A 57,671-nucleotide genomic window follows, 5' to 3' on the forward strand; every position below is an offset into this window, starting at 1 on the left:
TACCAATATGAACGGCATCATCAGCCTTGCTCCTGGCGGGATGGGACCGGCGATGATGTGCGAGATGATTAAACGTAACGATCTACTGCGCCTGTCCGAAACGGTAATTAAACCGTTTTACTATCAGCGCGTTCAGGAGACGATTGCGATTATTCGCCGCTACTTGTCAGAAGATCGCTGCCTTATCCATAAACCAGAGGGCGCGATTTTTCTTTGGCTGTGGTTCAAAGATTTGCCCATCACGACTGAACTGCTGTATCAGCGCCTGAAAGCGCGTGGCGTGCTGATGGTTCCCGGCGACTACTTCTTCCCGGGGCTGGATAAACCGTGGCCGCATACCCATCAGTGCATGCGCATGAACTACGTTCCGGAACCGGAGAAAATCGAGGCTGGCGTGAAGATTCTGGCTGAAGAGATCGAACGCGCCTGGCTGGAAGGCTGATGATAAACCCGACCCAGGCACGGGTCGGGCTACTTTCACAGCGGCTGGGAACGTAGACGCTGTTTCTGGACGCTGACCGCATCTATACACTGCAACGCGCTGGTCGGGCAGGCTTCTACACACGCTGGCCCCGTCTCACGATGCCAGCACAAATCGCATTTTATCGCCTGCACCCGCGACGAACGGGCAACGACATTCATTGCCCCAAACGGGCAGGCCAGCATACAGCTTTTACAACCAATACAACGTGTCTGTTCAACGAAGATATGCCCATGTTCACGACGAATGGCGTGCGTTGGGCAAACATTCGCACAGGGAGCGTCTTCGCATTGATGGCAGGAGACCGCCGTTGTAAAGGCGTCATCTTTGATTACCCGAATCCGCGGTATAAACGCAGAAGAAGAGACCGACGCACAGTCCTGGTTTTGCTGGTGCGCGACGACGCAGGCAACTTCGCAGGTACGACACCCAATACATTTTGCCGCATCCGCCATAATAAACGCGTTCATTGTCCCCTCCCTCTGCGTGAAAACCACAGAGTGCCAGAGAGGTCGCCCTTGTCGCTTTGATCGGACAGGGGAAACGGTTAAATATTGTCAGGTGCCTGAATAACTATGGATCTCTGCCTAATCGCGAACGGTAAAACCCAGCTCATTTGAAATCGCCTGCGCGGTTTCCCGTAGTGGCTTGAGTAGATTTTTTTCCCCTATCTGCTTAAGTCGCGAGGTAGAGAGTGAAATTGACACCGCGTACGGCACCCGACCATGAATATCAAACACCGGCACGGCAATACAGGAAACGCCCAGTTCGTTCTCTTCCCGATCCATCGCCATACTGCTTTCGCGGATCTGCGCCAATTCGTCGTACATCGCCGGTAAACCGGTAATGGTATTGCGGGTCAGGGGCTGAATAAGATCCTGATGGCTCTCCCAGTAGGCTTCCACATAATCCGCATGCCCAAACGCCATGTAAATTTTACCCATCGCCGAGCAATACAGCGGCATATGTTGGCCGATATAAGCGCGGGTACGCAGCATGCCCGTCGTCGGTTCCAGCTTATAAATCAGAATCGCGTGGTCATCTTCACGGCTTGAGAAGTTGATGGTTTCACCGGTGGCGATATTCAGCGCTTCGAGGTGCGGCGCAGCAACATGGATGATGTTCAGTGACGACAACGCCTTCTGACCCACGGCAATAAATTTGGTGGTCAGGCGATAACTCCCTGCCGCTGGCGCGGGGGTGACATACCCACAGGATTGCAGCCCTTGCAGCAGTCGATGCACAGTACTTTTGTTCAGCCCTGCCAGTTCAGACAAATGCGCCAACGGGCACCCATTCGGATAGTTACTCAGAATCTCAATCAACATCAAACCACGGAACAGGCTCTGACTTCCGGCTGGCCTCTCTTTGTCTTGCGTCATTTCACTCTCTTTTGTGCCCATCGCTTCCGCTCCCCTTTTCGTCGCGCTCTGATGGTAGCGCAAAGTGTGTTTCAGTTCACGATCTGAACCGAAAAAACACAACTATTTGATTTTGATGATTTTAAAAAATAGACCACCCCGTTGATCTGTCAAAATTTGATCGCTATATTTGAAATCAGATTTCGCATAGTGAAATTTAGAGATAAAAAAGCGATCAAATTTAAACAAGGAAACAGGAATGAAAGTCACTTTTGAGCAGTTGAAAGATGCGTTCAATCGGGTACTGCTGGCACGCGGTATCGCCGTTGAAACCGCCGATGCCTGTGCCGAAATGTTTGCGCGCACCACCGAGTCCGGCGTGTATTCACACGGCGTGAATCGTTTTCCTCGTTTTATTCAGCAATTAGATAACGGCGACATCATTCCTGAGGCCAAACCGCAACGCATTACTAGCCTGGGAGCGATTGAACAATGGGATGCCCAGCGTTCGATCGGAAATCTGACGGCGAAAAAGATGATGGACAGAGCCATTGAGCTGGCCTCCGATCACGGTATTGGCCTGGTCGCACTGCGTAACGCCAACCACTGGATGCGCGGCGGCAGCTATGGCTGGCAGGCGGCGGAGAAAGGTTACATCGGTATCTGCTGGACTAACTCGATTGCCGTCATGCCGCCGTGGGGTTCGAAAGAGTGCCGCATTGGTACTAACCCGTTGATCGTCGCGATCCCCTCATCGCCAATCACCATGGTTGATATGTCGATGTCGATGTTCTCCTACGGCATGCTGGAAGTGAATCGCCTGGCCGGTCGCGAACTGCCGGTAGATGGTGGCTTTGATGATGAAGGCAATCTCACTAAAGAGCCGGGCGTTATCGAAAAAAACCGCCGCATTTTACCAATGGGTTACTGGAAAGGTTCAGGTCTGTCGATTGTGCTGGATATGATCGCCACCCTGCTTTCAGACGGTTCTTCCGTGGCCGAGGTCACCCAGGACAACAGCGATGAATATGGTGTTTCACAGATTTTTATCGCCATTGAAGTGGATAAGCTTATCGACGGCGCCACCCGCGACGCCAAACTGCAGCGCATTATGGATTTCATCACCTCCGCCGAACGCGCCGATGAAAACACACCTGTCCGCCTGCCGGGCCACGAGTTTACAAAGCTGCTGGAAGAAAACCGCCGCAACGGTATCACCGTTGATGACAGCGTCTGGGCCAAAATTCAGGCCCTGTAAGGAGCAACACCATGATCTTCGGACATATTGCTCAGCCTAACCCATGTCGTTTACCCGCGGCGATTGAAAGGGCACTCGACTTTCTGCGCAGCACAGATTTCCGCAATCTGGAACCGGGTGTGGTAGAAATCGACGGTAAAAATATCTTCGCGCAGGTTATCGATTTAACCACGCGTGACGTTGCCGAAAATCGCCCGGAGGTGCATCGCCGCTACCTGGATATTCAATTTCTGGCTTGGGGCGAAGAGAAAATCGGGATCGCGATTGATACCGGGAATAACCAAATCAGCGAATCATTATTAGAACAGCGCGATATTATTTTTTATCACGCCAGCGAACATGAATCTTTCATTGAAATGATTCCGGGAAGTTATGCCATATTTTTCCCGCAGGATGTTCATCGCCCTGCATGTCATAAAACTGTCGCCACGCCGATCCGCAAAATAGTCGTGAAGGTTGCTATTTCAGTTTTATAAAAAGGAGCACAACATGAGCGTTAATAATGCCGGTTATATTATCGGTGCGTACCCCTGTGCACCCTCATTTCACCAAAAGAGTGAAGAGGAAGAGAAGGAATTCTGGCGACAGCTCGCCGATACTCCGGATATTCGCGGTCTGGAGCAGCCCTGCCTTGAACATCTTCACCCGTTAGGCGACGAATGGTTATTACGTCATACGCCGGGCGACTGGCAAATCGTGGTCACCGCCATTATGGAAACCATGCGCCGTCGCGGCGCAAACAGCGCTTTTGGGCTGGCCTCCAGCGACGAAGAACAGCGTAAAGCCTGCATAGCGTATTACCGTCATCTGCAGCAGAAAATCAACCATATCAATACGGTACACGCCGGAAAAGTGATTGCGCTGGAACTGCATGCCGCCCCCAATGCCAGCAACCCAAATGTTGCACAGGCCACCGACGCGTTTGCCCGTTCGCTGAAAGAGATTACCTCCTGGGACTGGTCCTGCGATCTGGTGCTGGAACATTGCGACGCCATGACCGGCATTGCGCCGCGCAAAGGCTTTCTGCCGTTAGACAATGTGCTGGAGGTCATTGCCGGGTATGACATCTGCGTGTGCATTAACTGGGCGCGATCGACCATTGAAGGGCAGAATCCCGCCCTGGCGCTGGCCCACACGCAGCAGGCCAAACGGGCTGGAAAACTGGGCGCGCTGATGTTCTCCGGTACCACGCTTGCGGGGGAATACGGCGAATGGCAGGACTTACACGCGCCGTTTGCCCCATTCTGCCCACAAAGCCTGATGACCACCGACCATGCCCGCGAACTATTCGCCTGCGCAGAAGCCGAACCATTGCAATTTGCCGGTATTAAATTGCTGGAAATAAATGCCAATGCAGATGTGAACCATCGCGTAGCAATATTGCGCGACGGTATCGCCGCATTAAATAAAGCAAAACTATAAAAATAAAATACTACTCTACGAGAATATTAATATGAACATGACCTCTCGCCCTACACTCAAAGATATACCCCGTCAGCGCTGGCTGCGGATTATTCCACCTATTCTCATCGCCTGTATTATTTCTTATATGGACCGCGTCAATATCGCTTTCGCGATGCCGGGCGGAATGGATGAGGAATTAGGTATTTCCGCCACCATGGCAGGACTGGCTGGCGGTATTTTCTTTATCGGTTATCTGTTTTTACAGGTTCCCGGCGGAAAAATTGCCGTTCACGGCAGCGGCAAGAAATTTATCGGCTGGTCGCTGGTTGCCTGGGCGGTTATTTCCGTCCTCACGGGGTTAATCACTAATCAGTACCAACTGCTGGTTCTGCGCTTTTTACTCGGCGTTGCCGAAGGCGGCATGCTGCCGGTGGTGCTGACGATGATCAGTAACTGGTTCCCCGACGCCGAGCGTGGTCGCGCCAATGCGATTGTGATTATGTTTGTGCCGATTGCCGGGATCATTACCGCCCCGCTCTCGGGCTGGATTATCACCGTTCTCGACTGGCGCTGGCTGTTCATCATTGAAGGTTTGCTTTCCGTCGTTGTACTGGTGTTGTGGGCCTATACCGTTTACGACCGTCCGCAGGAGGCGCGCTGGATCTCTGAGGCCGAGAAAAATTACCTGGTCGAAACGCTGGCCGCCGAGCAAAAAGCCATTGCCGGAACGGAAGTCAAAAATGCCTCTCTGGGCGCGGTGCTTTCCGATAAAACCATGTGGCAGCTCATCGCGCTGAACTTCTTCTATCAGACCGGGATTTACGGTTACACCCTGTGGCTGCCGACCATCCTCAAAGAGTTGACGCACAGCAGCATGGGACAGGTCGGTATGCTCGCCATTCTGCCGTACGTCGGGGCCATTGCCGGGATGTTCCTGTTCTCTTCTCTCTCTGACCGCACCGGTAAACGCAAGCTGTTCGTCTGCCTGCCGTTGATTGGCTTTGCCCTGTGCATGTTCCTTTCCGTGGCGCTGAAAAATAACGTCTGGCTGGCTTATGCCGCGCTGGTCGGCTGCGGCTTCTTCCTGCAATCGGCAGCGGGCGTGTTCTGGACCATTCCGGCGCGTTTGTTCAGTGCGGAAATGGCCGGTGGCGCGCGTGGAGTCATCAACGCGCTGGGCAACCTCGGCGGCTTCTGCGGTCCTTATGCGGTCGGCGTACTCATCACCCTGTATAGCAAAGATGCGGGGGTTTACTGCCTGGCTATCTCACTGGCTCTGGCCGCGCTGATGGCGCTGCTGCTGCCAGCCAAATGCGACGCCGGTGCCGCTCCGCTAAAGACACTGAATCCACATAAACGTACAGCGTAAAACAATGCCCGGTGGCGCTGCGCTTACCGGGCCTACAGGTAGCAACCGTCCCAGGCCGGATAAGCGCAGCGCCATCCGGCAAAAATGAGATAACAAGATGAGTGAGAAAGAGACCTTCTGGCTGGGTATTGATTGTGGCGGTACGTATCTGAAAGCTGGGTTGTATGACGCCAAAGGTCATGAACATGGCATTAACCGGCAATCGTTGCAGACCGCATCGCCATTGCCCGGTTACGCCGAACGCGATATGCACCAGTTGTGGCAACAGTGTGTAGCCACGATCGCCGGGCTGTTAGCGCGCACCGGCGTCTGCGGCGATCAAATCAAAGGCGTCGGTATTTCCGCTCAGGGCAAAGGCCTGTTCCTTCTCGATAAGCAGGATAAACCGCTGGGCAATGCCATCCTCTCTTCCGACCGCCGGGCGATGGATATCGTTCAGCGCTGGCAGCAGGATGGGATCCCTGAGCAGCTCTACCCGGTCACCCGCCAGACATTGTGGACCGGGCATCCGGCATCATTGCTGCGCTGGGTGAAAGAGAATCAGCCTCACCGTTACGCGCAAATTGGCTGCGTCATGATGGGCCATGACTATCTGCGCTGGTGCTTAACCGGCGTCAAAGGCTGTGAAGAGAGCAATATCTCCGAGTCGAACCTCTACAACATGACTTCGGGTCAGTACGACTCGCGCCTGACCCAGTGGCTGGGCATCAGTGAGATCGACAATGCGCTACCACCGATTGTCGGTTCAGCAGAAATATGCGGGGAAATCACCGCTCAGACAGCCGCCATAACCGGTCTGGCGGCGGGCACGCCCGTCGTCGGCGGACTGTTTGATGTGGTTTCCACCGCACTCTGCGCCGGTATCGAAGATGAATACACCCTCAACGCGGTGATGGGTACTTGGGCCGTCACCAGCGGGATCGCTCACGGTCTGCGCGACCACGAGGCCCATCCCTATGTTTATGGGCGCTATGTCAACGACGGGCAGTACATCGTTCACGAAGCCAGCCCGACCTCTTCCGGCAATCTGGAATGGTTTACCGCCCAGTGGGGCGAACTCTCTTTTGCTGAGATCAATCAGGCCGTCGCCAGCTTACCGAAAGCCAGTAGCGAGCTTTTCTTCCTGCCCTTTTTGTACGGCAGCAACGCCGGGCTGGAGATGACCAGCGGCTTTTATGGCATGCAGGCAATACACACTCGCGCCCACTTATTACAGGCCATCTACGAAGGCGTGGTTTTTAGCCACATGACCCACCTCAACCGCATGCGCGAACGTTTTACGAAGGCGCATACCCTGCGCGTCACCGGCGGTCCGGCGCACTCCGACATCTGGATGCAAATGCTGGCAGACGTCAGCGGTTTACGTATCGAATTGCCACAGATTGAAGAGACCGGTTGCTTTGGCGCTGCGCTTGCCGCCCGCGTCGGCACCGGCGTTTATTCCAACTTCAGCGACGCCCAGCGCAGCCTACAGCACCCGGTACGCACGCTATTGCCGGACGCCGCCGCGCAGGCGAGCTACCAGCGTAAATACAGCCAATACCTGGATTTAATTACCGCACTACAGGGCTACCACGCCCGCATTAAGGAGCACGAATGATGAGTCGACCATTACTGCAACTGGCGCTCGACCACACCAGCCTTGAAGCCGCACAACGCGACGTCGCGCTGCTACAAGAGAGCGTCGATATCGTTGAAGCGGGGACGATTCTCTGCTTAACCGAAGGGCTGAGCGCCGTGAAAGCCCTGCGTGCCCAGTGCCCAAATAAAATCATCGTCGCCGACTGGAAAGTGGCCGATGCGGGCGAAACCCTCGCGCAGCAAGCCTTTGGAGCAGGTGCCAACTGGATGACCATTATCTGTGCTGCGCCGCTGGCGACGGTAGAGAAAGGTCATGGCATCGCGCAGTCCTGCGGCGGCGAAATTCAGATGGAGCTGTTCGGCAACTGGACTCTGGATGATGCCCGCGACTGGTATCGCGTTGGCGTTCGCCAGGCGATTTACCATCGTGGCCGCGATGCTCAGGCCAGCGGACAACAGTGGGGAGAAGCAGACCTGGCGCGTATGAAGGCGCTTTCTGATATTGGTCTGGAACTGTCGATTACCGGTGGGATCACGCCCGCCGATCTGTCGTTGTTTCGCGATATTAACGTCAAAGCTTTTATTGCCGGGCGCGCGCTGGCGGGAGCGCAAAACCCAGCGCAGGTTGCTGGCGAATTCCATGCGCAAATCGACGCCATCTGGGGAACACAGCATGCGTAATCATCCATTAGGTATCTATGAAAAAGCGCTGGCGAAAGACCTCTCCTGGCCGGAACGGCTGGTGCTGGCAAAAAGCTGCGGTTTTGATTTCGTCGAGATGTCGGTGGATGAAACCGATGAACGTCTGTCGCGTCTCGACTGGAGTCCGGCTCAGCGCACATCGCTGGTGAGCGCGATGCTGGAAACCGGCGTGGCGATCCCATCAATGTGCTTGTCCGCCCACCGTCGTTTTCCCTTTGGCAGCCGCGATGAAGCCGTGCGTGAGCGGGCGCGAGAAATAATGAGCAAAGCCATCCGTCTGGCGCGCGATCTGGGTATCCGCACTATTCAACTGGCTGGTTACGACGTCTATTACGAAGAACATGACGCAGGAACGCAGCAGCGCTTTGCCGAAGGGCTGGCATGGGCAGTCGAGCAAGCCGCTGCCGCGCAGGTGATGCTGGCGGTAGAAATCATGGATACCGCGTTTATGAACTCGATCAGCAAGTGGAAAAAGTGGGATGAAATGCTGTCATCGCCGTGGTTCACCGTTTATCCGGACGTGGGCAACCTCAGCGCCTGGGGGAATGACGTCACTGCCGAATTGACGCTGGGCATTGACCGCATCGCTGCTATCCATCTGAAAGACACGCTGCCGGTAACCGAAACTCATCCGGGCCAGTTTCGCGATGTGCCGTTTGGCGAAGGGTGCGTGGACTTTGTTGGCATCTTCAAAACGCTGCATCAGCTGAACTATCGCGGGTCGTTTCTGATTGAAATGTGGACTGAAAAAGCGAAGGAGCCGGTACTGGAAATTATCCAGGCACGGCGCTGGATAGAAGCACGCATGCAGGAAGGAGGATTTCCATGTTAGAACAACTGAAAGCCGAGGTGCTGGCGGCAAACCTGGCGCTCCCGGCTCATGGCTTAGTCACCTTTACCTGGGGCAACGTCAGCGCAGTGGATGAAACACGTAAACTGATGGTGATTAAGCCATCCGGCGTGGAATATGAGGTGATGACCGCCGACGACATGGTGGTAGTGGATATTGCCAGCGGCAACGTGGTGGAAGGCAACAAAAAACCGTCGTCCGACACGCCAACCCATCTGGCGCTGTATCGTCGTTATCCACAGATCGGCGGGATCGTCCATACCCATTCTCGCCACGCGACAATCTGGTCGCAGGCGGGTCTGGATCTCCCTGCATGGGGCACCACGCATGCCGATTATTTCTATGGTTCTATTCCGTGTACGCGTCTAATGACCGCTGAAGAGATCAACGGCGAATATGAATATCAAACCGGAGAGGTGATCATTCAGACCTTCGAGCAGCGCGATCTCAATCCGCTGCAGGTTCCGGCGGTCTTGGTGCACTCCCACGGACCGTTCGCCTGGGGTAAAGACGCCGCAGACGCGGTGCATAACGCTGTGGTGCTCGAAGAGTGCGCCTACATGGGGCTGTTCTCTCGCCAGTTAGCCCCGCAATTGCCGGATATGCAGTCTGAGTTGCTGGATAAACATTATCTGCGCAAACACGGGGCAAATGCGTATTACGGACAATAACGGGTCAGGCGCTATTGATATGTTCTTTGCAATAGCGCCGTTTCCACGCCGCGGGCGTCAGGCTGGTGTGCTTGTGGAATATTTTGCGAAAATAACCCACATCATTAAATCCACATTTCATCGCCACCTCGGTTAGCGACAGCGAATCGCTGATTAACAGTTTTTCTGCCGCCCTTACCCGCTGACGGTGCAACGCTTCGGTTAGCGTCAGCCGGAAAGCGCCACGGAAAACGCGCCCCAGATAATCCGCATTGCAATGCAGCTCTTTCGCCAACGTTGAGGCGGAAATCGGCAGGTGGAACCGGGTGTGAATGATTTGCTGCGCTTTCCAGGCCAACGCATTCCCGGGGCTGTCGACAGGTTGCTCGCTGGCGGCTGCGGATATTTGCTGCAAAATCAGCAGCAGGATCAGTTCCAGCGCCATGCTGCGATGAATATTTTCCTGCTCGCGTAAGAACTGGCGAAACAGCGAAATAATATATTGGGGCTCGCCCACCCGGGTATGTTGAGGGATAGCAAGTAACGGTTCCGTTATTGATGCGTCGTTTTCTGCCGTCACCTCAAAATGCAGCCAGTAAAATTTCAAATCAGCCGGAAATTGCCCAACGCCAATATGCAAGCGCTGCGGCCACAGCAGCAAACTTTCTCCGGCATTCACGCAAAAAACTGTCTGGCCTTCGCGAATCGTTAATGTCCCTTTTTCAACAAAGATAATTTCCCAGGATTGCAATCGTCGCGCAGGATGACTGCCCACGCCCCGGGAAATAAATAGCCCACCATTTTGCACTTTAATCGGAAGAGACATGGATAATTCGAGCATATATATTCAAATTCCCGCTTTCTACATTATTTAAACCGATCTTTATCATTGATTATTCACGATAAACCTGCTTTCCGCCGGATCGAAATCACATTTTTATAATGAAGTCGGAATTGTCATCTTTTTATACTTTTCTCTTCCCTTGTTGACCCAAATATTTCGTGCAGAATAAATAACGTATTTTGCAAATTACAAACAAATAACCCGCAACGTAGCGGGATACTTTCTGAACATCCTCTCCGGGAGTTATTTATGACTTCGGCTCCGATTACAACATCTGATTTGGCACAGCGTGCCCAGGACGACAAATTATCCCTGCGTGAAAAAATTGGTTATGGACTAGGCGATGCTGGCGGGACAGTAATTACCTGCCTGATCATGAACTTCCTGACATTTTTCTACACCGATGTCTTCGGGTTAACGCCTGCGCTGGTCGGCACATTATTTATTGCCCTGCGTGTATTTGACGCCATTTCCGACCCCATCATGGGTGTGCTAGCCGACCGTACGCAAAGCCGCTGGGGGCGCTTTCGCCCGTGGCAACTGTGGGTTGCGATTCCGATCGGTATTATTGGCGTGCTCACTTTTACCGTCCCGGACGCCAGCATGGGGGTCAAGATCGCCTGGGCATTCGGCACCTATCTCCTGCTCTCTGTCGGCTATACCGCCATCAACGTACCGTATTGTGCGCTGATCAACACCATGACGACCCGCCATAACGAGGTGATCGCCTGTCAGTCCTGGCGCTTTGTGCTGTGCGGCGTGGCGGGATTCCTGGTTTCCGTTGGTCTGCCATGGATGGTGGATATTCTGGGTCAGGGCAATGCCGCACAGGGTTATCAGTTTGGCGTGGGCATCCTGTGTGCCATCGCGGTGGTGATGTTCCTGTGCTGTTTCTTCTGGGTTCGCGAGCGTGTACCGCTGGCGATGATGGGGAAATTTACCCTGCGTGAACACATTGGAGGGCTGCGCAAAAACGATCAGCTATTGTTGATGCTGGTAATGTCTTTCCTGCTGATCAACGTCTTTAATATTCGCGGCGGCGGGTACATGTATTTTATTACCTACGTGCTGGAAGGCAGCACCGCCTATACGTCGCTGTTTTTCACCATGGTCACTTTCGCGTCCATCATCGGTTCAGTGATTGTCAGCCCCCTGACCCGCCGCATCGATACCGTCAAACTCTATTACTACACCAATCTGGTGCTGACGGCCCTGGCGATACTGATGTGGTTCCTGCCAACCGGCCCGGCTTATCAGACGCTGTGGCTGGCAGTCATCCTCGGTAACGGCATTATTTTAGGCTTCACGCTGCCGTTGCACTTCTCACTGATGGCCTTCGCCGACGATTACGGCGAGTGGAAAACCGGCGTACGTTCCTCCGGCATGAATTTCGCCTTCAATCTGTTCTTCATCAAGCTGGCCTGGGCCTCAAGTGCGGGGATCATCAGCCTGCTGTTTATTTTTGTCGCCTATCAGCCAGGCGCTGGTAACCAAACCACCAGCTCGCTGCAAGGAATTACCGCGATGGAGACGCTGCTGCCCGCGCTGTTCCACCTGCTGTTGGCGCTGTCTATCCGCATCTGCAAACTCAATAATCCGATGATGTCGCGCATTGCCACCGATCTGCGTCAGCGTCATGTACAGCCTTAAGGAGCACGAAATGAACGTACTGGAAGTCGACCTGCATAAGCTCACCGTCAGCGATCCGTTCCTCGGACAATATCAGCAGTTGGTGCGTGACGTGGTGATCCCCTATCAATGGGATGCGCTCAATGACCGCATTGCAGAGGCGGAACCAAGTCATGCGATAGAGAATTTCCGTATCGCCGCGGGCCTGCAGGATGGCGAATTTTACGGCATGGTTTTTCAGGATAGCGACGTAGCAAAGTGGCTGGAGGCCGTTGCCTGGTCCCTGTGCCAGAAACCCGATGCGGAACTTGAAAAAACGGCCGATGAAGTCATTGAACTGGTGGCGGCCGCCCAGTGTGAAGATGGCTATCTCAATACGTACTTCACAGTGAAAGCACCGGATGAACGCTGGACCAACCTCGCCGAGTGTCATGAGTTGTACTGTGCAGGTCATTTGATCGAAGCAGGCGTCGCGTTCTTTCAGGCGACGGGTAAACGCCGTCTGTTAGAGGTGGTGTGTCGCCTGGCAGATCACATCGACAGCGTGTTTGGACTCGGGGAGAATCAACTGCGCGGCTACCCAGGACACCCGGAAATCGAGCTGGCGTTAATGCGCTTATACGAAGTGACCCAGCAACCACGCTATATGGCGCTGGTAAATTACTTTGTGGAACAGCGCGGCGCACAGCCCCATTTCTATGACGAAGAGTACGAAAAGCGCGGCCAAACCTCTTACTGGCATACTTACGGTCCGGCATGGATGGTGAAGGATAAACCCTATAGCCAGGCTCATCAGCCCATTTCAGAACAGCAAACGGCGATCGGGCATGCAGTGCGCTTTGTCTACCTGATGACCGGCGTCGCTCATCTGGCACGCTTAAGCCAGGACGAAGGCAAGCGTCAGGATTGCCTGCGTCTGTGGAAAAACATGGCCCAGCGCCAGTTGTACATTACCGGCGGGATCGGTTCACAAAGCAGCGGCGAGGCGTTTAGCAGCGATTACGATCTGCCCAACGACTCCGTGTATGCGGAAAGCTGCGCCTCAATCGGCCTGATGATGTTCGCCCGCAGAATGCTGGAAATGGAAGCCGACAGCCAGTATGCCGACGTGATGGAGCGCGCCCTGTATAATACCGTATTGGGCGGGATGGCGCTCGATGGCAAGCACTTCTTCTATGTGAACCCGCTGGAAGTACATCCTAAATCATTAAAATTCAATCATATTTATGACCACGTGAAACCCGTTCGCCAGCGCTGGTTTGGCTGCGCCTGTTGCCCGCCGAATATCGCCCGCGTGTTAACCTCAATTGGCCACTACATCTATACACCGCGTCAGGACGCGCTGTATATCAATATGTACGTGGGCAATAGCATGGAGGTCCCTGTTGTAAACGGCTCGCTTAAACTGCGTATTAGCGGAGATTACCCATGGCATGAGCAGGTAAAAATCACCATCGAATCACCGCGGTCGGTTTATCACACTCTGGCTCTGCGCCTGCCAGACTGGTGCTCCGCGCCGCAGGTTTTGTTGAATGGTCAGCCGGTTGAGCAGGATATTCGCAAAGGCTATTTGCACATCAGTCGAACCTGGCAGGAAGGCGATACGCTCAGTTTGACCCTGCCAATGCCGGTGCGTCGGGTATACGGAAATCCATTAGTGCGTCATGTTGCCGGTAAGGTCGCCATTCAGCGTGGGCCACTGGTATATTGCCTGGAGCAGGCCGACAACGGCGAGGAATTGCATAATCTGTGGTTGCCAAAAGAGAGTGAGTTCAGAGTATTCGAAGGTAAGGGATTGTTCAGCCATAAAATGTTAATTCAGGCTGAAGGTGTGAAGCAAAGTGCAGCCGATGCAGCACAACAATCGTTGTGGCACTACGATGTTTCCCCAACTTCGCGTCAGGCGCATACATTGACGTTTATTCCGTGGTTTAGCTGGGCAAACCGTGGTGAAGGCGAAATGCGTATCTGGATAAACGAGCAGTAATTAAACCGTGCCGGATGGCGACGCTTCACGTCTTATCCGGCCTACAACACCTATCCACGTAGGCCTGATAAGCGAAGCGCCATCAGGCACGTATTTAAATCAGAAACGCCAGGTCAGACCGGACATAAAGGTAAAGCTGTCATCGCGATCAACCATCGGGCTATTTTTAATGTCATCCGGCAGTGCGCTATAATTGGCGCTTGCCAGCAGCGTCAGGTTAGTGGTCAATGCGTATTTAGCGGACAGGCCAACATACGGTGTCCAGCTATCGCCTGGGGAATAGCTTGATAAGCCACTACGACGGGACTCATTACCCGATATGCCGTAGTAGTATTCATTGAAGTTTTCGTCATAGTAGAGCACGCCAATCGATGGCGTCAGCGTCAGCTTGCCCATCGGCATTGGACGGAACAGTGAAACTTCCCCTACCCAGCCATTACTGTTGTCCAGCACATCCGCAGCGGCGGAGACTTTCACGCTACCCCATCTTTCATGGTGATACCACGCGGCACCCGCCATTGCAGTTGCGTCACGCTTATCCAGCTTTTTCATCGCATGATCGTCATTATCGCCGGGATCAAACTCAAGCGGCATATAAGAGGCAGTAATACTAAATTCATTACTTTCACTCTTAGACAAAATATAACCTAGCGTTGTTTGCCTAAAATAAAATGATTCACTTTCGTAACTGACTAGCGGTACTGCGTGAACATTATCATTATACCCGCGATAAGGTGATTCATTATATACAGCACCAGCGCCAATTGAAAACTCTGCGGCAGTTGCACTCGCCATAAAAGAAAAGGCGAGCAGCGCCACAATATTGTGTTTAATTAACATGCCAACATTCCATTTTAAAATAAGCTACAAAACTGGTGCATAATAATGCTTACAATTTCATCGATGCAAGGTTCATATTTATATAGTAATATATAAAAAATTATATATATTGGGCTTGGCGATGAATAAATTACAACTTAAACACCGGGAGTTGAAGATTATTTCGGTAATCGCTGCCAGTGAAAATATCAGTCATGCCGCGACTGTTCTCGGCATCGCACAGGCCAACGTCAGTAAATATCTTGCTGATTTTGAGTCAAAAGTTGGATTAAAGGTGTTTGACCGCACCACCCGGCAACTGACCCTCACGCCGTTTGGTATAGCGTTACTTCCTTACATCAATGACATGTTAGACAGAAACGAGCAGTTAAATAATTTCATTGCTGATTATAAGCACGAGAAACGTGGAAAAGTAACGGTATATGCACCAACCGGAATTATCGCTTACTTATCGCAACATGTTATTGCAAAAATTATGGATATTGGCGATATCAGTCTGGTGCTAAAAACCTATAACCTGGAACGTAAAGCCTTTTATGAAGGAGTCGAATTTCCTGATGACTGTGATGTTTTAATTACTTATGCACATCCAAAAGATGAATCTTTGGTCGCCAGTTTTATTACCAAATATGTGGTTACCGCTTTCGCCAGTAATCAATACCTGGCCCAACATCCCATCAGCACTCCTGAAGAACTTGAGCATCACTCCTGTATTCTGATTGATTCCATGATGATTGATGATGCTAACATTTGGCGATTCTCCTCCCCCGGTGGTAAAGAGATGCATGACTATCGCGTAACGGGTAACTATGTTTGCGACAATACGCAATCTGCGCTGTCGTTGGCGCGAAACCATCTGGGCATTGTTTTTGCACCGAAGGCGAGCGTACAAAAAGAAAGTCAGCCTAACGGGCTGGTTCCGTGTTTCTCCGGACAGCATGAATGGTGGCTGGATCTGGTGGCGATTTTCCGCAAACGTGAATATCAGCCATGGCGGGTACAGTTTATTCTTGATGAGATGTTGGCGGAGATTCGCCGGCAACTTGCTCAGTCGCTGGATCAGCAGACTGAGCAAGCAAAATAGCCTGAGTTTAATGATCGAGATACAGGTAATGCACCCAACTGGTCATGCGCAACAAGACTTTGCGCATGACGGACACATGTTCGAAGTGGTCAGAATAAACCGCGACCTGCGCGTAGATCCCATCAGGTAACGCGCTAACCTCCGCATTATCATTCAGCTCAATCGTGGCGATCACCCCTTCCGAACCGGGCGTAGAATTTAAGGATTGCAGCGCTCCATTCGACTGGTATGTCCCGCCCGGCACTGCCGGACTAATTGCAGCCAGTTTACCGCTGAATACCTTACCCGGCAGCGCGTTAAATACCACTTCCGCTTCATCGCCAGGTTCCAGACGCAGCAGCGAGTTCTGACGGAACTGGGCGATAATTTGCCTTTTTTGATCCGGGATGAATACCATCACCGGACGCATCGGCAGCGCGGCGGCATAGGTTCCCGGGCGCATCAGCACCTGCGTCACATAGCCATCGCTGGGCGCGCGAACCACCGTCTGGTCCAGGTTGAACTCCGCTTCGGCTAACTGCGCTTTCAGGCTGGCAATTTGCGAATTCTCGCCCAGTATCAGGCTGTCTAACTGACTCTGGATTTGCTGCTGCTCCGCGACGGAAGATTTCACCGACGCTTCCTGCGCCAGATAGTTTTGCCGCGCCGCATCAATATCGCGTTCAGAAAAAGGATTCACCTTCGCCTGACTACCCTGCGCATAGCGCTGGTAATCTTTTGCCAGTTTGTCACGCGTGGCCTTTGCCCGCTGCGTGTTGGCTTTCATTTCGTCTAACTGCGCAACCAGAGCCTGCTCTTTATGCTGTGCGGTGACAATATCAGCTTTCAGGCGATCGACCCGTGCCTGATAACGCCCTGGATTAAGCTTAAACAGAACCTCGCCTTTTTTGATTAGCGTATTCTTCTTATCCGTCACTTCTGTCACTACACCCGTTACCTGCGGCACCACGGGAATAGAAATTACCGCCTTTTGTGCCTTAAATGTATACGGATGGTTATAATTCATCAGTAATATAAGCCCGCAAACAATGAATATACCGCCTAATGCTGCGGTAGGAACTGTCCATTTATTTACAGGAATTTTAAAAATTTTAAATATTGACCATGCACACGCCACATAGGTCAGAACAATTAGTAAATCCATCGATATTACTCCGCCGGAGAGGTCTTGGCCTCACCCAGTTTCTTTTCCAGATCCGCAACCCTTGCCTGAAGCTGGATCAGGGAAGAATCCGCGCTCTGCATACCCCATCCGCGCTCCGGACGATAAAGCGTTGCCCAGATCCATAAAAAGGGCCAAATAACATGTAAGGTAAACAAACTAACCCAACCCGCAACATGTATTGCGTCGGCATGAGGATGGTTACGTTTCTTTGCAATGAGATAGGGAATATCATGCAGAATAATAATCCCGTAAAAAATGACCAGGAATACAAAAATAAGCACTCCTAATGCAAAATAATTAAGGAACATATTTGCCTCAGGGATTTAAATTAAGAAATTCAGATGCAATTTGATTTAAACAATAGAGTTGATAATAGTATTGGAATGACCAGACTGGATGCAATTTTCTTATTTATATAACGATATATGGGTTTCTATATATAACATCTAAAGCCTGATAGTATGATGATGTTTTCCTGGAATAGAGCACGTTAATACCTGACCAGCTACCCTTGGCACAAAACTACTCTACGGATATACCTTACTAAATGTTGGTTTCTATACCTGAAACCAACTCATTTGTAACAAAAATGTCGGCATTACTCACATCTTATTAACCAAAGCAATAATGTGCACACTAACTATATTTACTTGCAATGACTGCTATTTTTTACTCTTTTGATGTGTTACATAACCCCTTCATTTATATTTCAAATGATAAAAGTTACTCCACCTTTTCCCCATTAAAATGTATTTATCCATCTAAATGGCTTAACCATAAAAATAACATTTAATAATATAATATTACTATTTATGTAAGTGATGATTTCTTTTTCATTAAGAATCAAAAATGTTTAATTCCATATTTTGCTGCATTTACACCAATAATGTGACAAACTTCAAACTTTCAACATTTATGTTCTTGCATGATAACAAATATAAGACTACTTACCTTTCTACAATGTTTTATCTACTTTTTACGGCAAATAGGTACAAGGAGTTTGTTATGTCCGTTGAGTTTATGGAAAAGTTAAATCAACTAGCTTCAAAAATAAAACAGCAATCTGGAGCTACTGAAACTGAGGAAGCAACAAAGAATGCTTTTGTTATGCCATTTATTAATAATGTACTTGGCTACGATGTTTTTGACCCTACGGAAGTCATTCCAGAATTCGTATGTGACGTAGGTACTAAAAAAGGCGAAAAAATAGACTATGCCATCCTAAAAAATGGTGAAGTTCAAATTCTAATTGAGTGCAAGAAAATTGGAGAACCTCTCAACATAAATCATGCCTCACAACTTTTTCGCTACTTTCATGTAACTAACGCCAGAATTTCAATACTAACGAATGGGCAGGAGTATAAGTTTTTCACTGACTTAGATGCTCCGAATAAAATGGATGAAAAACCATTTCTCGAGATCAATCTTCTTGATTTAGATGAAATGGTCATCCCTGAAATAAAGAAACTAACCAAATCAGCATTTGACCTCGAGTCGATACTGAATGCCGCTGGTGAATTAAAGTATGTGAGTTTAATAAAAAAACACCTTCATACGCAACTGAATAATCCTGAAGAGGATTTCGTAAAATTCTTTGCATCAAGAATATATGAAGGAATGTTGACACAGAAGGTTAGAGAAACATTTACGATACTAACCAAAAAAGCGGCGACTCAATATATCAATGCTCAGGTAAATGAAAGATTAAAATCAGCCATTGGTGGAAATGTAATTCAGGTTCAGGAATCAACAAATCCGACGAACGAGACTGACACTCCTACTAACATTATAAAAGATGAGAGTGATATTATTACAACAATGGACGAACTTGAAGGGTTTCACATTGTTAAAGCAATAACTCGGACAGTAATTGATGCACCTAGGATAATGCACAGAGATACAAAAAGCTATTTTGGTATCTTAATAGATGACAATAATAGAAAACCACTTTGTCGACTTCATTTTAATCGAAATCAAAAATACATTGGAATATTCGATCTAGAGAAAAATGAAACTCGCCATCCAATTGAATCATTGGATGACATTTATAAATTCAGCACTGAGCTACAAGCTACAGCTGCATTATATAACTAATAGATAATAGGCAGTATTAATACTGCCTATTTATACTATATTAAAACAGCCCCAGTGGTTTATCAGAGTAGCTCACCAGCAGGCACTTGGTTTGCTGATAATGTTCAAGCATCATCTTATGCGTCTCGCGCCCGATGCCCGACTGCTTATAGCCACCAAACGCCGCATGTGCCGGATACGCATGGTAACAGTTGGTCCAAACTCGCCCCGCCTGAATCCCACGTCCCATTTTGTACGCCAGATTTCCATTACGACTCCAGACGCCAGCGCCAAGCCCATATTGGGTGTCATTAGCGATTTCCAGCGCCTCTTCCATGGTTTTAAACGTTGTGACAGCCAGCACCGGCCCGAAGATCTCCTCCTGGAAAACCCGCATGTTATTCTTACCAAACAGAATGGTTGGTTCGAGGTAGTACCCCTCTTTTAACTCGCCATCCAGCTGCTTGCGCCGCCCGCCGGTGAGAACATCTGCTCCTTCTTTCTTACCAATGTCGATGTAATTCAGAATAGTTTCCAGTTGACCATGCGACACCTGCGCGCCCATTTGCGTCACGCTGTCTAACGGGTTACCGCTACGGATACTTTCCACCCGACGAATGGCTCTTTCCATAAAACGTTCATAAATGGATTCCTGAACCAGCGCACGACTCGGACAGGTACACACTTCGCCCTGGTTGAAGGCAAACAATGCAAAACCTTCCAGCGCTTTGTCAAAGAACGCATCTTCTTCATCCATCACGTCCGCGAAGAAGATATTGGGTGATTTCCCGCCCAGTTCCAGCGTGACAGGAATAATGTTCTGCGTGGCGTACTGCATGATCTGCTGCCCAACTTCCGTTGAGCCGGTAAACGCCACTTTCGCAATACGTTTTGACGTCGCCAGATACTCACCGATCTCCCCACCCGCGCCGTTTACCACGTTCACCACGCCAGGCGGGAGCAGATCGCCGATGACTTCCATCAGCAACAGCACGGACAGCGGCGTCAGACGCGCGGGTTTCAGCACCACGCAGTTACCCGCCGCCAGCGCGGGTGCCATCTTCCAGCTGGCCATCAGCAGCGGGAAGTTCCACGGGATAATTTGCCCTACCACGCCAAGAGGTTCATGGAAGTGATAAGCCACGGTTTCGCTATCAACCTCGCTGATTCCCCCTTCCTGCGCACGAATACAGGAGGCAAAATAGCGGAAATGGTCAATTGCCAGCGGCACATCGGCCGCGCTGGTTTCGCGGATGGGTTTACCGTTATCCCAGGTTTCAGCCGTTGCCAGCAGCTCCAGATTTTGCTCCATACGATCGGCAATTTTGAACAAAATCGCCGCCCTGTCCTGCACGGAAGTCTGCGCCCATTTATCTTTTACTTTATGCGCGGCATCCAGTGCCAAATCGATGTCCTTTTTGCCGGAAGAGGCCACTTCGCACAGTAATTGCCCGGTTACCGGCGTCAGGTTTTGGTAATACTCGCCGTCCACCGGGGCGACCCAGTCACCACCGATAAAGTTATCGTATCGGGCTTTTAACTTCAGGGGGTAACCATACTCGCCGGGGTAAATACGCGTTGAAGGGGGGTTATTGGTCATGACCGTCTCCTTGCTGTAGGGGTACTACAAGGGTAGACGGGACTGGCGAATTATTCGCCAGCCTTTTACTGCTTTACGACAGGTATCACGAATTACATGGCAGCACGATAAATCGCCATGATTTCTTCATGTGTCGCCTGAATAGGGTTAGTGAAACCACAGGCATCTTTCAGGGCATTAGTCGCCAGAACGGCAAAATCTTCTTCCTTCACGTTTAGCTCACGCAGACCGGCCGGAATATTCACTTTCTGCGCCAGTTCGCGGATCGCTGCGATGCAGGCTTCTGCCCCTTGCTCTTCGTTGAGATCAGCAACGTTCACACCCATTGCCGAGGCGCAATCGCGCAGGCGGGCGGCAGCAACTTTACTATTAAATACCTGTACATGCGGCAGCAGTACGGCATTACATACTCCGTGTGGCAGATCGTAGAAGCCACCCAGCTGGTGCGCCATTGCATGCACGTAGCCAAGAGAGGCATTGTTAAAGGCCATACCTGCGAGGAACTGCGCATAGGCCATGGCTTCGCGCGCCTGAGCATTACTGCCCTCTTCAACGGCGACCGGCAGGTTTTGCGCAATCATGGTGACCGCTTTCAGCGCACATGCATCGGTAATCGGCGTGGCAGCAATCGACACGTAAGCTTCGATAGCGTGGGTTAACGCATCCATACCGGTAGCCGCCGTCAGAGACTTCGGCATGCCGACCATCAGCGAGGAGTCGTTAACCGACAGCAGCGGCGTAACGTGCTTATCCACAATCGCCATTTTAATGTGGCGTACTTCATCGGTGATGATGCAGAAGCGGGTCATTTCAGATGCCGTACCCGCCGTGGTGTTGATGGCGATCATCGGCAGCTGCGGTTTTGCAGAACGGTCTACACCTTCGTAATCGCGAATATCGCCACCGTTAGCCGCCACCAGCGCAATACCTTTTGCACAATCGTGTGGAGAACCGCCACCGAGAGAAATAACGCTATCACAGTCGTTTTCAGTCAACATTTGCAGGCCAGCAGCAACGTTGCTGGTCGTGGGATTAGGATGCGTACCGTCGTAAATTACGCTGAAAATATCACGTTCCTGTAATGCTTTTTGAATCTCGCCAGCCATACCTAATTTCGTCAGCATGGCATCCGTGACAATCAGCGTACGGCGAAAACCATATTCCGCCATTGTATTCATTGCGTCTTTTAATGAATCAGCGCCGATTACATTCACGGAAGGAATAAAAAATGTTGAAGCAGCCATTGTACGATCCTTAATTACTCTAAAAGAGTCAGGAAGCATACGAGTGAAATATCCAACAGAATATGATCATGGTTGTTATTTTAATAACAACCAAAATTAAAAAGCACATTAGGTTCATAATCTAATGTGCTTATTTCAATCAATATCTATTTTGTATTAATTCATTTAATTCCTGAATTAATTGTTTCATTACTTTTCGGGGAACAGCAATGCATCGCGTAATAAATGATCATTTCCCCGACGGCGAGTAAAACCAATGCGGTCAAAATATTCCAGAATCTGAATAGCCAATTTGCGCCCGATGTTAAGCCTGTCGCGAAAATCAGCGGCACATGTCGATCCCCTTTCCTGATCCAGTTCGCGGATCATATTGGCGAAGGCCACAATCCGATCGTTACGGTAATAACGATCTTTCACGATCGCGGTGATGATGCCTTGCTGCGCCGCTTGTCGTAACACCACACGCATCATTTGCTCATCCGTGCCCGTCTGTTTTGCCAGGTCGCGCACCCACCACGGCTCATCGCCAAAAAGCGGTTCTGCTTTTTGCCAGATAGCCTGCTGCTCATCGCTGAAACCGGCCTTGTGATCGGGCAAATGCAGCCAGCCATGATGACTATGGATGACGCCGCTCTCGCGCATCTTTTCAATCAGCAGCAGGACCAGCGCTTCATCTTCCATCGGCAAAGCCATCCGGCGCAGGCGTTCGCGTCCAGGTCCAGGCTCATCGCGGTGCTGGTCGTGGTAAGTCGCCAGCGTATCGAGGATTTTGCGCTGCCAGCGCGCTGCAACAGTGGCATCCAACAGACTGTATCCCGCCTGAATAAAACCATGCTGCTCGATCAACGGACGCATGCCGTTACCGTTGAGCTGACGCGCCCAGGCGAAGTCGGGAATATTTACCGCTCCACGCGTCAGGTGCAGCGCCAGAGCGTCACCATCACTCTGTGCGTTTTCCAACGCCGACAGCCACTGCAAATATTCCGGCTTACGCTTCCCGCGACGCGGCGGATTGAGCGTGACCACGCGCGCACCGGCCAGCGTCGTGCGAGCCGAAATATCACGCAGCACCAGACGGTCGTTATCGGCGAGCCAGAGTGGTGTATCAAACACCAGTTCCGCCAGCGTCCCTTCGAGCAGGGAAATACGCCCGGTGACGTGGCTGGCCGCGTGGTGAATATGCAACGGTTGCCACTGCATCAGCGGCGCGGCATGTTCTAAAGAGACAATCACGCGGGTAAACGCCTCTGGCGGCGCATCAGCAAGCAGCCAGTCGCCGCGGTTAAGTTCTTCTTTTTGCGCATCACCGGCAATATTTAGCGCAATACGTTGTCCCGCCTGCGCGCGATCGGTGGCCTGATTTTGTGCATGCAGGCTACGTACGCGCATCGGTTTGTTGACGCCCGTGAGCCACAGTGTGTCACCGACATTCACTTCACCGCTGAGCGCCGTCCCGGTCACCACCAGTCCCGCGCCTTTGACCGTAAAGGCACGGTCAATCGCCAGGCGGAAGCTGTGATCGCGGGCATGCTCGCGCGACGTTAATTGCAGCAAATGTTCGCGCAGTTCCTCGATGCCACGGCCTTCACTGGCGGCAGTGACGAAAAGCACCGACTCCGCGAAACCATAATTCCCCAGCGTGGCCTTAATCTCCGCACGCACCTCTTCAATTCTTGCTTCGTCCACGCGGTCGGCTTTCGTAAGCGCCACGGTGATCTGCGGATTACCCGTCAGTTGCAGAATTTGCAAATGCTCACGCGTTTGCGCCATCACGCCGTCATCACACGCCACCACCAGCAGCGCGTGATCAATCCCGCCAACACCCGCCAGCATGTTAGACAGAAACTTTTCGTGTCCGGGTACATCGATAAATCCCAGTATCCGCCCGTCCGGCTGCGGCCAGTAGGCATAGCCGAGATCGATGGTCATGCCGCGCTTTTTTTCTTCCGGCAGACGGTCGGCATTCACGCCGGTAATCGCCTGTAATAACGTTGTTTTTCCGTGGTCAACGTGTCCGGCGGTTGCAATAATCATTTCAGCATCATCTCCATAAACCGGGTCTCGTCTTCAAGGCAGCGCAGATCCAGCCACATGCGGCCATCATAAATCCGGCCAATGATCGGCACGGGCAGTGCACGCCAACGGGCGGCCAGTGCTTCGAGGCGGCTACCGCGCCCGTCATGGGGGGTAAAGGTTAATGCCGCGCTGGGCAGCCTATCAACCGGTAGCGAGCCGCTGCCAATTTGCGACAGGCAAGGCATGACGTTCAGGGCGAATTCGTCACCGTAATGCTCGGCAAGCCGTGCCTGTAAGTGTTGGGCCTGCGCGTGGACAGCCTCCTGCGAGCGAGTGAGCTGGCGTAACGTCGGCAACTTCTGCGCCAGCGCTTCCGGGTGCAGGTAGAGCCGCAGCGTCGCTTCCAGCGCAGCCAGTGTCATTTTATCAGCCCGTAATGCGCGTTTCAGCGGATGGCTCTGTAAGCGAGCGATCATCTCTTTTTTACCGACGATAATCCCGGCCTGCGGCCCACCCAGTAATTTATCGCCAGAGAAGCTCACCAGACTGACGCCAGCGGCAATCAGCTGTTGCGGCATCGGCTCCTGCGGTAATCCATACTGGCTGAGATCGACCAGTGAGCCGCTGCCGAGATCCGCCACCACCGGCACATCCAGTTCCTTGCCAATAGCGGCCAGCTCAGCCTCATCCACCGACTTCGTAAAGCCTTCAATACTGTAATTACTGGTATGGACTTTCATCAGCAGAGCGGTATTTTCATTCACCGCCTGACGGTAATCTTTCGCATGGGTCCGGTTGGTGGTACCGACTTCGCGCAGAACACATCCGGCCTGGCACATCACGTCCGGAATACGAAACGCGCCGCCAATTTCCACCAGCTCACCGCGCGAAACGACCACCTCTTTGCCGTTGGCCGTGGCGGCCAGCATCAGTAAAACCGCTGCCGCATTGTTATTGACGATACAGGCGTCCTCCGCTCCCGTCAGACGGCAGAGTAAATCCGCCAGCGCCCGATCCCGATGTCCACGTCCGGCATCATCCAGGCTATATTCCAGCGTCACTGGCGTGCGCATTGCTTGCACCACCGCCTCGATCGCTTCTTCGGCCTGCGACGCTCGCCCAAGGTTGGTATGCAGCACCGTTCCGGTCAGGTTAATCACCGGACGCAGCGCGCTTTGCGATTCTCGTTCCAGCCGGGCGCTGGCTTCTTGCGCCCAGTCCTCACACCATGCCGGGAGCGCGTGCGTGTCGCGAATCGCATCTCTGGCTTCGTCAAGCATATGACGCAGCAGGTCAACCACCCGGGTATGACCGTGAGATTCACGTAAGGCTGGGAAGGCGCTATCGCGCAATAAACGATCGATAGCGGGAAGCTGGCTGTAGAGTGAACGCATGTCGGTTGTCATGAAAGGGCCTGGCTGTTGGTGGCCCTCTCCACCGCGGAGAGGGCTATCGATATAGGAAGGATTGTACCGTGACTTTGCTCAGGCAGGTATTATCTGCATCAAGCCTTTGGCGGTTCTGTGCGGGCAAAACTTTCGCGTTGAAAAAGCGTTTCCACCAGTTTGACCAGACGTGGGCGGTCCACACACCAGCCGGGCGCGACCCGACGGAAATTGAGATAACCGACGGCACAGGCAATCGCGATGGTAGCCAGGTTAACCGTATCAGTTTTCAGCGTACCGTCCGCCAGATAGCCTTCCAGCATATCCAGACTGCGGGTGATCTTCTCCCGCTGGCGTAACAGTTCAGTTTCTGACTGCTGCGCGGCGGGGCGAGCCTGCTCGCGCACCGAGACTAATCCCGCATCCATAATACCGTCGGCCAACGCTTCCAGTTGACGAACTTTGAGTGCCGCTAACGGTTCACCCGGTAGCATGGCTGGCGCAATATCCAGCAGCTCGATGTATTCTGCGATGATCGGAGAGTCAAACCAGTACTCACCCTCATCGGTGACCAACGCGGGTACTTTTCCTAGCGGGTTATAACGCGCCACGCCGCTATCCGCGCTATAGGGAAGTTCATTCACAAATTCGAAGGTGATGCCCTTTTCCAGTAACAGAATAGAAATTTTACGCACAAAAGGGCTGGTATAGCTGCCAATGAGTTTCATGCCGGGTCCTTTTTGCCAACAAAAATATCAGTATGGCTCAGGTCGCCGTAAATGGCAGGTGATGACGATCTCAATGATCCAAATAAAGATAATGCATCCAGCTGGTCATGCGCAGCAGCACTTTACGCATCACTGAAACGTGAGCGAAATGGTCGGAATAGACCGCCACCTGAGCATAGATACCGTCCGGCAGCGCATCCACATCGGCATTAGGATCCAACTCAATCGTAGCCAGCACGCCATCGGTACCCGGCACCACAGTTAAGGACTGTAATGCCCCCTGCGCCTGATAAGAACCGCCCGGCACAACCGGAAGAATGGAGGTCAACTTACCGGAGAAAACCTGACCAGGCAGCGCGTTGAAGACCACTTCCGCTTCATCACCCGGTTTAAGACGCAGCAACGAGTTCTGGCGGAATTGCGCCACAATTTGCCGTTTCTGTTCCGGAATAAATACCATCACCGGGCGCAGAGGTAGTGCGGCGGCGTAGGTCCCGGGCCGAATAAGCACCTGCGTAACATAGCCGTTGCTGGGGGCACGGACGATAGTCTGCTCAAGATTGTATTTGGCTTCAGCGAGCTGAGCACGCAAAGACGCAACCTGAGATTGCTCCCCGTTGACCATACTGTCTAACTGACTCTGAATCTGCGTCTGTTCGGCAACGGAACCTTTTACCAGCGCGTCCTGTGCCAGATAGTTCTGCCGGGCGTTGTCGATATCGCTTTCAGAGAAGGGATTAACCTTCGCCTGACTGCCCTTCAAATAGCGTTGATAATCTTTATACAGACGATCGCGTTCAGCGGAAACGCGGGTAGTATTGGCGACGGCTTCAGAAAGTTGGGCTTTCAGATTGTCGATGTTGTGTGTGGCGGTAACAAGATCAGCCTGCAGTCTGTCAACACGTGCCTGATAGCGGCCTGGATCGAGTTTAAATAACACTTCGCCTTTTTTAATCAACTGATTATTTTTATCCGTTACCTCACTAACAATTCCTGTGACTTGCGGAGTGATCGGAATTGAAATAACCGCTTTTTGCGCCGTAAAGGTATACGGGTGGTTATAGTTCATTAATAAGATCAGTCCCGCAACAATGAATACCCCACCTAATGCAGCAGTAGCGAGCGTCCATTGGTTTACCGGAATACGGAATATTTTAAAGATGGCCCAGGCAAAGGCCACATAGGTCAGGACTATCAACAAATCCATGATTAAATCTCCGGAAAGGTGGAGTTATCTGTTTTCTTCTCCCCATCCAGTCTTTTTTCCAACTGGGTGATGCGCTCTGCCAGTGCGGCAATCTCGGGGTCTGGGTCCTTTCCGTTCGACATGATGTGTGATTGCATGCCCCACCCCCGTTCAGGCTGGTAGAGCGTCGCCCAAATCCACAGGAACGGCCATATTGCATGGAGTGTAAACAGGCTAATCCAACCCGCCGTATGAATGGCATCAGCATGAGGATGGTTGCGTTTTTTAGCCATATTATAGGGAATATCGTGAATGGCGATGATTCCGTAAAACAGAACCAGAAAGACGAAGATCAGCACGCCCAGTGCGAAATAATTTAGAAACATACCTGCCTCGAATTCACGCTAATTAGAGTTTTTTTATGCCGGCAGCCGCATGCACCCAGGCTGATGTTTTGAACATAACTGCAGTTTGGGGTTTTCGCCATACCACAAAATAAATATTTTTTCTGGTGAGAAGTTGCTTTCTTTTGCAATAAAAATATCGGGGGGTAGAACCTGCTGTAGATCACATCCGAGCAAATGCAGATGAAAATACTTTGCGATCTGCATCACAAAGATTCAACAAACAGCAAAGGATAAAATGTGAATCAGTTCACATTTACCCCCCATTTTTGGCGAATTCTGATCCAGTGATGTTTTTTTGTACCGATATTTTGTGATTAAAATCACATTAACTAACGCCATACACCCTATATTTACGTGACGAATATCACATAAAAGGTCGTCGACTGGACAGTTGAACGATTCAGTGCCAGATTTCGCAGTATCTACAGGGTCCGGCTACCTCCTGCCGCTACATTAACAAACCTCGGGCTTTCAGCCTGCGCGATAGCAAACATAAGAAGGGGTGTTTTTATGTCATCCGATATTAAGATCAAGGTGCAAAGCTTTGGTCGATTCCTCAGCAACATGGTGATGCCAAATATCGGCGCGTTTATCGCGTGGGGTATTATCACCGCATTATTCATTCCGACAGGGTGGTTGCCGAACGAAACGCTGGCGAAGCTTGTCGGTCCTATGATCACCTATCTGCTGCCGCTACTGATCGGTTATACCGGTGGTAAGCTGGTTGGCGGCGAACGTGGCGGCGTGGTTGGTGCTATCACCACCATGGGCGTTATCGTCGGTGCAGATATGCCAATGTTCCTCGGCGCGATGATCGCAGGTCCGCTGGGCGGCTGGGCTATCAAACATTTCGACAACTGGGTAGACGGTAAGATCAAGTCCGGTTTTGAGATGCTGGTGAATAACTTCTCCGCAGGCATCATCGGGATGATCCTCGCCATTCTGGCATTCCTTGGCATTGGCCCATTGGTTGAAGCACTGTCCAAAATCCTGGCGGCAGGCGTTAACTTCATGGTTGTCCATGACATGCTGCCGTTGGCGTCTATCTTCGTTGAACCGGCGAAAATCCTGTTCCTCAACAACGCCATCAACCACGGTATTTTCTCACCGCTGGGTATTCAGCAGTCCCATGAGATGGGCAAATCCATCTTCTTCCTGATTGAAGCTAACCCGGGTCCGGGTATGGGCGTTCTGCTGGCATACATGTTCTTCGGTCGCGGCAGCGCTAAGCAGTCTGCGGGCGGCGCGGCAATCATCCACTTCCTGGGTGGTATCCACGAAATTTACTTCCCGTACGTGTTGATGAACCCACGTCTGATCCTGGCCGTTATCCTCGGCGGTATGACTGGCGTATTTACCCTGACTATCCTGAACGGCGGTCTGGTTTCTCCGGCCTCTCCGGGTTCTATCCTGGCCGTGCTGGCCATGACGCCGAAGGGCGCTTACTTCGCTAACATCGCTGCTATCTGTGCTGCTATGGCAGTCTCCTTTGTGGTTTCAGCCATTCTGCTGAAAACCAGCAAAGTGAAAGAAGATGATGACATTGATGCCGCAACCCGTCGTATGCACGACATGAAAGCGGAATCCAAAGGCGCATCTCCGCTGGCGGCTGGCGACGTGACCAACGACCTGAGCCATGTGCGTAAAATCATCGTTGCCTGCGATGCCGGTATGGGTTCCAGCGCCATGGGTGCGGGCGTACTGCGTAAGAAAGTACAGGATGCAGGTCTGTCTCAGATTTCCGTCACTAACAGCGCGATTAACAATCTGCCGCCGGATGTGGATCTGGTCATTACCCACCGTGACCTGACCGAACGCGCGATGCGCCAAGTGCCTCAGGCACAGCACATTTCGCTGACCAACTTCCTCGACAGCGGCCTGTACTCCAACCTGACCGAACGTCTGGTCGCTGCACAGCGCCACAACGTGAACGAAGAGAAAGTCCGCGATCACCTGAAAGACAGCTTTGAAGAGGGTGATACCCACCTGTTCAAACTGGGTGCGGAGAATATCTTCCTCGGTCGTAAAGCCACTAACAAAGAGGAAGCAATTCGCTTTGCTGGTGAGCAACTGGTGAAAGGCGGTTACGTTGAGCCAGAATACGTCGAGGCGATGCTGGACCGCGAAAAACTGACTCCGACTTACCTCGGCGAGTCCATCGCAGTACCGCACGGGACGGTTGAAGCCAAAGACCGTGTGCTGAAAACCGGTGTGGTGTTCTGCCAGTACCCGGAAGGCGTTCGCTTCGGTGAAGAAGAAGACGATATTGCCCGCCTGGTGATTGGTATCGCAGCACGTAACAACGAGCACATCCAGGTGATTACCAGCCTGACCAACGCGCTGGATGACGAATCCGTGATCGAACGTCTGGCCCATACCACCAGCGTGGATGAAGTTCTGGAGCTGCTGGCGGGTAAAAAAGCTTAACGGTTAAGTATCTCCAAAATAGTTCGAGCTGCAGGAAGGCGGCAACGCAGTGAATCCCCAGGAGCGTACATAAGTACGTGACTGGGGTGAGCGAGGAGAGCCAACGCATCTGCAGTTCGAAATATGAAGGCGATATCCTCTCCCTTGTGGAGAGGGTTAGGTTGAGGGAAAAGCCTCACCCCAGCCCTCTTGGGTAAAAACATTGATGAAGGTTAATACTATGAAAGCATTACATTTTGGCGCAGGTAATATCGGTCGTGGCTTTATCGGCAAACTGCTGGCGGACGCGGGGATACAGCTGACGTTCGCGGATGTAAATCAGGTCGTACTCGATGCCCTGAATGCCCGTCATAGCTATCAGGTTCATGTCGTAGGTGAAAACGAACAGGTTGATACCGTCTCCGGCGTCAACGCCGTGAGCAGCATCGGCGATGATGTCGTCGACCTGATTGCCCATGTAGATTTAGTCACTACCGCCGTCGGTCCAGTCGTGCTTGAGCGTATCGCTCCGGCCATCGCCAAAGGGCTGGTTAAACGCAAGGCACAGGGTATAGCTACTCCGCTGAATATCATCGCCTGTGAAAACATGGTGCGCGGAACGACCCAGTTGAAAGGCCATGTAATGAACGCGCTGGCAGATGAAGACAAAGCCTGGGTTGAAGAACATGTTGGCTTCGTCGATTCCGCCGTGGACCGCATTGTTCCGCCTTCGGCTTCAGCAACCAATGACCCGCTAGAAGTTACCGTAGAAACCTTCAGTGAGTGGATTGTCGACAAAACACAGTTCAAAGGTGAACTACCAAATATCCCAGGAATGGAATTAACTGATAACCTAATGGCATTTGTCGAACGTAAACTCTTCACGCTGAACACCGGGCATGCTATAACCGCGTACCTCGGAAAATTGACCGGTCATCAGACCATCCGTGACGCGATTCTCGACGAGAAAATCCGCGCAGTGGTAAAAGGTGCGATGGAAGAGAGCGGCGCGGTACTGATCAAACGCTATGGTTTTGATGCAGCAAAACATGCGGCATACATTCAGAAAATCCTCGGTCGCTTTGAAAACCCGTATCTGAAAGATGACGTTGAGCGCGTGGGTCGTCAGCCGCTGCGTAAGCTGAGCGCGGGAGATCGTCTGATTAAACCGCTGCTGGGTACGCTGGAGTATGGTTTGCCGCATGCGAATCTGGTTATCGGTATTGCGGCAGCGATGCACTATCGCAGCGAAGAAGATCCGCAGGCACAGGAACTGGCCGCGCTGATTGACGAAAAAGGTCCGCAGGCCGCGCTGGCGCAAGTTTCCGGGCTGGATGCCAACAGCGATGTCGTGCTTGAGGCTGTTAACGCGTATAACGCAAAGAAATGATGCAGGACCTGGCGCAGGATATCCTGCGCCTGAATAATAGATTGTCAGATATGCAGGCAATAATGGAACAAACGCAGGCCTTTGAAAATCGTGTGCTTGAGCGTCTGAATGCTGGCAAAACCGTACGCAGCTTCCTCATCACCGCCGTAGAACTGCTCACCGAGGCGGTGAATATTCTTGTGCTTCAGGTATTTCGCAAAGACGACTATGCGGTGAAATATGCTGTAGAACCACTGCTTGACGGCGACGGTCCGCTGGGCGATCTTTCCGTTCGCCTGAAGCTCATCTACGGTCTGGGCGTACTCAGCCGGCCGGAGTATGAAGACGCCGAGCTTCTGATGGCGCTGCGGGAAGAGTTAAACCATGACGGCAATGAATATGCGTTCACCGACGATGAAATTCTTGGTCCGTTTGGCGAACTCCACTGCGTGACGGCACTCCCGCCGCCACCGCAGTTTGATACCTCAGACTCAGGTCTGCACGCGATGCAGATCCAGCGCTACCAGCAGATGGTGCGCTCCACGATGGTACTTTCCCTGACCGAGCTGATTTCTAAAATCAGCTTAAAAAAAGCCTTTCAAAAATAAGACGATGCTTGCTTATTTCTCTTCCTGCTGCGGTCGATAAAGCTGCCGATAGTACGCCAGACGTTGCAGATACAACTGCGCATTCTCCTGCGGTATTTCAGAAGGGACAACGTTGCGTGGCGGTGTTTTATTCAGATACTCGCGAAAAGCCTGGCTTGAAGCCATAAAATCGACCGTCTTATCAATTAGAGCCGAAACGTTCTCACCTATTTTCGCCATAATCTTCCCTCCTCCATGTATTAACCGCGCTCAGCCTGCGCGGTTGATCATTTAAGTTTAGGATCGGTTTGGCAATTACATTAAGGAAAACGTGCTTCACTATGAACCCGCCAACAAAATGCGCCATGGTCGATCTTATCGCTTAAAATTCCTTATTAATCAAAATAGTAATATTTTCATTAGCTGAATAATACTTGCAACATTTGATTATTTATCTTCGATTAGTTGTGAATAATCCCGCTCTGCGCGCATACTATAGGATATTCATCCTATTTTTATCAGAAGCTATCCTATGAAAGAAGTCGAAAAAAACGAAATTAAACGCCTGAGCGATCGTCTGGACGCTATCCGCCACCAGCAGGCTGACCTGTCTCTGGTTGAAGCCGCCGACAAATATGCCGAGCTAGAGCAAGAGAAAGAAACTCTGGAAAACGAGATTGCACGTCTGCGTGAAGTCCATGGTCAGAAGCTGAGCAAAGAAGCGCAAAAGCTGACGAAACTCCCTTTCCGTCGTACCATCACCAAAAAAGAACAGGCCGACATGGGCAAGCTGAAGAAGAGCGTGCGCGGCCTGATTGTCGTTCACCCGATGACCGAGCTTGGCCGTGAAATGGGCCTGAAAGAGATGACGGGCTTCGCGAAGAGCGAGTTCTGATCTCCCACCGGGCAACATCCGCTTGCCCGGTCCTTCACTTCCCCTCGCAATTGGCCCTACCAATTTTAGCCAGATCATACCAGCACCTCACATTTCATTAAAATGTGCGTACAATACCGTTGCCAATAAATAACATTTGATTAACCATTCATTGTCATTACCCCTACACAACAATATTGGCAGGGCCACTTTTACACATAATGTGACGAAGATTTGAGCAAAGACTCATTCCATTATGTCGGCGGCCCCCAGGAGACCTGCAATGAATCTCTGGCAACAGAACTACGACCCGGCCGGTAACATCTGGCTTTCCAGTCTGATCGCATCGCTCCCCATCCTGTTCTTTTTCTTCGCCCTGATTAAGCTCAAGCTGAAAGGCTACGTTGCGGCGTCATGGACGGTGGTGATCGCTTTGTCGGTCGCCCTGCTGTTTTACAAAATGCCGGTCGATCACGCTCTGGCATCCGTAGTGTACGGTTTCTTCTACGGTCTGTGGCCAATTGCCTGGATCATTATCGCCGCGGTATTCGTCTATAAAATCTCGGTAAAAACCGGGCAGTTCGACATTATCCGCTCCTCGATACTCTCGATTACCCCAGACCAGCGTCTGCAAATGCTGATTGTCGGTTTCTCCTTTGGGGCATTCCTCGAAGGGGCGGCAGGCTTCGGTGCTCCGGTAGCGATTACCGCCGCACTGCTGGTTGGCCTTGGCTTTAACCCGCTGTATGCGGCAGGTTTGTGCTTGATCGTAAACACCGCTCCAGTCGCTTTTGGGGCAATGGGCATTCCGATTCTGGTTGCCGGTCAGGTTACCGGGCTGGACAGCTTCGAGATTGGCCAGATGGTGGGCCGTCAACTGCCGTTCCTGACCATTATCGTGCTGTTCTGGATTATGGCGATTATGGATGGCTGGCGTGGCGTGAAAGAAACCTGGCCTGCGGTGATGGTCGCTGGCGGCTCGTTTGCTATCGCGCAGTATCTCAGCTCTAACTTTATCGGACCGGAACTGCCGGACATCATCTCTTCTCTGGTTTCCCTGGTCTGTCTGACGCTGTTCCTGAAGCGCTGGCAGCCGGTACGCATCTTCCGCTTTGGTGATATGGGCGCTTCGCAGGTCGATATGGATCTGTCGCGCACCCGCTACACCGCCGGGCAAATCATCCGCGCCTGGTCGCCGTTCCTGTTCCTGACAGCTACCGTCACGCTGTGGAGCATACCGCCGTTTAAAGCGCTGTTTGCACCAGGCGGCGCGATGTACCACTGGGTGGTCAATATTCCGGTTCCGTTCCTCGACAAGCTGGTTGCCCGTATGCCGCCGGTCGTACACGAAGCCACAGCCTACGCGGCGGTGTACAAATTTGACTGGTTCTCCGCGACCGGTACCGCAATACTGTTTGCCGCCCTGCTGTCCATCGTCTGGCTGAAGATGAAGCCGTCTGCTGCGCTTCAGACCTTTGGTAGCACGCTGAAAGATCTGGCGCTACCTATCTACTCCATCGGGATGGTGCTGGCATTCGCCTTTATCTCTAACTACTCCGGGCTTTCATCCACCCTGGCATTGGCCCTGGCGCACACCGGCAGCGCATTTACCTTCTTCTCGCCGTTCCTTGGCTGGCTGGGGGTATTCCTGACTGGATCCGACACCTCATCAAACGCACTGTTTGCCGCCCTACAGGCTACGGCCGCTCAGCAAATCGGTGTTTCGGATGTATTGATGGTGGCTGCAAATACCACCGGCGGCGTGACCGGAAAGATGATCTCTCCGCAATCTATCGCTATCGCCTGTGCGGCAGTGGGATTAGTGGGAAAAGAGTCTGACCTGTTCCGCTTTACCGTGAAGCACAGTCTGATTTTCACCTGCATGGTGGGTGTGATTACCACACTGCAGGCCTATGTCTTAACCTGGATGATTCCATGATAGTAATGCCCAGACGCTTGTCAGACGAAGTCGCATCTCGTGTGCGGGCGCTGATTGAAGAACAACAGCTGGAAGCGGGCATGAAGTTGCCCGCTGAGCGCCAGCTGGCCGTACAGCTCGGCGTATCGCGCAACTCGCTGCGCGAGGCGTTAGCAAAGCTGGTGAGTGAAGGCGTACTGATTAGCCGTCGTGGCGGTGGGACGTTTGTCCGCTGGCAGCATGAGGCATGGTCTGAACAAAACATCGTTCAGCCGCTGAAAACCCTGCTGGCGGACGATCCTGATTACAGTTTCGATATTCTGGAAGCCCGCCACGCCATCGAAGCCAGCACCGCCTGGCACGCAGCTATGCGTGCCACTGCTGCCGACAAAGAGAAGATCAGGCTCTGTTTCGAGGCCACACAAAGCGAAGATCCAGATCTCGCCTCGCAGGCAGACGTTCGCTTTCATCTCGCCATTGCGGAGGCCTCACACAACGTGGTGCTGTTACAGACCATGCGCGGTTTCTTCGACGTATTGCAGTCTTCGGTGAAACAGAGCCGCCAGCGAATGTACCTCGTGCCGCCCGTATTTTCACAGCTAACGGCACAGCATCAGGCCGTACTGGATGCGATTGTTACCGGAGATGCCGACGGCGCGCGTAAAGCGATGATGGCGCACCTCAGTTTTGTCCACACCACGATTAAACGATTTGATGAAGATCAGGCCCGCCAGGCGCGAATCACCCGCCTGCCCGGTGACCCTGGTGAGAATAGCAGGGAGAACAACACATGATTATTTCAGCAGCCAGCGACTATCGCGCCGCAGCCCAGCGCATCCTACCCCCCTTCTTGTTCCACTATATTGACGGTGGGGCGTATGCAGAGCACACTTTGCGCCGTAACGTGGCAGACCTGTCGGAGGTGGCCCTTCGCCAGCGCGTGCTGAAGAATATGTCCGACCTGAGCCTGGAGACAAAACTGTTCAACGAAACGCTCTCCATGCCGGTGGCCCTTGCACCTGTCGGTCTGTGCGGCATGTATGCGCGTCGGGGCGAAGTTCAGGCCGCCGCCGCCGCTGATGCCAAAGGCATTCCGTTTACGCTTTCCACAGTATCCGTATGCCCGATTGAAGAAGTCGCCCCGACTATCAAGCGTCCGATGTGGTTTCAGCTGTATGTTCTGCGCGATCGCGGCTTTATGCGTAACGCCCTGGAACGAGCTAAAGCGGCAGGTTGCTCCACGCTGGTCTTTACCGTCGATATGCCAACACCTGGCGCACGCTACCGTGATGCCCATTCCGGGATGAGCGGCCCAAATGCCGCACTGCGCCGCTACTGGCAGGCTGTCACCCATCCACAGTGGGCATGGGACGTTGGCCTGAACGGTCGCCCGCATGATTTAGGCAACATCTCGACCTATCTTGGCAAACCCACCGGCCTTGAAGACTACATCGGTTGGCTGGCGAATAACTTCGATCCGTCAATTTCCTGGAAAGACCTCGAGTGGATCCGCGAATTTTGGGATGGTCCGATGGTGATCAAAGGGATCCTCGATCCTGAAGATGCTCGCGACGCCGTACGCTTTGGCGCTGATGGCATCGTTGTCTCTAACCACGGTGGTCGCCAGTTAGATGGCGTGCTGTCTTCAGCTCGCGCGTTACCCGCTATTGCCGATGCGGTAAAAGGCGATATCACCATTCTGGCAGACAGCGGGATCCGCAACGGTCTGGACGTCGTACGCATGATTGCGCTGGGTGCGGATAGTGTTCTGTTGGGACGTGCTTATCTGTACTCGCTGGCAACCCACGGTCAGGCCGGGGTAGCGAATCTGCTGAATCTGATCGAGAAAGAGATGAAGGTGGCAATGACCCTGACCGGTGCAAAATCGATTAGCGAAATCAGTCATGATTCGCTGGTACAAGAACTGGGAAAAAGCCTGCCTGCTGCGCTGGCACCTCTGGTTCAGGGTAGCGCGGCGTAACAATATCCCCATAAAACCCACTTTCTGCATGGTCGGCCTGTTCTCAGCCCGACCATTTTTTATCCAAAAATAACGACTAGTTAACATTTATAACCAATATATTTGACAACTTTTTATCCACCTGTCAGATGTATATACAAGCTAATACAAGGGCGAAATATACAGATAACAACCATCATAACGGGCGAGGGTAACATGGCTTATTCCGGAAAAGTGAATATCCAGCAGGCGATAGATGACAGTCCTTTTTCGCGCTTCCACTGGGTCATTATTGTCCTGGGTTTTCTGGTCCTGGCCATCGACGGCTTCGATACAGCGGCGATGGGCTATATTGCGCCCACGCTCTCAGCCGACTGGGGCATCAAGAAACAGGATCTCGGACCGGTGTTAAGCGCCGCGCTATTGGGCCTGTCATTTGGTGCACTGCTGGCCGGGCCGATTTCCGATCGTATGGGCCGTAAGCGTGTTCTGGTCTTTTCCTGTCTGTTTTTTGGCCTCGCCAGTCTGGGAACTGCCTATGCCCAGACGCTGAATATGCTCACATTTTGGCGCTTTCTCACCGGGCTGGGTCTGGGCGCGGCAATGCCCAATGCCATCACTCTGGTGTCAGAATTTGCACCAAAACGCTGTCGTTCAATGGCGATTAACACCATGTACTGCGGCTTTCCGTTAGGGGCTGCAGGCGGCGGGGTGATCTCCTCCTGGCTTATCCCTAACTACGGCTGGCACAGCGTCCTGCTTGCCGGTGCGATCGCCCCGCTGGTCCTCACCGTATTGTTGGTGCTGTTCCTGCCGGAGTCGGTGAAGTATCTGGTTCACCGCGGTAAAGGGGTTGCACAGGTTAAACGCATTGCTCAACGCTTTATGTCGGGAAGTCTGGAACAGGTTACCCAGTTTTATCTGGATGAAGACCGCGTCACGGTCAAAAAAGGCAGCGTGGCACAGCTATTCAGTATGCCCTGGCTGCCGGGCACGCTGATGCTCTGGATGACCTACTTTATGGGATTGGTTATCTATTACGTGCTGTTGAGCTGGATGCCAACGCTGATGCTGGGAATGGGCTATCCGCTGGCTGAATCCGCCTGGCTGACATCGCTATTTACCTTCGGCGGTACTGCGGGGATCCTGCTGGCCGGTTGGTTAATGGATCGCTGGGAAGCACATAAAGTGGTGTCACTCGGCTTTATTCTGACGATGCTGTTTGCCCTCGCTCTCGGGTTTGAACATAACCATATCATCTTGTTCGGCGCACTGATCTTCCTGATGGGGATTACCATGAACGGCGCGCAGTCCGGGCTGCAGACGCTGGCCGCCACGTTTTATCCGACCCACTGTCGCGCGACGGGCATTGCCTGGATGCAGGGCGTGGGCCGCTTCGGTGGCGTAGCCGGAACGATGATGAGCGCCCAGTTGCTTTCCCTGCAATGGCAGGCAGACAGTATATTAATGTTCCTCAGCCTTCCGGCGCTGGTTGCGGCTGCCGCAACGATTTACAAACTGCAACGCTATAAACCGCACGCGCTGACCGTCGCATAGTACCCGCTCTTTCTGCTATTCTGCCCCCCGTTATCAAGGGGGCAGTATGCTTAACATCGTTTTATTCGAACCAGAAATCCCGCCAAATACCGGCAATATTATCCGTCTTTGCGCCAACACCGGCTTTCGTCTGCATATTATTGAGCCAATGGGCTTTACCTGGGACGACAAGCGCCTGCGTCGCGCGGGGCTGGATTACCATGAGTTTACCGCCGTGCTGCGCCACCCTGATTACGCCAGCTTCGTCGCCGCAGAAAATCCGCAACGTCTGTTTGCCCTGACCACCAAAGGTACGCCAGCGCATAGCGCAGTAAGCTATCAGGATGGGGATTATCTGATGTTTGGCCCGGAAACTCGCGGTCTGCCACCCAGCATCCTCGACGCGCTGCCAGCCGAACAAAAAATTCGAATTCCGATGATGCCAGACAGTCGCAGCATGAACCTGTCAAATGCGGTGTCGGTGGTGGTGTATGAGGCCTGGCGCCAGTTAGGTTATCCCGGCGCGGTATTGCGTAGTTGATTTTTGTCGGATGGCGGCTGACGCCTTATCCGACCTACGAGATTTGTAGGCCCGGTAAGCACTGCGCCGCCGGGCATAGCTCGAAATCAGATGCCATCACCGTATTCGAAAGTATGATGAATCCCGTTGAAATGCTGATCCATATCCATAGACGGTTTATCGCTGTCAGGCTTACCGACAATGCGTGCAGGTACGCCTGCCGCAGTGGTATGCGGGGGTACCGGTTGTAAAACCACGGAACCTGCGCCAATCTTCGCGCCGCGCCCGACTTCAATGTTGCCGAGAATTTTTGCTCCCGCGCCAATCATTACACCTTCACGAATTTTCGGATGACGATCGCCGCCGGCTTTACCGGTCCCGCCTAGCGTGACGGATTGCAGAATAGAGACATCATTTTCAATCACTGCCGTTTCACCGACCACAATGCCGGTTGCGTGATCGAGCATAATCCCACGGCCAATTTTTGCCGCCGGATGAATGTCTACCTGGAAGGTAACGGACACCTGATTTTGCAGGAAGATCGCCAGCGCCTGACGCCCCTGATGCCACAGCCAGTGACCGATACGGTAGGCCTGAAGCGCATGAAAACCCTTCAGGTACAGAAGTGGGGTGGAATATTTATCGACAGCCGGGTCACGCGTACGTACCGCCTGAATATCACAGGCCGCTGAGGCAATCATTTCAGGATCGGCGGCATAGGCCTCTTCCACGACTTCGCGAATCGCAATGGCGGGCATGATTGGAGAAGCGAGTTTATTCGCCAGCATATAGCTTAGCGCACTGCCGAGATTTTCATGCTTGAGCAGCGTTGCGTGGTAAAAACTGGCCAACATTGGCTCACATTCCGCCAGTGCCCGGGCTTCCGCTTTAATGTTTTTCCAGACGATATCCAGTTCTTCACACGGCATTGCGTACTCCAGAAGGTAGCAAAACGACCGACCCGTTCTTCGCGGGTCGGGTCGTTAGATTGAAACGGTTCCCTAGGGCTAGTGGCTGCTTCGCTCGTCCTTGCGCGCACGACCTAATAACGTCAATGCTGCCTCGCGCGCGTTTTTTCCGCAATACAATACTTGATAAATTTCCTCGGTTATTGGCATCTCGACACCAAAACGGTGCGCCAATTCACGAACTTCTTTCGTATTGCGGTAGCCTTCAACCACCTGACCAATCTTGTCCTGCGCGCCCTGCACGTCCATACCCTGGCCGAGCATCATGCCAAAACGACGGTTACGCGACTGGTTGTCGGTACAGGTCAGCACCAGATCGCCTAAACCCGCCATCCCCATAAAGGTGGCAGGATCGGCACCCAGCGCCGCGCCAAGGCGAGACATTTCGGTCAGTCCACGGGTGATCAATGCGGTACGCGCATTCGCGCCAAAACCGATGCCGTCAGACATCCCCGCACCAATCGCAATGACGTTTTTCACCGCGCCGCCAAGCTGCACGCCAATGAAATCCGGGTTGCTGTAAACGCGAAAGCTTTTGCCGCAGTGCAGCAACTGCTGGAGATCGTCAGCAAAGGCGTCGTCCGTCGAGGCCAGAGAAATCGCCGTCGGCATGCCCGCAGCTAGCTCTTTGGCGAACGTCGGGCCGGAAATAACCGCCAGTGGAATTGAGTCCCCCAGCGCTTCACGCGCGACGTCCTGCAGCAGACGCCCCGTTTCCGCCTCCAGACCTTTTGTCGCCCAGACCAGTCGTGCGTCAGGACGCATCAGCGGTTTGATGTTACGCAGCACTTCGCCAAAGACGTGGCTCGGCACCACCACCAGGATATTACGACTGGCGGCCAGCGCAGTGGCTAAATCACTTTCCAGGCGCAGCGTTTCGGGAAAAGGCACATCAGGGAGGAACGCGACGTTGCAGCGATCGTGCTCAAGGGTCGCGATATGTTTCGGATCATGGCCCCACAGGACAACTTGATGGCCATTTCTTGCCAGGGTGATGGCAAGAGCGGTGCCGTACGAGCCGGCACCAATCACAGTCATTGAAGCATTACTTTGGTTCATCAGGCATCCTGATGTTCTTCAGTACCTTCGCCAGCCTGCTGCTGTAAATAGTTCATGAACAGCGCATCAAAGTTGACCGGCGCAAGGTTCAGTTGCGGGAACGTACCGCGTGATACCAGGCTGGTGATGCATTCACGGGCATACGGGAACAGAATGTTCGGGCAGTATGCGCCCAGGCAATGCGCCATCTGAGTCCCTTCGATACCGCTGATGGAGAAAATACCGCCCTGCTGAACTTCGCACAGGAACGCAGTTTCTTCACCCAGGGAAGCCGTTACGGTGACACGCAGCACTACTTCATACACGTCATCTGCCAGTTGGGTAGATGCGGTATCAAGATCAAGTTTAACCTCTGGCTGCCAATCTTTCTGGAAAACATGCGGTGCATTTGGCGCTTCGAAAGACACATCCTTGGTATAGATACGTTGGATCTGGAAAGCCATTTCAGTGTTATTTTGTTCTGACATGTTTAGAAAACCCTTAGTGTTGTCCTTTAAATACTTTCAGTACGCCTTATTGCAGCAGGGGATCCAGTCCACCACGCGCATCCAACGCATACAAGTCGTCACAACCGCCAATGTGCTGTGCATCAATAAAAATCTGCGGAACCGTCGTACGGCCACTGCGCTTGATCATCTCTTCACGCTTTACGGCATCGCCGTCAATCGGAAGCTCCTGGAAACTCACACCCTTGCTGTTCAACAGCGCTTTTGCGCGATGGCAAAACGGGCAGGTTGCTTTGGTGTAGATCTCAATATTGGCCATGACTTATCTCCAGTGTTCTTTTTACCCTGCGGCATGAAAGAAGATGGGTAAATTACTTGCCGCGAACCAGTGGCAGATTCTCACCACTCCAGCCCGCTACGCCGTCTTTCAGTACGGATACTTGCTCAAAACCGGCTTTAATCAGCGCAGTTGCTGAATCCTGGCACTGCATGCCTGAACCATCAACCACAATCACAGGTTTGTTTTTGTGTTTTTCAAGTTCGCCAAAATTGTTGGCTTTGATTTCGCTCGGCAGCAGGTTAGTGGAGCCTGCGATATGGCCTTTGCGGAAGTCGTCGCGCTGGCGTAAATCCACAACAACGGCGTCTTCTTTGTTGATGAGACGTGTAGCTTCGCCGCGAGTAATCACCTTCACTTTTGAGGTCAGGCTCTTAAACGTGGTAAATAATACAGCCGCCAGTAACGCAATCCAGGCGATACTCAAGACAGGGTGGCGACTAACAAATTGCATAATTTCTTGCATGGGGGGTAACAACTCCCGACTCAGTGATTAAAAAAACCAGGAAAGGAGTATACCTGCGCGTTGGCGCAAATACAGCCAGAGCGTGCATTGGATTGCATTTTTGCGGGGCGCTACGGAAAAAAAAATGTAAATCGGTGTTCCCCCTGGCACGCGATCCCCCATTATTTGATCTTCGGGGGCTACTTTATCGATTCAGCTGTAGTAAAATTACGCAATTATTTTTTATCTCTTGAGTGTGAGGTTGTCGCAATGTCGGTTTCTAAAAAACCTATGGTACTGGTAATTCTGGATGGCTACGGCTATCGCGAAGACAGCCAGGATAACGCCATTTTTAGTGCTAAAACCCCGGTAATGGATGCGCTGTGGGCAAAACGTCCGCATACCCTGATTGATGCGTCCGGTCTGGAAGTCGGCCTGCCCGATCGCCAGATGGGCAACTCCGAAGTGGGTCACGTCAACCTGGGCGCGGGCCGTATCGTGTATCAGGACCTTACCCGTCTGGACGTTGAAATCAAAGAACGTACTTTCTTCGCTAACCCGGTGCTGACCGATGCGGTCGACCAGGCAAAAAATGCCGGGAAAGCGGTACACATCATGGGTCTGCTCTCTGCTGGCGGCGTTCACAGCCACGAAGATCACATCATGGCGATGGTAGAAATGGCCGCTGAACGCGGCGCTGAAAAAATCTATCTGCACGCTTTCCTTGATGGTCGTGATACCCCGCCGCGCAGCGCTGAACATTCACTGCAGAAATTCGAAGAGAAATTTGCCGCGCTGGGCAAAGGCCGCGTAGCGTCCATCATCGGTCGTTACTACGCTATGGACCGCGACAACCGTTGGGATCGCGTAGAACAGGCTTACGATCTGATGACGCTGGCGAAGGGCGAGTTCCAGTTCGCTACGGCGGTTGAAGGTCTGCAGGCTGCTTATGCCCGCGACGAAAACGACGAATTCGTCAAAGCGACCGTGATCCGTGCCGAAGGTCAGGCAGATGCTGCTATGGAAGATGGCGATACGCTGATTTTCATGAACTTCCGTGCTGACCGTGCGCGTGAAATCACCCGTGCGTTTGTTAACGCTGATTTCGACGGCTTCGCCCGTAAGAAAGTCGTTAACCTCAACTTTGTGATGCTGACCGAATACGCGGCAGACATCAAAACTGCGGTTGCTTACCCACCAGCCTCTCTGGCCAACACCTTTGGTGAGTGGATGGCGAAGAACGAAAAAACGCAGCTGCGTATTTCCGAAACTGAAAAATATGCGCACGTGACCTTCTTCTTCAACGGCGGCGTAGAAGAGCCGTTCAAAGGCGAAGACCGCATCCTGATCAACTCTCCGAAAGTTGCGACCTACGATCTGCAGCCGGAAATGAGCTCTGCTGAACTGACCGAGAAGCTGGTTGCAGCGATTGAGAGCGGTAAATACGACACCATCATTTGTAACTACCCGAACGGCGACATGGTTGGTCACACCGGGGTGATGGAAGCAGCGGTTAAAGCGGTTGAAGCGCTGGATCACTGCGTTGAGCAGGTGACTAAAGCGGTTGAGTCCGTTGGCGGCCAGTTGCTGATCACCGCAGACCACGGTAACGCAGAGCAGATGCGTGATCCGTCCACCGGTCAGGCACATACTGCACATACCAACCTGCCCGTTCCGCTGATTTATGTCGGTGGTAAGAACGTCAAAGCAGTCGAAGGCGGCAAACTTTCTGATATCGCCCCAACGATGCTGACGCTGATGGGTATGGAAATCCCGCAAGAGATGACTGGTAAGCCGCTGTTCATCGTGGAATAATCCCTCCCCATGAGGGGAAAGGCGATTAATACCATCACTCGGGCCGTGAAACCGCGTAAGTTTTCAGTCAGGCCCTTGTTCTACGCCAGCGCGCTTAGCGCTGGCGTATTGCTGTGCGCCTTTTCCGCCCACGCGGACGAACGCGACCAGCTCAAATCTATTCAGGCCGATATCGCGGCAAAAGAACGCGCGGTACGCCAACAGCAACAACAACGTTCCACTCTCCTCGCTCAGCTTAAAGCTCAGGAACAAGCCATCGCCGTTGCCGCAAGGCAGTTACGCGAAACGCAGAACTCACTGGCACAACTGAACGCGCAAATTGCAGAGATGAACGCAGCACTCGCGAAGCTGGAAAAGCAACGAGCAGCGCAAGAGCGCAGTCTGGCAGCCCAGTTAGACGCCGCGTTTCGCCAGGGTGAACACACCGGTATTCAGCTCATCCTTAGCGGCGAAGAAAGCCAGCGCGGACAGCGCCTGCAAGCCTATTTCGGCTACCTGAACCAGGCGAGGCAAGAAACTATCGCGCAGCTGAAACAAACCCGCGAAGAAGTCGACTCGCAAAAAGCCGAGCTGGAAGATAAGCAGAGCGAACAGCAGACCCTGCTGTACGAACAGCGCGCTCAGCAGGCTAAGCTGGAACAGGCACGTAACGAACGCCAGAAAACGCTTTCGAGTCTGGAATCATCGATTCAACAGGGTCAACAGCAACTGGGCGAAATGCGCGCCAACGAATCGCGCCTGCGCAACAGCATTGCTCGCGCCGAAGCCGCAGCCAAAGCACGCGCGGAACGTGAAGCCCGCGAGGCGCAAGCCGTACGCGATAAGCAACAGGATGCATCACGGAAAGGCTCAACCTACAAACCGACCGAAAGTGAAAAATCTCTGATGTCACGTACCGGCGGTTTGGGTTCGCCACGCGGCCAGGCATTCTGGCCCGTTCGGGGTCCAACCTTACATCGTTATGGCGAACAACTGCAGGGTGAGCTACGTTGGAAGGGGATGGTTATTGGCGCATCCGAAGGCACCGAAGTTAAAGCCATTGCCGATGGTCGCGTCATTCTGGCGGACTGGTTGCAGGGCTATGGCCTGGTGGTCGTCGTTGAGCACGGTAAAGGCGATATGAGCCTGTACGGTTATAACCAGAGCGCACTGGTCAGCGTCGGTACGCAGGTTCGCGCCGGGCAGCCTATAGCACTAGTGGGTAGCAGCGGCGGTCAGGGCAGGCCGGCACTCTATTTCGAAATTCGTCGCCAGGGTCAGGCGGTCAATCCACAGCCGTGGTTGGGAAGATAAGTTTTGCCACAACAATTTCGTCGTCTACTACTCTCTCTCGCCAGCCTGCTGGCCTTCGCAACACCTGTTTTTGCTGGCAAACTCGCCATCGTCATTGATGATTTCGGCTATCGCCCACACACTGAAAACCAGGTACTGGCGATGCCTTCTACCATCTCCGTTGCCGTTCTGCCTAACGCCCCACATGCACGAGAAATGGCAATCAAAGCACATAACAGCGGGCATGAAGTATTAATCCATCTGCCAATGGCGCCGCTGAGCAAGCAGCCGTTAGAGAAAGATACATTACGCCCTGAAATGAGCAGCGAAGAGATTGAGCGAATTATTCGCGACGCGGTAAGCAAAGTACCGAATGCGGTCGGTCTGAACAACCATATGGGCAGCGCGATGACCTCCAGCCTGTTTGGCATGCAGAAGGTGATGCAGGCGCTGGAGCGATACGATCTCTACTTCCTGGACAGCATGACCATTGGTAACAGCCAGGCAATGCGCGCAGCGTCAGGGACCGGTGTGAAAGTCATCAAACGCAAAGTCTTCCTGGATGACACGCAAAACGAAGCCGATATTCGCCGTCAGTTTAATCATGCCGTCGAGCTGGCGCGCCGCAACGGTTCCGCAATCGCCATTGGCCATCCTCACCCGTCTACGGTTCGTGTCCTGCAGCAGATGCTGTATAGCCTGCCAGCCGACATCACGTTGGTTCGCCCAAGCAGCCTGCTCAATGAACCGCAGGTGGATACCTCCAGACCAAACCTCACGCCACCGAAGAACGGTATACCTGATGCGCCGCGTAATCCTTTCCGCGGGGTGAAATTATGCAAACCGAAGCAGCCGTTAGAGCCGGTGTACGCCAGCCGCTTCTTCAGCGTGCTCGGCGAAAGCATTAGCCAAAGCACGCTGGTGCAGTATATGCGCCTGCAGTGGCAGGGCTGGCAATAATCAGTCTTTGCTATCCAGCGTTAAATGAGCCAGGCGGCGCGGCGTCAGTGCTTTATCGCGCCACTGGCTAAAGCGGATGGCCCACAACAGCACCTGATAACCCAGCTTAACGCTGCAAATATTGCTTACCATACGCTTGAACATACCCGACACGAATACTTCAGCAATCATGCGCTGGCGGATTTTCTCGTCCGGTTCTTTACGGATGCAATGACAAACGCGTAGCGCTTCGTAAATCACCTGCTGTTTGAACTCCGGGTAAATGGGAATGCGCCCGGCGTAATCATGATTCATCTTATCCAGCAGACGGGTAATTTTGATGTAGTGGCGCTGGTAAGCGAGATTTTTCAGCCCGGTGCGCGGCAGACGGCTAACAGATGCGCCGTGCAGGAAGTATTTATACAGAGGGATTTCCGTGTAACGCGCGCGCTTCGCATTAAACATAAACTCCGTCGTCCAGATAATATCCTGGTGATGCAGGCCAGACAGGAAGGTCAGCCCCGCGTCGCGGATAGTCTGATGACGATAAACGCCCATCCAGACAACGTGTCGCCAACGGCGGCTGGCTAACGCTTTGCGTAACCAGTCTGGCCCGGTCATCACGCCGGTAGAACGAATACGATCGGTAGGAATGGATGCCCAGGTGTGGCCGGTTTCCGCAATACACCAATCAGCGTTGCACTGCGCAACATCCAGGTTGTCTTTCAGCGCCATAGTCATCAGCGTTTCATACATTTCCGGATAGGCAATATCATCGCCGTCTACGTACGCGATGTACTCCCCCCTGGCGACTTTCATCCCGGTATTGCGCGCCGCCGAAACGCCCCCATTGCGCTGGTGCAGCAGATGAACGTGTGGATAACGATCCGCATAAGACTGAGCAAGCTCCGCAGAGTTATCCGTAGAGCCATCATTAACAATGATGATCTCCAGGTTCTTCCAGGTTTGCGCAATCAGCGAATCCATACACGCAATGAACGGTTCACCCGTGTTGTAAAGCGGCATAATGACGCTCAGGAGACCAGGGATATAGGTCATATCAAATCCAGCCAGGCAATAGAGTAATCGGCACTTTTTAGCATATTAAGCGGTAGATTTTCAGAAAAAATTATTAATTCTTTAGCGGAAAATGCGCCGGGCGGGGGAGATTGTGCAGGCAAAAAACGCCCCGGATGATTAATGATAATCAACATCCGGGGACAACACACAGAATCCACAGGGTGGATACGGTTAATCCCAGCTCAGGATCACTTTCCCTGACTGGCCTGAACGCATCGCGTCAAAGCCCTGCTGGAATTCATCGATGGAGAATCGATGGGTGATGATCGGCGACAAATCCAGACCAGACTGGATCAGTGCAGCCATTTTGTACCATGTCTCAAACATCTCACGACCGTAGATACCTTTAATAAACAGTCCTTTAAAGATAACTTTCGTCCAGTCGATGGACATATCAGATGGCGGAATACCCAGCATAGCAATACGGCCACCGTGATTCATGGTGTCCAGCATAGCGCGAAACGCTGGCGGCGCCCCGGACATCTCCAGGCCCACATCAAACCCTTCGGTCATACCCAGTTCAGCCATCACGTCGGTCAGATTCTCTTTCGACACGTTGACCGCGCGGGTGATACCCATTTTGCGCGCCAGCTCAAGGCGATACTCATTAACGTCGGTGATCACCACGTGGCGTGCGCCAACGTGCTTCGCGACTGCCGCCGCCATAATACCGATTGGACCCGCACCGGACACCAGTACATCTTCCCCAACCAGATCGAACGACAGCGCCGTGTGCACTGCATTACCGAACGGATCGAAGATAGACGCCAGGTCGTCGGAGATATTGTCCGGGATTTTAAATGCGTTAAATGCCGGGATCACCAGGTACTCCGCAAAGCAGCCCGGACGGTTTACACCGACACCGGTCGTATTGCGGCACAGGTGAGTACGTCCACCGCGGCAGTTACGGCAATGTCCGCAGGTGATATGACCTTCGCCTGAAACGCGATCGCCGATTTTAAAGCCTTTAACTTCCTGACCGATGCCAACAACTTCGCCGACATATTCATGCCCAACGACCATCGGTACTGGGATGGTTTTTTGCGACCATTCATCCCAGTTATAAATGTGAACGTCAGTCCCGCAGATGGCTGTTTTACGGATTTTAATCAGCAAATCGTTATGACCGACTTCCGGTTCAGGAACGTCAGTCATCCAAATGCCCTCTTCCGCTTTCAGTTTGGATAACGCTTTCATTTCACATCCTCAGGCAATAACGCCCAGTTGTTTACCAATGCGTGTGAACGCCTCAACAGCACGCGTAATCTGCTCAGGGGTATGCGCCGCAGACATCTGGGTACGGATACGCGCCTGGCCTTTTGGAACCACCGGATAGAAGAATCCGGTAACGTAAATCCCCTCTTTTTGCAGTTCACGAGCAAAGTCCTGCGCGATCACTGCATCACCCAACATCACCGGGATAATCGCGTGATCGGCACCGGCCAGAGTAAAGCCAGCGGCAGACATTTGCTCACGGAACTGACGTGCGTTCGCCCACAGGCGGTCGCGCAGGTCGCTGCCTGCTTCAACCATTTCCAGCACTTTAATGGAGGCCGCAACAATCGCTGGCGCCAGTGAGTTGGAGAACAAATAAGGACGGGAACGCTGACGCAGCCACTCAACAACTTCTTTGCGCGCTGCGGTGTAACCACCGGATGCGCCGCCGAGTGCTTTACCCAGCGTACCGGTGATGATGTCCACGCGACCCATCACGTCACAGTATTCATGGGAGCCACGACCATTTTCGCCGACAAAACCGACGGCATGGGAATCATCAACCATGACCAGCGCGTCGTATTTATCCGCCAGATCGCAAACGCCTTTCAGGTTAGCGATCACACCATCCATAGAGAACACGCCATCAGTGGCGATCAGGATATGACGAGCGCCCGCTTCACGTGCTTCTTTCAGGCGAGCTTCCAGTTCCACCATATCGTTGTTGGCGTAACGGAAACGTTTTGCTTTACACAGACGAACGCCATCTATGATAGAAGCGTGGTTCAGGGCATCGGAAATAATTGCGTCTTCTGCGCCCAGCAGCGTTTCAAACAGGCCGCCATTGGCGTCGAAGCAGGAAGAGTAAAGGATGGCATCTTCCATACCGAGGAATGCCGCCAGTTTTTGCTCCAGTTGCTTATGGCTATCCTGGGTACCGCAAATAAAGCGAACCGAAGCCATACCAAATCCGTGAGAATCCATACCCGCTTTTGCCGCTGCAATCAGCTCCGGGTGGTTAGCCAGTCCCAGATAGTTGTTCGCACAAAAGTTAATAACGTGGCTTCCGTCCGCCACGGTGATATCCGCCTGCTGGGCAGATGTAATAATGCGCTCTTCTTTAAACAATCCTTCCGCACGTGCGGTGTCGAGATCGTTGGTTAACTGTTTGTAAAAATCCCCACGCATTTCAATTCTCCAGACTGGGCAAATTTCAGCACATATTACCCAAAGCTATACGTTGATACGAGATGACGCATCATCACTTCTTCAAAATGAAGCATAAATCACGTGTACCCGCACGGCTTATCGGTGAATGGCTGAAGCCTGAGCCATGTAGTGATATGATAGAAAGTATTCGTGTCTGAGATTGTCTCTGACTCCATAATTCGAAGGTTACATTTATGATCATCGTTACCGGCGGCGCGGGCTTTATCGGCAGCAACATCGTTAAGTCCCTGAATGATAAAGGCATCACCGACATCCTGGTGGTGGACAACCTGAAAGACGGCACCAAGTTTGTTAACCTGGTGGATCTGAATATTGCTGACTACATGGACAAGGAAGACTTCCTGATCCAGATTATGGCCGGGGAAGATTTCGGCGATATCGAAGCGATTTTCCACGAAGGCGCATGCTCTTCCACCACCGAGTGGGACGGCAAGTATATGATGGACAACAACTATCAATACTCTAAAGAGCTGCTGCACTACTGCCTGGAGCGTGAAATCCCGTTCCTGTACGCGTCCTCTGCCGCCACCTATGGCGGTCGCACTTCTGATTTCATCGAATCCCGTGAATATGAGAAACCGCTGAACGTCTATGGCTACTCAAAATTCCTGTTCGACGAGTACGTTCGTCAGATCCTGCCAGAAGCCAACTCTCAGATTGTTGGCTTCCGCTATTTCAACGTCTACGGACCGCGTGAAGGCCACAAAGGCAGCATGGCAAGCGTTGCTTTCCACCTCAATACCCAGCTTAACAATGGCGAAACACCAAAACTGTTCGAAGGCAGCGAAAACTTCAAACGTGATTTCGTTTACGTTGGCGATGTGGCTGCGGTAAACCTGTGGTTCCTGGAAAACGGAGTATCAGGCATCTTTAACCTCGGTACCGGTCGTGCGGAATCTTTCCAGGCCGTTGCTGACGCAACGCTGGCGTACCACAAAAAAGGCAGCATTGAGTACATTCCATTCCCGGAAAAACTGAAAGGCCGCTACCAGGCGTTTACTCAGGCAGACCTGACCAACCTGCGCGCAGCGGGCTATGACAAGCCATTTAAGACCGTTGCTGAAGGCGTAACGGAATATATGGCCTGGCTGAACCGCGACGCATAAGGCAGGCAATCTATGAGGATTCTGGTGGTTGGCCCGTCTTGGGTGGGCGACATGATGATGTCGCAAAGTCTCTATCGCACGCTCAAGGCGCGCTATCCCCAGGCGATAATCGACGTGATGGCACCTGCATGGTGCCGTCCGCTGTTATCGCGGATGCCGGAAGTCAATGAAGCGATCGCGATGCCGCTTGGGCATGGCGCTCTGGAAATTGGTGAACGGCGTAAGCTCGGTCATAGCCTGCGTGAGAAGCGCTATGACCGCGCTTATGTGCTGCCCAACTCGTTTAAATCCGCGCTGGTGCCCTTTTTTGCAGGTATTCCGCATCGTACCGGTTGGCGTGGTGAAATGCGCTACGGCCTGCTCAACGATGCGCGCGTGCTGGATAAAGACGCATGGCCGCTGATGGTCGAACGCTATGTGGCCCTGGCCTACGATAAAGGCGTGATGCTGTCGGCTAAAGATTTGCCGCAACCCCTGCTGTGGCCACAGTTGCAGGTCAGCGAAGGTGAAAAGTCTCTGACCTGTAGCCAGTTCTCCCTTTCTGCCGAACGCCCCATCATCGGTTTTTGCCCAGGTGCGGAATTTGGTCCGGCGAAACGCTGGCCACACTACCATTATGCTGAACTGGCAAAACAGCTGATCGACGAAGGTCATCAGATTGTGCTGTTTGGCTCGGCAAAAGATCATGAAGCCGGAAATGAAATCCTGGCAACGTTAAGCGTTGAGCAGCAGGCCTGGTGTCGTAATCTGGCGGGCGAAACGCAGCTGGAGCAGGCCGTTATTCTGCTTGCCGCCTGCAAAGCGGTCGTCACCAACGACTCTGGATTAATGCACGTTGCCGCAGCGTTGAATCGACCTCTGGTAGCGTTGTATGGCCCAAGTAGTCCGGACTTTACCCCGCCGTTGTCGCACAAAGCGCGGGTCATTCGTCTGATTACGGGCTATCACAAAGTGCGCAAGGGCGATGCGGCAGAAGGCTATCACCAAAGCCTGATTGACATCACACCCCAGCGTGTACTGGAAGAACTCAACGACCTGTTGTTACAAGAGGAAGCCTGACGGATGCGGGTTCTGATCGTTAAAACGTCGTCTATGGGCGATGTACTGCATACGTTGCCCGCATTAACCGATGCGCAGCAGGCTATTCCGGGTATTCAATTTGATTGGGTGGTGGAAGAAGGATTCGCGCAGATCCCTTCCTGGCATGCAGCCGTTGACCGGGTCATCCCAGTGGCGATTCGCCGCTGGCGTAAAGCCTGGTTTTCAGCGCCGATTAAAGCCGAGCGTAAAGTGTTTCGCGATGCGGTACGTTTGCAGCAGTATGACGCGATAATTGATGCGCAGGGTCTGGTTAAAAGTGCGGCGTTGGTGACGCGTCTGGCACGTGGCGTCAAGCATGGTATGGACTGGAGTACGGCCCGCGAGCCGCTGGCTAGCCTGTTTTATAATCGCAAACATCACATTGCCAAACAGCAGCACGCGGTAGAACGTACGCGTGAATTGTTCGCCAAAAGTCTGGGATATGCCAAACCGCAGTCGCAGGGTGATTACGCTATCGCTCAGCATTTTGTGAATGAATGTAATGCTGATACAGGCCAATATGCCGTATTTCTGCATGCCACAACACGTGATGATAAGCACTGGCCAGAAGCCAACTGGCGGGAGCTGATTGAGCTGTTAAATAATACGGGCATCCGTATTAAACTCCCCTGGGGCGCCCCTCATGAAGAAGAGCGCGCCAAAAGGCTGGCGGAAGGTTTTCCCTACGTTGATGTCCTGCCGCGAATGAGTCTGGAAGAGGTTGCTCGCATTCTGGCGGGGGCAAAGTTTGTGGTGTCGGTTGATACAGGTCTCAGCCATTTAACCGCCGCCTTGGATCGCCCCAATATTACGTTGTATGGCCCGACAGACCCGGGATTGATTGGTGGATATGGGAAGAATCAATACACACAGCAGAGCCATTCCGGAAAATTGCAGGATCTGGACGCAAGCTTAGTCAACGTATCGCTAATTGATAATAATTTGCTTTAACTTTAAGAGACGAACCATGCTTCGCCAACACATGTTTTCTCGTTTTGTTTGTAGTATAAAAAATAATCCATTCGATTTTATATACGTCTTATTTTATGCTGGGATCCTGGCAACTCTTGCGATGGTCCTGGTCAATCCAGATGAAGCGCTGAAGGTATTTATTTTCTCCACGGCTCTGTCTCTGCCGCTTATAGGAAAAAATATAAAGCATGTGTGCAGTAACAAACAAAATCTGGTTTTGCCTGTTATGTTGCTGCTCTTTGGTTTACTCCAGATTATTTGGGTAGAAGTATTTAAACAATCTGGGTCAGCCTTTACCGGTGCCTATCGTTCATACCAGAACGGTGGCAAAGTGATGATTTTTGCCGCACTGGTTATGACAGCTCTGACCACGCGAGAGCCGTGTGCCAACAAAACACGCATTACCAGTCTCTGGACGATTCTTACCGCAATAGGCTTGTATCTTTTCGCAGGCTACGAGGCTGCCGGAGCACCAGATATTATGACCTACCGTGTTGCGCTGGGCTTTGAACATCCAACCGGAGCGGCTTACGGCCTGACATTTATCGCTTTGTTAGCATCACAGGCCATCCTTAATCTGCGACTAAAACACACTGTTTCACTCTATCTTTTGCATTTTTTGCTCTCCCTTGCCGTCATGGTTACGACACAGACCCGAGCGGCCATTCTGATCTATCCAATCCTGAGTATTGGGTTGTTTTTCATCCACTACCGACATAATCGCAGAATGTTATTAAGAGCATTGCTTGCCTTCGTAATACTCGGCGGTTTGGCAACTATTCCGTTAAAATCGGTTATTGAGGTGCGTTACCAGAATCTGATGGCCGACTTGCATTCTTACAGCCAGAATAACAGTAATACATCAATTGGTGCGCGATTTGCGATGCAACAGGTCGGTATTGAAGCAGGAAACGCACACCTCTGGGGACAATCGCTTGAACAACGAGATGCAGAAATCAAAGCGTTCGCATTACAAAATGTCACAATGCAAGGGGCTCTCGCCTATGTGGACGTCCACCTGCATAACGAAGTCATTGATACCTTCTCGCTGAAAGGCATCCCTGGTGTTGTTGTGCTACTCTTGCTCTATACTGCCATGTTTTTAATAGCTTACTGGCAACGTAGTCCTCTGTTGTTCGTCGTCTCAGGCGCTATCGCTGTCTATGGCTTGAGTGATTTATTATTGTATGCCAAAGGTGAAGCCCTGAGCAGCGTACTGGCGTTATGTGTAGCAGCAGTACTGAGCTCGAATCCAACAAGAGATCGATGCCATGGTTAACACTTCCGGTTATTTACTGAGCATTATTATACCTACATACAACAACGCTGAACTCATCACAGCGACATTGGCGTCTATACATCAGAGCATCACCGATGATGTAGAGGTAATAATTGTTAATGATGGCTCTACGGATTTAACCGAAGAGCGTATAAATGCGTTTTACCGCGAAAAAGATTGCCATAATGTTAAATATATAAGCCAAAAAAATCAGGGCGTTGCAATCACTCGTAACGTTGGGCTTGCCCATGCGACAGGGAAATATATTGGCTTTGTAGACAGTGATGATATTGTCTGCCAGAATTATTTTACAATTCTCCTGCCTAAGTTAAGAGACGAAAAATATGACATTATCGAATTTAACTTAACTCGAGATATAAACAATTTGTATAAAAACGCGCCGGAAATGGAAAACAACATTGCCCAGCGCGAAATAATATTATCAGATGATAATTACGCCCCTCTGTTACCAACATTCAAGGCTGGGCAATGGCATCTGATGACAAAAATCTTTCACCGCAATATCATTGGTAGCGATAAGTTCGAGGAACATCATCGCTACGAAGACGTGATTTTTTGCCCATTCCAGTATTAAGATTCTAAAAATCGAGAATAAGCTATATTACTACCGAGTAAATGATAAAAGCATTACCGAGAACATTATTGATAGTGACGCTGACAGCATCTTCTTTGCTATGCGAAAAATGTATAAATATATTAATGAAAATAGATCTAAGCGTACTGTTGCGACATTTATGATTATCAATTGTTTTCTCGAAGGACGTAAAATTTTACGCAAGAAAAAGGGCTATTATCGTTATAGCGAAAGTATGCTAAATGACATTCAGAATGCACTTGCATGCTGCGATACGAAAATCGTTAAGAAGAAAATAATTCTGAAGATGAAATATCCCCATATCGATCGTTCTATTTCTGAAACAAGATATAAGATACTATCTGCTTGTAAAAGCTTATTCTTGCGAAAGGGATTTTAACATGTTTGAAAAAGTTGACCGGGTTCTTATTTGCAAGCTGAAGTTTTATGGGGATGTTCTGCTAACTACACCTGTTATTGCCAGCATTCGGGCTCGTTATCCGCAAGCTAAGATCGATCTGCTACTCTATAAAGATACCAAAGCAATCTTAGCCGCCCATAAAGATATTAATAATTTTTATCTGATTGAGAAAAAGCAAGGCCTGCTGTCAACAGTGAAAAATTACCTTTCAGTGCGTAAACAACTGAAGAAAAATCACTACGACCTGATCGTTAACCTCACCGAACAATGGCCGATCGGCGCTCTTATAGCCTCTTTACGTTGCCCTTCAATTGCTTTTGAGCGCGAAAAAGATCTGTGGAATCGACTTTTTACGCGAGTAACGCCATTCATTGGAACGCATATTGTTGAACAAAATTTATCTATTCTAAAAGGTATCGGGTTTAGCGAAACAGAACTAAAGAAAGAGATGTCTCTTTGTTATCGCCCTGACGACTATCAACATATAGTTACCCAACTCCCGGCATTGCCGTCACAAAAATATGTCGTTATTCAACCCACTGCCAGACAAGAGTTTAAATGCTGGGATGATGATAAATTCGCGCATGTTATAGACCACCTGCATCAACGCGGTCTGCACGTCTATCTTACCTGTGGGCCAGCGCTAGGTGAGCAGCAGCAGGTTCAGCGCATTGCTGAACTGTGTCAATCTTCCCCTGACCTGACGCTGGCAGGTAAAACCACCTTTTTGCAGTTGGCTGCATTGATCGATCATGCAGTTCTGTACATTGGCGTCGATTCTGCTCCTATGCATATGGCAGCGGCGCTAAGGACACCGCAGGTCTGCCTGTTTGGCGCCACCAATTATCAACAGTGGAAGCCATGGTCGGATAAAGCCTTATTGATTTGGGCTGGCGATTATCATCCGATGCCTTCTCGGGATGAACTCGACAGATCAAAAAAATATCTCACATGGATACCGGAGCAAGCCGTGATTGACGCTATCGATACGGTACTTCATGATAGTGACAATATAAAAGGTAATGAGAAAACATAAATGGACAGCAAAAAAAACGTTATTAACATTGCTTACTGTACAGATGCCAATTATCTGGAGTATGTAGCAGTGTCCATTATGTCTGTCATAATGAACAACCCGGGGCAAAACCTGTCATTTTTCGTTTTTGTCTATGACGTTACTGACGAAGAAATCAAGAAACTGCGCTCAACCAGTGATAAAATTCAGGTTATCAATATAGATAAAGAAGAGATTGAAAAGTATAACAATGACTTTGCAATCAAACACCTGAACCGTTCTACCTATATGCGTCTGGCCGTACCGCGCTTACTAAAAGATAAGGTTGAACATTTTATCTATTTAGATGCTGATACACTATGTTTTGATAAGCTCAATGATATTGGTAGCATTGATATTAGCAACGTCATTTCTGCTGTCAGTCACGACTCTCTCGATATTCACGATACAAAAAATGCCAAGCGTCTGGGCCTGAGTACTGGTAATTATTTCAACGCCGGTTTTTTGTATATCAATATTGAAAACTGGGTCAAGTATGATATTGAAAATAAAGCAAACACGGTGTTATTTGAACAAGGTAAATCCTTACCTTACTTTGACCAGGATGCATTGAATATCGCAATGGACGGTAACGTTAAGTTTATTGATAACAGATGGAATTTTTTGTTCAACTGGTTTACCGATCAACAAAAAGAGATATTCTTCTACCAAAAAGATATTCTGCCAAGAATTATCCACTTCACTGGTGGAAGGAAGCCCTGGTATAAAGAACATACTGGGCTTTCACAGCAACTTTATCTTTTCTACCATCATTTCACACCATGGCGAAACACAGAAATGCGTTCTTATGCTCCACGCATGAGACCTACTGATTATCGGGTCTATTCACGCCAGGAAGCTAAAAAAGGGAATTATTGCGCCTCGATCAAATGGTATTTGAAATACCTTAAGACTAAATTACGTTAATAAAAAACTCCCTTACGGGAGTTTTTTTACTTACTTTTTAATTTTTCCCGCAAATAACCAATATAGCTTATTACCGAGGCGAAATACTTCCCTTGTAATCTTTCATGCCTTGATTTCTTTTTATATTGTTTTGGCGTTCTGGCTGGTAGCAATGGAACATCCGCCCAAGGTGAAGCCTTCCAGGCCTCAACAAAGTACTGTGCCGAAGGATAGTTTGCCCAAGAGTTCCACGGCTTAGTCACGCCAACATAGTGAATTAGAACAGTATCAGGTGTAATATATTCTTTATATTTCGCAAGATCTCTGCTTTTTAATTCTTGCTTAATTCCATAGATAGCATTGAACCTTCGCTCCAGAAAAAGTACTTTTTTAAAGAAAAGAATATTCAAGACATCCTGATCCGGGAATGAAAGTTTA

At 51.5% G+C, this 57,671-nt stretch carries 55 protein-coding genes (2 of these 55 running past the window's edge); 32 read left to right on the plus strand and 23 right to left on the minus strand.

Annotation, left to right across the window (positions count from 1 at the left end; translation table 11 throughout):
* Window positions 1–442, plus strand: partial view of a valine--pyruvate transaminase gene (gene avtA / locus OGV89_RS02235; protein ID WP_003844572.1) — the 3' end only. The gene continues 809 nt to the left of window position 1, outside the view; only the last 442 of its 1,251 coding nucleotides appear in the window; its start codon lies off the left edge, out of view; it ends in the stop codon at window positions 440–442.
* Window positions 443–477: 35 nt separating this feature from the next.
* Here the strand turns inward: avtA and OGV89_RS02240 are convergent, their stop codons facing one another.
* Together OGV89_RS02240 and yiaJ are read right to left on the minus strand one after the other, a co-directional pair.
* Window positions 478–951 (minus strand): 4Fe-4S dicluster domain-containing protein, encoded by a 474-nt coding sequence (locus tag OGV89_RS02240; RefSeq protein ID WP_003844571.1) that lies wholly within the window; start codon window positions 949–951, stop codon window positions 478–480.
* A 117-nt stretch (window positions 952–1,068) separates the two neighbouring features.
* Window positions 1,069–1,884 carry an IclR family transcriptional regulator YiaJ gene (gene yiaJ / locus OGV89_RS02245; RefSeq protein WP_003024237.1) on the minus strand — a complete coding sequence of 272 codons (816 nt, stop codon included), beginning with the start codon at window positions 1,882–1,884 and terminating at the stop codon, window positions 1,069–1,071.
* Between the two features lie 217 nt (window positions 1,885–2,101).
* On the opposite strand from yiaJ, the gene yiaK reads away from it, so the two are divergent.
* From yiaK to araD, 8 genes are all read left to right on the plus strand, one after another.
* The gene (gene yiaK / locus OGV89_RS02250) at window positions 2,102–3,100 is read left to right on the plus strand and encodes a 3-dehydro-L-gulonate 2-dehydrogenase (protein ID WP_003024235.1); all 999 of its coding nucleotides are present in this window, start codon (window positions 2,102–2,104) and stop codon (window positions 3,098–3,100) included.
* Window positions 3,101–3,111: 11 nt separating this feature from the next.
* A complete protein-coding gene (locus OGV89_RS02255; RefSeq protein ID WP_003024232.1) occupies window positions 3,112–3,576 on the plus strand; it encodes a YhcH/YjgK/YiaL family protein in 465 nt (154 codons plus the stop codon).
* A gap of 13 nt (window positions 3,577–3,589) precedes the next feature.
* A complete protein-coding gene (locus OGV89_RS02260; RefSeq protein WP_213168445.1) occupies window positions 3,590–4,522 on the plus strand; it encodes a DUF4862 family protein in 933 nt (310 codons plus the stop codon).
* A 31-nt stretch (window positions 4,523–4,553) separates the two neighbouring features.
* The gene (locus tag OGV89_RS02265; protein WP_003837687.1) at window positions 4,554–5,873 is read left to right on the plus strand and encodes an MFS transporter; all 1,320 of its coding nucleotides are present in this window, start codon (window positions 4,554–4,556) and stop codon (window positions 5,871–5,873) included.
* A gap of 97 nt (window positions 5,874–5,970) precedes the next feature.
* On the plus strand, window positions 5,971–7,473 hold the full coding sequence (locus tag OGV89_RS02270; protein WP_003844568.1) for an FGGY-family carbohydrate kinase: 1,503 nt from the start codon (window positions 5,971–5,973) through the stop codon (window positions 7,471–7,473).
* A complete protein-coding gene (ulaD, locus tag OGV89_RS02275; RefSeq protein WP_054528929.1) occupies window positions 7,473–8,135 on the plus strand; it encodes a 3-keto-L-gulonate-6-phosphate decarboxylase UlaD in 663 nt (220 codons plus the stop codon). The genes OGV89_RS02270 and ulaD overlap by 1 nt, the downstream gene beginning before the upstream one ends.
* Window positions 8,128–8,988, plus strand: coding sequence for an L-ribulose-5-phosphate 3-epimerase (locus OGV89_RS02280; RefSeq protein ID WP_054528883.1), 861 nt, complete (start codon window positions 8,128–8,130; stop codon window positions 8,986–8,988). Before ulaD ends, OGV89_RS02280 begins: the two co-directional genes overlap by 8 nt.
* Window positions 8,982–9,677 carry an L-ribulose-5-phosphate 4-epimerase gene (gene araD / locus OGV89_RS02285; RefSeq protein ID WP_003024215.1) on the plus strand — a complete coding sequence of 232 codons (696 nt, stop codon included), beginning with the start codon at window positions 8,982–8,984 and terminating at the stop codon, window positions 9,675–9,677. The genes OGV89_RS02280 and araD overlap by 7 nt, the downstream gene beginning before the upstream one ends.
* Before the next feature lie 4 nt (window positions 9,678–9,681).
* Here the strand turns inward: araD and OGV89_RS02290 are convergent, their stop codons facing one another.
* The gene (locus OGV89_RS02290; RefSeq protein ID WP_003844563.1) at window positions 9,682–10,497 is read right to left on the minus strand and encodes a helix-turn-helix domain-containing protein; all 816 of its coding nucleotides are present in this window, start codon (window positions 10,495–10,497) and stop codon (window positions 9,682–9,684) included.
* 252 nt (window positions 10,498–10,749) lie between these two features.
* Between OGV89_RS02290 and OGV89_RS02295 the strand changes: the two genes are divergently transcribed.
* Window positions 10,750–12,150, plus strand: coding sequence for an MFS transporter (locus OGV89_RS02295; protein WP_130715273.1), 1,401 nt, complete (start codon window positions 10,750–10,752; stop codon window positions 12,148–12,150).
* 10 nt (window positions 12,151–12,160) lie between these two features.
* The gene (locus OGV89_RS02300; protein WP_032937193.1) at window positions 12,161–14,116 is read left to right on the plus strand and encodes a glycoside hydrolase family 127 protein; all 1,956 of its coding nucleotides are present in this window, start codon (window positions 12,161–12,163) and stop codon (window positions 14,114–14,116) included.
* A 99-nt stretch (window positions 14,117–14,215) separates the two neighbouring features.
* Here OGV89_RS02300 and OGV89_RS02305 read toward each other — a convergent pair whose 3' ends face one another.
* Window positions 14,216–14,956, minus strand: a complete 741-nt coding sequence (locus OGV89_RS02305; RefSeq protein ID WP_003024206.1) for a MipA/OmpV family protein — start codon at window positions 14,954–14,956, stop codon at window positions 14,216–14,218.
* A 121-nt stretch (window positions 14,957–15,077) separates the two neighbouring features.
* Between OGV89_RS02305 and OGV89_RS02310 the strand changes: the two genes are divergently transcribed.
* On the plus strand, window positions 15,078–16,040 hold the full coding sequence (locus OGV89_RS02310; protein WP_003844559.1) for a LysR family transcriptional regulator: 963 nt from the start codon (window positions 15,078–15,080) through the stop codon (window positions 16,038–16,040).
* 7 nt (window positions 16,041–16,047) lie between these two features.
* Here OGV89_RS02310 and OGV89_RS02315 read toward each other — a convergent pair whose 3' ends face one another.
* Together OGV89_RS02315 and OGV89_RS02320 are read right to left on the minus strand one after the other, a co-directional pair.
* The gene (locus tag OGV89_RS02315; RefSeq protein WP_003844558.1) at window positions 16,048–17,184 is read right to left on the minus strand and encodes an HlyD family secretion protein; all 1,137 of its coding nucleotides are present in this window, start codon (window positions 17,182–17,184) and stop codon (window positions 16,048–16,050) included.
* Between the two features lie 5 nt (window positions 17,185–17,189).
* Entirely contained in the window at window positions 17,190–17,513 is a 324-nt protein-coding gene (locus OGV89_RS02320) for a DUF3302 domain-containing protein (protein ID WP_003024200.1), read from the minus strand.
* Window positions 17,514–18,210: 697 nt separating this feature from the next.
* Between OGV89_RS02320 and OGV89_RS02325 the strand changes: the two genes are divergently transcribed.
* Window positions 18,211–19,299, plus strand: a complete 1,089-nt coding sequence (locus OGV89_RS02325) for a type I restriction endonuclease (RefSeq protein ID WP_003844556.1) — start codon at window positions 18,211–18,213, stop codon at window positions 19,297–19,299.
* Between the two features lie 40 nt (window positions 19,300–19,339).
* Here the strand turns inward: OGV89_RS02325 and aldB are convergent, their stop codons facing one another.
* The 7 genes from aldB to OGV89_RS02360 all read right to left on the minus strand — a co-directional run bounded on the left by aldB (window position 19,340) and on the right by OGV89_RS02360 (window position 27,823).
* Window positions 19,340–20,878: an aldehyde dehydrogenase AldB gene (aldB, locus tag OGV89_RS02330; protein WP_003837670.1), complete on the minus strand. Its 1,539-nt coding sequence runs from the start codon at window positions 20,876–20,878 to the stop codon at window positions 19,340–19,342.
* Window positions 20,879–20,970: 92 nt separating this feature from the next.
* A complete protein-coding gene (gene yiaY / locus OGV89_RS02335; protein ID WP_032937192.1) occupies window positions 20,971–22,122 on the minus strand; it encodes an L-threonine dehydrogenase in 1,152 nt (383 codons plus the stop codon).
* 189 nt (window positions 22,123–22,311) lie between these two features.
* The gene (selB, locus tag OGV89_RS02340) at window positions 22,312–24,156 is read right to left on the minus strand and encodes a selenocysteine-specific translation elongation factor (protein ID WP_003024195.1); all 1,845 of its coding nucleotides are present in this window, start codon (window positions 24,154–24,156) and stop codon (window positions 22,312–22,314) included.
* Window positions 24,153–25,544 carry an L-seryl-tRNA(Sec) selenium transferase gene (gene selA / locus OGV89_RS02345; RefSeq protein WP_044700430.1) on the minus strand — a complete coding sequence of 464 codons (1,392 nt, stop codon included), beginning with the start codon at window positions 25,542–25,544 and terminating at the stop codon, window positions 24,153–24,155. The genes selB and selA overlap by 4 nt, the downstream gene beginning before the upstream one ends.
* A gap of 98 nt (window positions 25,545–25,642) precedes the next feature.
* Window positions 25,643–26,251 (minus strand): glutathione S-transferase, encoded by a 609-nt coding sequence (locus tag OGV89_RS02350; RefSeq protein WP_003024191.1) that lies wholly within the window; start codon window positions 26,249–26,251, stop codon window positions 25,643–25,645.
* Window positions 26,252–26,321: 70 nt separating this feature from the next.
* Window positions 26,322–27,458: an HlyD family secretion protein gene (locus OGV89_RS02355; protein ID WP_003024188.1), complete on the minus strand. Its 1,137-nt coding sequence runs from the start codon at window positions 27,456–27,458 to the stop codon at window positions 26,322–26,324.
* Between the two features lie 2 nt (window positions 27,459–27,460).
* Entirely contained in the window at window positions 27,461–27,823 is a 363-nt protein-coding gene (locus OGV89_RS02360) for a DUF3302 domain-containing protein (RefSeq protein WP_003844553.1), read from the minus strand.
* A 531-nt stretch (window positions 27,824–28,354) separates the two neighbouring features.
* Between OGV89_RS02360 and mtlA the strand changes: the two genes are divergently transcribed.
* The 3 genes from mtlA (at window position 28,355) to mtlR (ending at window position 32,227) form a co-directional block, all read left to right on the plus strand.
* Entirely contained in the window at window positions 28,355–30,271 is a 1,917-nt protein-coding gene (gene mtlA / locus OGV89_RS02365) for a PTS mannitol transporter subunit IICBA (RefSeq protein WP_003024181.1), read from the plus strand.
* A gap of 220 nt (window positions 30,272–30,491) precedes the next feature.
* Window positions 30,492–31,640 carry a mannitol-1-phosphate 5-dehydrogenase gene (gene mtlD / locus OGV89_RS02370; protein ID WP_003024180.1) on the plus strand — a complete coding sequence of 383 codons (1,149 nt, stop codon included), beginning with the start codon at window positions 30,492–30,494 and terminating at the stop codon, window positions 31,638–31,640.
* Window positions 31,640–32,227, plus strand: a complete 588-nt coding sequence (mtlR, locus tag OGV89_RS02375) for a mannitol operon repressor MtlR (RefSeq protein WP_003024179.1) — start codon at window positions 31,640–31,642, stop codon at window positions 32,225–32,227. The genes mtlD and mtlR overlap by 1 nt, the downstream gene beginning before the upstream one ends.
* Before the next feature lie 12 nt (window positions 32,228–32,239).
* Here mtlR and OGV89_RS02380 read toward each other — a convergent pair whose 3' ends face one another.
* Entirely contained in the window at window positions 32,240–32,446 is a 207-nt protein-coding gene (locus OGV89_RS02380; RefSeq protein ID WP_003024176.1) for a hypothetical protein, read from the minus strand.
* 292 nt (window positions 32,447–32,738) lie between these two features.
* On the opposite strand from OGV89_RS02380, the gene OGV89_RS02385 reads away from it, so the two are divergent.
* The 6 genes from OGV89_RS02385 (at window position 32,739) to trmL (ending at window position 39,035) form a co-directional block, all read left to right on the plus strand.
* Complete coding sequence (locus tag OGV89_RS02385) at window positions 32,739–33,101, plus strand: YibL family ribosome-associated protein (RefSeq protein WP_003024174.1); 363 nt, start codon at window positions 32,739–32,741, stop codon at window positions 33,099–33,101.
* Window positions 33,102–33,363: 262 nt separating this feature from the next.
* Window positions 33,364–35,019 (plus strand): L-lactate permease, encoded by a 1,656-nt coding sequence (lldP, locus tag OGV89_RS02390; RefSeq protein WP_003837651.1) that lies wholly within the window; start codon window positions 33,364–33,366, stop codon window positions 35,017–35,019.
* Complete coding sequence (lldR, locus tag OGV89_RS02395; protein WP_003844549.1) at window positions 35,016–35,792, plus strand: transcriptional regulator LldR; 777 nt, start codon at window positions 35,016–35,018, stop codon at window positions 35,790–35,792. Before lldP ends, lldR begins: the two co-directional genes overlap by 4 nt.
* Complete coding sequence (gene lldD, locus OGV89_RS02400) at window positions 35,789–36,979, plus strand: FMN-dependent L-lactate dehydrogenase LldD (RefSeq protein WP_286558082.1); 1,191 nt, start codon at window positions 35,789–35,791, stop codon at window positions 36,977–36,979. Before lldR ends, lldD begins: the two co-directional genes overlap by 4 nt.
* A 195-nt stretch (window positions 36,980–37,174) precedes the next feature.
* Window positions 37,175–38,515, plus strand: a complete 1,341-nt coding sequence (locus OGV89_RS02405) for an MFS transporter (protein WP_174328840.1) — start codon at window positions 37,175–37,177, stop codon at window positions 38,513–38,515.
* 46 nt (window positions 38,516–38,561) lie between these two features.
* Window positions 38,562–39,035, plus strand: coding sequence for a tRNA (uridine(34)/cytosine(34)/5-carboxymethylaminomethyluridine(34)-2'-O)-methyltransferase TrmL (trmL, locus tag OGV89_RS02410; protein ID WP_003024163.1), 474 nt, complete (start codon window positions 38,562–38,564; stop codon window positions 39,033–39,035).
* 86 nt (window positions 39,036–39,121) lie between these two features.
* Here trmL and cysE read toward each other — a convergent pair whose 3' ends face one another.
* The 5 genes from cysE to OGV89_RS02435 form a co-directional block, all read right to left on the minus strand.
* Entirely contained in the window at window positions 39,122–39,943 is an 822-nt protein-coding gene (gene cysE / locus OGV89_RS02415; RefSeq protein WP_003024160.1) for a serine O-acetyltransferase, read from the minus strand.
* Window positions 39,944–40,021: 78 nt separating this feature from the next.
* Entirely contained in the window at window positions 40,022–41,041 is a 1,020-nt protein-coding gene (gene gpsA, locus OGV89_RS02420) for an NAD(P)H-dependent glycerol-3-phosphate dehydrogenase (protein WP_003024157.1), read from the minus strand.
* Window positions 41,041–41,508 carry a protein-export chaperone SecB gene (gene secB, locus OGV89_RS02425; protein WP_003024155.1) on the minus strand — a complete coding sequence of 156 codons (468 nt, stop codon included), beginning with the start codon at window positions 41,506–41,508 and terminating at the stop codon, window positions 41,041–41,043. Before secB ends, gpsA begins: the two co-directional genes overlap by 1 nt.
* A 46-nt stretch (window positions 41,509–41,554) precedes the next feature.
* Complete coding sequence (gene grxC / locus OGV89_RS02430; RefSeq protein WP_003844542.1) at window positions 41,555–41,806, minus strand: glutaredoxin 3; 252 nt, start codon at window positions 41,804–41,806, stop codon at window positions 41,555–41,557.
* 52 nt (window positions 41,807–41,858) lie between these two features.
* Complete coding sequence (locus tag OGV89_RS02435; protein ID WP_003024148.1) at window positions 41,859–42,290, minus strand: rhodanese-like domain-containing protein; 432 nt, start codon at window positions 42,288–42,290, stop codon at window positions 41,859–41,861.
* A gap of 249 nt (window positions 42,291–42,539) precedes the next feature.
* On the opposite strand from OGV89_RS02435, the gene gpmM reads away from it, so the two are divergent.
* The 3 genes from gpmM to OGV89_RS02450 are packed head-to-tail and all read left to right on the plus strand — an operon-like array spanning window position 42,540 to window position 46,316.
* Complete coding sequence (gene gpmM, locus OGV89_RS02440; protein WP_003837640.1) at window positions 42,540–44,084, plus strand: 2,3-bisphosphoglycerate-independent phosphoglycerate mutase; 1,545 nt, start codon at window positions 42,540–42,542, stop codon at window positions 44,082–44,084.
* 33 nt (window positions 44,085–44,117) lie between these two features.
* Complete coding sequence (gene envC / locus OGV89_RS02445; RefSeq protein WP_229235822.1) at window positions 44,118–45,377, plus strand: murein hydrolase activator EnvC; 1,260 nt, start codon at window positions 44,118–44,120, stop codon at window positions 45,375–45,377.
* 3 nt (window positions 45,378–45,380) lie between these two features.
* Window positions 45,381–46,316, plus strand: coding sequence for a divergent polysaccharide deacetylase family protein (locus tag OGV89_RS02450; RefSeq protein WP_003844541.1), 936 nt, complete (start codon window positions 45,381–45,383; stop codon window positions 46,314–46,316).
* Here OGV89_RS02450 and OGV89_RS02455 read toward each other — a convergent pair whose 3' ends face one another.
* The 3 genes from OGV89_RS02455 to kbl all read right to left on the minus strand — a co-directional run bounded on the left by OGV89_RS02455 (window position 46,317) and on the right by kbl (window position 49,778).
* The gene (locus OGV89_RS02455) at window positions 46,317–47,354 is read right to left on the minus strand and encodes a glycosyltransferase (RefSeq protein WP_003844540.1); all 1,038 of its coding nucleotides are present in this window, start codon (window positions 47,352–47,354) and stop codon (window positions 46,317–46,319) included.
* A 192-nt stretch (window positions 47,355–47,546) separates the two neighbouring features.
* Window positions 47,547–48,572: an L-threonine 3-dehydrogenase gene (gene tdh / locus OGV89_RS02460; protein WP_003024132.1), complete on the minus strand. Its 1,026-nt coding sequence runs from the start codon at window positions 48,570–48,572 to the stop codon at window positions 47,547–47,549.
* A gap of 9 nt (window positions 48,573–48,581) precedes the next feature.
* On the minus strand, window positions 48,582–49,778 hold the full coding sequence (kbl, locus tag OGV89_RS02465) for a glycine C-acetyltransferase (RefSeq protein WP_003837635.1): 1,197 nt from the start codon (window positions 49,776–49,778) through the stop codon (window positions 48,582–48,584).
* A 215-nt stretch (window positions 49,779–49,993) separates the two neighbouring features.
* On the opposite strand from kbl, the gene rfaD reads away from it, so the two are divergent.
* The 7 genes from rfaD to OGV89_RS02500 all read left to right on the plus strand — a co-directional run bounded on the left by rfaD (window position 49,994) and on the right by OGV89_RS02500 (window position 57,254).
* Entirely contained in the window at window positions 49,994–50,926 is a 933-nt protein-coding gene (gene rfaD / locus OGV89_RS02470) for an ADP-glyceromanno-heptose 6-epimerase (protein WP_003827312.1), read from the plus strand.
* A 12-nt stretch (window positions 50,927–50,938) separates the two neighbouring features.
* Window positions 50,939–51,985 (plus strand): ADP-heptose--LPS heptosyltransferase RfaF, encoded by a 1,047-nt coding sequence (gene rfaF, locus OGV89_RS02475; protein WP_003837632.1) that lies wholly within the window; start codon window positions 50,939–50,941, stop codon window positions 51,983–51,985.
* A gap of 3 nt (window positions 51,986–51,988) precedes the next feature.
* Window positions 51,989–52,957, plus strand: a complete 969-nt coding sequence (rfaC, locus tag OGV89_RS02480) for a lipopolysaccharide heptosyltransferase RfaC (protein ID WP_003844539.1) — start codon at window positions 51,989–51,991, stop codon at window positions 52,955–52,957.
* 16 nt (window positions 52,958–52,973) lie between these two features.
* Entirely contained in the window at window positions 52,974–54,257 is a 1,284-nt protein-coding gene (locus OGV89_RS02485) for an O-antigen ligase family protein (RefSeq protein WP_226988870.1), read from the plus strand.
* Complete coding sequence (locus OGV89_RS02490) at window positions 54,250–54,852, plus strand: glycosyltransferase family 2 protein (protein WP_286558086.1); 603 nt, start codon at window positions 54,250–54,252, stop codon at window positions 54,850–54,852. The genes OGV89_RS02485 and OGV89_RS02490 overlap by 8 nt, the downstream gene beginning before the upstream one ends.
* 401 nt (window positions 54,853–55,253) lie before the next feature.
* Window positions 55,254–56,309 (plus strand): lipopolysaccharide core heptosyltransferase RfaQ, encoded by a 1,056-nt coding sequence (rfaQ, locus tag OGV89_RS02495; protein WP_003844537.1) that lies wholly within the window; start codon window positions 55,254–55,256, stop codon window positions 56,307–56,309.
* Window positions 56,310–57,254 carry a glycosyltransferase family 8 protein gene (locus tag OGV89_RS02500; RefSeq protein ID WP_003844535.1) on the plus strand — a complete coding sequence of 315 codons (945 nt, stop codon included), beginning with the start codon at window positions 56,310–56,312 and terminating at the stop codon, window positions 57,252–57,254.
* 26 nt (window positions 57,255–57,280) lie between these two features.
* Here OGV89_RS02500 and OGV89_RS02505 read toward each other — a convergent pair whose 3' ends face one another.
* Window positions 57,281–57,671, minus strand: the final stretch of a protein-coding gene (locus OGV89_RS02505; RefSeq protein ID WP_003844533.1) for a glycosyltransferase family 8 protein. The gene runs 602 nt beyond the window's last position; 391 of the gene's 993 nt are visible here — the last part of the coding sequence; the start codon falls outside the window, past its right edge — the gene reads right to left on this strand; it ends in the stop codon at window positions 57,281–57,283.

The organism is Citrobacter sp. Cf125 (assembly GCF_030333935.1).
GTDB lineage: Bacteria > Pseudomonadota > Gammaproteobacteria > Enterobacterales > Enterobacteriaceae > Citrobacter > Citrobacter freundii.

Bases quoted from the DNA above. Each gene is read 5' to 3' on its own strand.
- OGV89_RS02240 (WP_003844571.1), bottom strand. From the start codon at position 951: ATGAACGCGTTTATTATGGCGGATGCGGCAAAATGTATTGGGTGTCGT.
- yiaJ (WP_003024237.1), bottom strand. From the start codon at position 1,884: ATGGGCACAAAAGAGAGTGAAATGACGCAAGACAAAGAGAGGCCAGCC.
- yiaK (WP_003024235.1), top strand. From the start codon at position 2,102: ATGAAAGTCACTTTTGAGCAGTTGAAAGATGCGTTCAATCGGGTACTG.
- OGV89_RS02255 (WP_003024232.1), top strand. From the start codon at position 3,112: ATGATCTTCGGACATATTGCTCAGCCTAACCCATGTCGTTTACCCGCG.
- OGV89_RS02260 (WP_213168445.1), top strand. From the start codon at position 3,590: ATGAGCGTTAATAATGCCGGTTATATTATCGGTGCGTACCCCTGTGCA.
- OGV89_RS02265 (WP_003837687.1), top strand. From the start codon at position 4,554: ATGAACATGACCTCTCGCCCTACACTCAAAGATATACCCCGTCAGCGC.
- OGV89_RS02270 (WP_003844568.1), top strand. From the start codon at position 5,971: ATGAGTGAGAAAGAGACCTTCTGGCTGGGTATTGATTGTGGCGGTACG.
- ulaD (WP_054528929.1), top strand. From the start codon at position 7,473: ATGAGTCGACCATTACTGCAACTGGCGCTCGACCACACCAGCCTTGAA.
- OGV89_RS02280 (WP_054528883.1), top strand. From the start codon at position 8,128: ATGCGTAATCATCCATTAGGTATCTATGAAAAAGCGCTGGCGAAAGAC.
- araD (WP_003024215.1), top strand. From the start codon at position 8,982: ATGTTAGAACAACTGAAAGCCGAGGTGCTGGCGGCAAACCTGGCGCTC.
- OGV89_RS02290 (WP_003844563.1), bottom strand. From the start codon at position 10,497: ATGCTCGAATTATCCATGTCTCTTCCGATTAAAGTGCAAAATGGTGGG.
- OGV89_RS02295 (WP_130715273.1), top strand. From the start codon at position 10,750: ATGACTTCGGCTCCGATTACAACATCTGATTTGGCACAGCGTGCCCAG.
- OGV89_RS02300 (WP_032937193.1), top strand. From the start codon at position 12,161: ATGAACGTACTGGAAGTCGACCTGCATAAGCTCACCGTCAGCGATCCG.
- OGV89_RS02305 (WP_003024206.1), bottom strand. From the start codon at position 14,956: ATGTTAATTAAACACAATATTGTGGCGCTGCTCGCCTTTTCTTTTATG.
- OGV89_RS02310 (WP_003844559.1), top strand. From the start codon at position 15,078: ATGAATAAATTACAACTTAAACACCGGGAGTTGAAGATTATTTCGGTA.
- OGV89_RS02315 (WP_003844558.1), bottom strand. From the start codon at position 17,184: ATGGATTTACTAATTGTTCTGACCTATGTGGCGTGTGCATGGTCAATA.
- OGV89_RS02320 (WP_003024200.1), bottom strand. From the start codon at position 17,513: ATGTTCCTTAATTATTTTGCATTAGGAGTGCTTATTTTTGTATTCCTG.
- OGV89_RS02325 (WP_003844556.1), top strand. From the start codon at position 18,211: ATGTCCGTTGAGTTTATGGAAAAGTTAAATCAACTAGCTTCAAAAATA.
- aldB (WP_003837670.1), bottom strand. From the start codon at position 20,878: ATGACCAATAACCCCCCTTCAACGCGTATTTACCCCGGCGAGTATGGT.
- yiaY (WP_032937192.1), bottom strand. From the start codon at position 22,122: ATGGCTGCTTCAACATTTTTTATTCCTTCCGTGAATGTAATCGGCGCT.
- selB (WP_003024195.1), bottom strand. From the start codon at position 24,156: ATGATTATTGCAACCGCCGGACACGTTGACCACGGAAAAACAACGTTA.
- selA (WP_044700430.1), bottom strand. From the start codon at position 25,544: ATGACAACCGACATGCGTTCACTCTACAGCCAGCTTCCCGCTATCGAT.
- OGV89_RS02350 (WP_003024191.1), bottom strand. From the start codon at position 26,251: ATGAAACTCATTGGCAGCTATACCAGCCCTTTTGTGCGTAAAATTTCT.
- OGV89_RS02355 (WP_003024188.1), bottom strand. From the start codon at position 27,458: ATGGATTTGTTGATAGTCCTGACCTATGTGGCCTTTGCCTGGGCCATC.
- OGV89_RS02360 (WP_003844553.1), bottom strand. From the start codon at position 27,823: ATGTTTCTAAATTATTTCGCACTGGGCGTGCTGATCTTCGTCTTTCTG.
- mtlA (WP_003024181.1), top strand. From the start codon at position 28,355: ATGTCATCCGATATTAAGATCAAGGTGCAAAGCTTTGGTCGATTCCTC.
- mtlD (WP_003024180.1), top strand. From the start codon at position 30,492: ATGAAAGCATTACATTTTGGCGCAGGTAATATCGGTCGTGGCTTTATC.
- mtlR (WP_003024179.1), top strand. From the start codon at position 31,640: ATGCAGGACCTGGCGCAGGATATCCTGCGCCTGAATAATAGATTGTCA.
- OGV89_RS02380 (WP_003024176.1), bottom strand. From the start codon at position 32,446: ATGGCGAAAATAGGTGAGAACGTTTCGGCTCTAATTGATAAGACGGTC.
- OGV89_RS02385 (WP_003024174.1), top strand. From the start codon at position 32,739: ATGAAAGAAGTCGAAAAAAACGAAATTAAACGCCTGAGCGATCGTCTG.
- lldP (WP_003837651.1), top strand. From the start codon at position 33,364: ATGAATCTCTGGCAACAGAACTACGACCCGGCCGGTAACATCTGGCTT.
- lldR (WP_003844549.1), top strand. From the start codon at position 35,016: ATGATAGTAATGCCCAGACGCTTGTCAGACGAAGTCGCATCTCGTGTG.
- lldD (WP_286558082.1), top strand. From the start codon at position 35,789: ATGATTATTTCAGCAGCCAGCGACTATCGCGCCGCAGCCCAGCGCATC.
- OGV89_RS02405 (WP_174328840.1), top strand. From the start codon at position 37,175: ATGGCTTATTCCGGAAAAGTGAATATCCAGCAGGCGATAGATGACAGT.
- trmL (WP_003024163.1), top strand. From the start codon at position 38,562: ATGCTTAACATCGTTTTATTCGAACCAGAAATCCCGCCAAATACCGGC.
- cysE (WP_003024160.1), bottom strand. From the start codon at position 39,943: ATGCCGTGTGAAGAACTGGATATCGTCTGGAAAAACATTAAAGCGGAA.
- gpsA (WP_003024157.1), bottom strand. From the start codon at position 41,041: ATGAACCAAAGTAATGCTTCAATGACTGTGATTGGTGCCGGCTCGTAC.
- secB (WP_003024155.1), bottom strand. From the start codon at position 41,508: ATGTCAGAACAAAATAACACTGAAATGGCTTTCCAGATCCAACGTATC.
- grxC (WP_003844542.1), bottom strand. From the start codon at position 41,806: ATGGCCAATATTGAGATCTACACCAAAGCAACCTGCCCGTTTTGCCAT.
- OGV89_RS02435 (WP_003024148.1), bottom strand. From the start codon at position 42,290: ATGCAAGAAATTATGCAATTTGTTAGTCGCCACCCTGTCTTGAGTATC.
- gpmM (WP_003837640.1), top strand. From the start codon at position 42,540: ATGTCGGTTTCTAAAAAACCTATGGTACTGGTAATTCTGGATGGCTAC.
- OGV89_RS02455 (WP_003844540.1), bottom strand. From the start codon at position 47,354: ATGACCTATATCCCTGGTCTCCTGAGCGTCATTATGCCGCTTTACAAC.
- tdh (WP_003024132.1), bottom strand. From the start codon at position 48,572: ATGAAAGCGTTATCCAAACTGAAAGCGGAAGAGGGCATTTGGATGACT.
- kbl (WP_003837635.1), bottom strand. From the start codon at position 49,778: ATGCGTGGGGATTTTTACAAACAGTTAACCAACGATCTCGACACCGCA.
- rfaD (WP_003827312.1), top strand. From the start codon at position 49,994: ATGATCATCGTTACCGGCGGCGCGGGCTTTATCGGCAGCAACATCGTT.
- rfaF (WP_003837632.1), top strand. From the start codon at position 50,939: ATGAGGATTCTGGTGGTTGGCCCGTCTTGGGTGGGCGACATGATGATG.
- rfaC (WP_003844539.1), top strand. From the start codon at position 51,989: ATGCGGGTTCTGATCGTTAAAACGTCGTCTATGGGCGATGTACTGCAT.
- OGV89_RS02485 (WP_226988870.1), top strand. From the start codon at position 52,974: ATGCTTCGCCAACACATGTTTTCTCGTTTTGTTTGTAGTATAAAAAAT.
- OGV89_RS02490 (WP_286558086.1), top strand. From the start codon at position 54,250: ATGGTTAACACTTCCGGTTATTTACTGAGCATTATTATACCTACATAC.
- rfaQ (WP_003844537.1), top strand. From the start codon at position 55,254: ATGTTTGAAAAAGTTGACCGGGTTCTTATTTGCAAGCTGAAGTTTTAT.
- OGV89_RS02500 (WP_003844535.1), top strand. From the start codon at position 56,310: ATGGACAGCAAAAAAAACGTTATTAACATTGCTTACTGTACAGATGCC.